This window comes from Bacillus sp. AK25, assembly GCF_048270685.1.
Classification (GTDB): Bacteria; Bacillota; Bacilli; order Bacillales; family Bacillaceae; genus Bacillus; species Bacillus altitudinis.
On sequence record NZ_JBLUWC010000001.1, the window covers coordinates 313836 to 371506 of the forward strand.

Below are 57671 nucleotides of genomic sequence, written 5' to 3' on the forward strand. Positions count from 1 at the left end.
CTCAGAAGATATAGAACAGGCGCTTTCTATTGCGCAGCAAGCTAAAAAACAATTAGCGGCAATATCAGCATTAGAACGCTCAACGCTTCTAACAAAGGCAGCTGTCTTATTGGAAGAACAAAAAGAGCATTTTGCAAAACTCATTTCTTTAGAATTAGGCAAACCGCTTAAAAATACAAGAGATGAAGTCTCACGATCAATTGAAACGCTGGCGCAGTCAGCCGAAGAAGCCAATCGACTAATCGGTGAGACCATTCCTGGCAATGTATCTTCCCGTGGACAGAGAGCAATGGCGATGACATTTAAAGTGCCGGTTGGGGTTGTGCTGGCGATTACGCCTTTTAATGCGCCTCTCAACTTAATTTGTCACAAAATCGGTCCAGCTTTTGCGGCAGGGAATGCCATTATTTTAAAACCAGCACCGCAAACATCAGCTGTCGCCACAGCGTTTGTTAAGCTCCTGCTTGAAGCAGGGTTTCCAGAAAAGAGCCTGCAGCTTGTGATTGGAGGAGTAGACGCCGGCAGACAGTTAGTCATGGATGAAAGAACCAATCTTGTTTCTTTTACTGGCGGTGCGGTGGGCGGAGAACATATTTCAAACTCTGCTGGATTAAAAAAGGTACTGCTGGAACTCGGAGGAAATGGAGCGACGATTGTTCATCATGATGCAGATATCGAGCAAGCCGCCTCTCTTTGTGCCAAAACGGGCTTTAGCAACTCTGGTCAAAGCTGTATTTCTGTTCAAAGAATTTATGTTCACAAGCAAATTATGTCGACATTTACTGAGACACTTAAACAAAAAGTAGAACAGCTCGTCGTTGGAGATCCGCTGTCTAGTGAAAGTGATATCGGCTGTATGGTTGATGTACAGGCAGCAAAACGTGTGGAGGCTTGGATACAAGAGGCAGAGAAAATGGGTGCCGAGCTTCTATCTGGAGGACAACGAAATGGCGCAAGCATCACACCGGCTATTTTGCTAAACCCGCCAAAACAAGCCAAGGTCGTCTGTGAAGAAGTGTTCGGTCCAGTTGTCAGCATTCTCCCATATGAGGAGCTGGATGAGGCAATCAAAGAAGCAAACGATAGTCGATATGGTTTGCAGGCAGGTGTCTTTACGAATCAGCTAGATGTTGCGTTACACGCAGCAAAAGAGCTTGAAACTGGCGGCGTAGTCATCAATGGGACATCGAATTTCAGACTAGATCACTGGCCATATGGCGGGATTAAACGAAGCGGTATTGGAAGGGAAGGCCCACGTTTCGCCATCGAGGAGATGACCGAAACCAAAATGGTTGTGCTGCCAAATGGGCTATAAAGGGGGCAGATGGACGTGAATGACTTTCAGCAAAAGGTAAAGAGTGCGCAGACAGGCGGTCAGCCGATGATTTGTACGCCGCTCATTGGACAAACAAAGGAAGAATTGTTTCTTGAAGTTGAGGTGTTAGCTGAGAAGAAGCCTGATGTGATAGAGTGGCGAGCGGATTTTTTCAATCACCTCAATGACAAGGAACAAGTCATCGCCACCCTGAAAGGGATGATCGAAAAGGCAGATAACATCCCATTTTTATTCACCATTCGTTCTGAAAAAGAGGGCGGCGAACGCATCTCACTCTCAGAGGATGAAAAGGTTTCCCTGCTTGTCGAGCTTTGTGCCACTCAGCTTGTGGCTGCCGTTGATTTTGAATTAATGCATGATGTCTCGCATATCCAGCAAGTCAGTCAGGCGGCTAAGAGAAACGGGGTCATCTTGATTGTGTCGTACCACGATTTCCAGCGTACCCCGGAGGCGGATCGGCTCGTGGAACTATTCACCAATGCAGAATCGGTCGGTGCCGACATTGCAAAGATCGCCGTCATGCCGCATTCCTATGAGGATGCACTGACACTGCTCTCTGCGACTGGCAAGGCGAAAAAGCATCTGTCCATCCCCGTTATTTCGATGGCGATGGGGGAATACGGCGCCTTCACAAGAATGGTAGGTGGACTCTTTGGGTCTGTCATGACCTTTGCTGTAGGGAAAGAAAGCTCCGCACCTGGACAAGTTGCGATACAGGATTTGAATACCGTTCTATCGATTGTGTTTTCAAAGAATCAGTGAGTAGCAGATTCATAGCTGCACCGTGAGAGGAGAGAAACATGAAGAAGAATATATCTACACAGGTCATTCAGTATTTAGAAAATCGAGGAGTTGAGCATATCTTCGGTCTGTGCGGTCATACGAATATTGCTTTTTTATCAGCGCTAGAAAAAAGCCGTATTCAATTTGTGAATGTCAGACATGAACAGATAGCGGCGCATGCAGCAGACGGTTATGCACGAGCGAAGAAACAGACGGCTGTTGTGCTCAGTCACTTAGGTCCTGGACTCACCAATGCGGCAACAGGCGTAGCGAATGCCGCACTCGATTCCATTCCAATGGTTGTCATTGCAGGAGATGTTCCAAGTCATTACTACGGAAAGCACCCACACCAAGAAATCAATCTTCATTCCGATGCTTCTCAATACGAAATTTATCGCCCGTTTGTGAAAAGAGCATGGCGAGTCGACATTCCAGAATTATTTCCAGAAATTTTATCAAAAGCGTTTCAGTTAGCTGAAAGCGGCCGCCCTGGGCCAGTCCTGATTTCAGTTCCGATGGATGTGTTTTCAAAAGACTTAGATGTGTCGTTATTTGAACAAATCGCTCATCATACACACACCGTTGAAAAACCATCTATTGATGATCAAACAGCGAATCGGATAATAGATCGATTGCTGCAGGCAGACAAACCGCTTTTATATGTAGGGGGAGGCATTTTACTAGCCGATGCAGCAGAAGAGTTAAAGGCATTTTCTGATCATTTGAGTATCCCTGTTGCCCATTCTTTGATGGGGAAAGGGGCGATGCCAGATGATCATCCAATGACCCTTGGCATGACAGGGTTTTGGGGGACGAAATTTATCAATGATCAGTGTAAAGCAGCGGATTATATATTGGCATTAGGCACCCGTTTTGCTGAAGCAGATGCGAGTTCGTGGGAATCGGAGTATACGTTCAATTTCCAATCAACCAAGCTCATCCATATTGACATTGATCCGAATGAAATTGGCCGAAATTATCCTGTGGAAATTGGAGCAGTAGCAGATCTCAAGCAGGCGCTGACTGTACTTAATCGTGTGGCGAAAGAAAGGCTGCCAGAAGGTCTGGATCGCCCTCAATTGAAAAAGGACATTGCGGCATATCGTGAGGAATTTCAGAAGAGCAATTTGACGAATATTCAAGACGAGTCTTTCCCAATGAAACCACAGCGTATTTTGCAGGAAGTGCGGGAAGTATTGCCACCTGATGCCTTCATTACAACCGATGTTGGCTGGAATAAAAATGGGGTCGGACAGCAATTTCCTGTATACACGCCAGGCACTATTTTAACCCCAGGTGGTTTTGCGACGATGGGATTTGGCGCTCCTGCTGCACTTGGAGCAAAGGTTGCCCAGCCTGACCGTGTCGTTGTATCACTTGTCGGGGACGGCGGTTTCGGTCAAAATCCATCTGTTCTCGCAACAGCCATGGAAGAAAACATTCCTGTCGTGTGGATTGTGATGAACAACAGTGCGTTTGGGACGATCGCCGGCTTGCAAATGGCACACTATGAAACGACTTACGGCACTGTTTTTAGAAAAGATGGAGAAAGCTATTCGCCTGATTTTGCAGCCATTGCAAGAGGTTATGGGATGAAGGGGATCAAAATTACGGCGGCTTCTGAATTCAAAGAAGCTTTGGCTGAAGCAATCGCTTCTCAGGAGCCATGTGTCATTGATGTAGCGATGAAAAATGATCCTGTGCCTACTGATGGACATTGGAACATTAATGATATTTATTCACCAAATACAAAACGTTCACATGTCAGTGTGAACTAAACATGACTAGGGAGGAATCAACAATGAAAATTAAAGTATTAAATCCATTTCAAGACGGTCATCCATTATGGTTAGGTTTAGATCATCCAGAAGAAAAAATGATTCGGAAGGTGTTTCAAACGATCACACCAGATACCGTAGGGTCAGAGCATATGATGGCAGGTCTCACTATTTTTGAGCCGGGCGAAGCAAGCTCGGTACACAATCACCCGGGTTCAGAGGAATTTGATTATGTGATTAAAGGGTCTGGCGAAGTCATTTGCGATGGAGAAAGACAATCATTTAAACAAAATGACTTTATGTTTATTCCAGATGGTGTCTCACATCAGCATGTGAACACAGGGGACGAACCTTTATGGCTGATTTGGCTCTATACACCGCAAGGGCAGCTTCCGAAGGACTAAAAAAACCTTGCACGAGAGAAAGAAGAAAAGGGGCTAAAATAGAAAGCATTTTAGCCCTTTATCAATTGAATGAAAGGGAGTCAAGCAATGAATAAGAATACACCGCTTGAAGGAATCAAAATATTAGATGTTTCTACGATGATTGCTGCACCATACGGCGCGGTGCTTCTAGGGGATTTTGGTGCAGAGGTCATTAAAGTCGAGATTCCTGGAAAAGGGGATACACTGCGGCATGTTGGTCCTTTTGCAGATGGTGAACCTTTGAGGTGGTCAGGGCTTTCAAGGAATAAGAAATCTCTTACACTCGATTTGCACAAAGAAGAAGCAAAAGACATTTTTAAAAAGCTTGCAGCGCAGGTTGATGTGATCATTGAAAATTTTCGTCCGGGAACACTTGAAAAATGGGACGTTGGGTACGATGTATTAAAAGAAATCAACCCTCGTTTAATTATGATTCGTGTTTCGGGTTATGGGCAAACCGGTCCATTTAAGGACAAGGCGGGATTTGGTACACCTGCGACGGCGTTTAGCGGCTTTACATATATTCAAGGGTTTCCAGATCGGCATCCAGTCAGCCCTTCCTTTTCCCTTACGGATTATATCGCAGGAATCTATGTGGCGTTTGCCACTGTGACAGCGATGTATTACCGTGACACACATTCAGAAGGAACTGGGCAAATGGTGGATTTGGCTCTCTATGAATCTGTGTTCCGCATGTTAGAGTTTTTGGTTGCTGAATATGACAAGCTAGGGAAGGTGCGTGAGCGTTCACCAGGGTTAAGCGGTCATTCAAGCCCTGCCGGCACCTATGAGACAAAGGATGGGCATTATTTGGTTCTTGTGACAAGTACAGATTCGACCTTTAATCGATTGGCAGAGGCGATGAATCGCTTAGATTTACTAGAGAACGAGAAATTCTCTGTGAATGCAGCCAGGCTGAAGCATAACGATGAAATGGATGCGATCGTCTCGCAGTGGATTGCGTCCAAAACAAGAGATGACGTCTTAGACATTCTAGATACACATGGTGTGCCTGTGAGTCCGATTCTAAGCATTCGGGATATCTTTGAGCATCCGCAATTTAAAGCACGAGAAAATATTGTCGAGGTGCATCACCCGAGACTTGGAAAAGTGAAGGTGCCTGGGATCATTCCGAAGTTTGAAAAAACCCCCGGTAGTATCCGCCATATTGCGCCTGATTTAGGTGAACATAATTATGAAATTTTAACGAAAATGCTTGGCTTCACAGAAGAAGAGTGTAAACAGTTAGAAGAAAAAGGGGTCATTTAAGACACTCAACCGATCCGCACGCTGCGGAAACAAAGGAGGATGGTTATGAAAGTGCATTCAGAACTGAAGGGGAACGACTTGCGGCCTGCTTATGCGAAACCAACAAAAGCTCGTTTCGGCATCTTGATTCTGTTGTTTTTTATTACCGCTATTAACTATATTGATCGAGCCAGTGTATCCATTGTTGCACCTGCGATTCAGTCTTCATTGCAATTAAACCCTGCCTTATTAGGCCTCATCTTTTCAGCATTTAGCTGGACCTATACAGCCATGCAGATCCCTGGCGGCTTTATTCTTGATAAGTTTGGATCAAAGGTAACGTATGGAATATCACTTGTGACTTGGTCTATTTTCACCGGTTTACAGGCGTTTGCGAACAGCTTTGCCTTCTTATTTGGCTGCCGCTTGTTTATCGGAATTACAGAATCTCCCGCATTTCCTGCGAATAACCGCATTGTGACCACATGGTTTCCAAGGCGGGAACGCGCATTTGCAACAGGGGTTTATACCGCTGGAGAGTATGTGGGGCTTGCATTTGCGACACCTCTTCTTTTTTGGATTATGACAACTTTCGATTGGAGAACCGTCTTTATCACTGCAGGTGCGCTCGGTATTATATTTGCTTTCTTTTGGTACAAGTATTATCACGAACCGAAAGAGCATCCAAAGATCAATGAAGATGAGCTAGAATTGATCCGTCAAGGCGAAGGGCTGACAGTGGCATCACAGGAGAAACTGAAATGGGCAGACTTTGCCGCACTTTTGAAATATCGTAAATTGATTGGACTCTATATTGGTCAATTTTCTGTTGCGTCTACCCTCTTTTTCTTTTTAACATGGTTTCCGACCTATTTAGCAGAGGCGAAAAATATGGCCTTTCTCAAAGTGGGTTTTGCGGCATCTCTGCCATACATTGCTGCATTCTTTGGGGTGCTGTTTGGAGGATATGTGTCTGACTGGCTGCTTAAAAAGGGTGTATCGGTCAATATAGCGAGAAAGCTGCCGGTTGTGGTCGGCTTGCTTCTGACAAGTACCATTGTTTTAGCGAATTTTACAACGAATATCCCGCTTGTGCTGACCATTTTATCCATCGCTTCCTTTGCACAAGGACTGTCTAATATCTCCTGGACCATGCTGTCTGAGGTGGCACCACGAGAAATGGTCGGTCTGGCTGGCGGCGTATTTAACTTTTTTGCTAACTTATCCGGCATCATCACCCCGCTGATTATCGGATTCATCGTATCGGCGACAGGCTCTTACAACGGCGGTATTTTATTCGTCAGCCTAGTGGCATTAGGCGGAGCGTTGTCGTATATCTTTATTGTAGGTAAGATTGAACGGATTCAATTAAAATAATAGAGAGCAAGAAAAAGAGAACTCATTGGGTTCTCTTTTTCTATGAATAAAAGATGACGGTGATGATCGTTGCACATGCGATCCCCATGCTGATATAAAAACCAGCAAAACAGATATTCCATCGAGTGATTCGGTAAGGGTTGACCTTCATCAAATCGGCTAATAGGGAGACAGATACATTATATGGGCTAAACATGACCGTTGAGGTTCCGGCGATAATGAACATGATGGCGATGGGAAGGGCAGGCAGTTCATGAATGACAGATGCCATCAAGCTCACTAATAGAGCAAGCGAAACGAGCGGGTGAAAACCGCAAAGAGCGGTGATGAGAAAATACAGCCCGATGACCCCATAAACCCAAATGGCATGATCTGATATACTGACGATAAATGCTTGAATCGGCTGCAGGCTGTTTGTGACAAGCAGCATATCGACAAAGAAGCCTGCGCTTAAAAATAGACACATATAATTGGAGAGCTGGCGGGTCCGTTCTTTCCAATGGGGAATAGAGACGGCTACATATTGTTTTCGTTTTTTGATGATAGACGAGAATAATAGAGCGAAAGGAATAATCGTTAGCACAACAGCGAACAGATAACCTTTCCCAATCCAGGCGTCAACAAGCGAAACGACTGTCATAAAACTGAGCAGCATGAAAGCAAGCTGAAGGGTTTTTCTCTTGATGCGATGAGGGGTGGAATGAGCTTCTGCCGGCTGGATGATATGCGGCATTCGTTTGCTTTGACGAGAAAACAGCAACCAATCCGTCAACAGCACAAGCACCATTAAACAAAAGGTAACGGGTGCAATCTGATAATATTTCAATTTGGTTGCATCAATGGTGACACTCACCAGTACTTCGACAGGACTCCAGCTAAGACATAGCGCATATGACCTTAAAAGATTGCGCGTATAAAGGTGCTGTTTGACTTGTTCCTGAAGGGCGTTCAGCGATGGTTTCAAGGATGTATATAATAAGGGAATCGTTGCGATATTTAAAAACATGCCAAGAACATGAGTGACAAATGAACTCTTGCGATAAAGCTGATTTGTACTCGTTGTATGTAAAGTAAGCAGTTTATTTAATTGAGTATCGAAATGTCCAACATGTATGAGAGAATGAATAAATGGCAACATGAAAAATAAAGAAAGCAAGCCTAGCATGGAATGAAAATGAAGAAAAAGCGTATGCAAAGGCTGTTCTGACCAGAAAAATAACACCAATCCAATCAAGAGAAACATAGCACCCGTTTTCAAATAAAGCCCACTTGCCTTCTTAAAGGAAATGGTGAGCGAAGCAGCCGCCAGCAGACCAACCAAATAGGAGAGAATGGGAGCAGGGAATAGTTGATGAACGATGTATAAGCTAATAAGAAGTGTGAAAATGAGCAGGTAGATCATGATATCTCCTCCATCAAAACATCTATCGGTTTTATTCCGTACAGTGGAATTTGTTTTCTTTTAATGGAACATTTAAAATGGATTATAGCAAAATTGGTTAATCATGTCGATAAGAAATCAAAGGGGAAAAGGAGAAAGTGAACATGGCTGATAAAAAGTCAAAAGAAGAATCAGGATTGCGTACCGTTCAGCGCGCTTTGGATATTCTTTCTTGCTTTAGCGAAGAACGTCAAGAGCTGACGCTAACGGACATATCAAAAGAGATGAACTTAGCAATGTCTACCACAACGAGACTGCTTAAGGCACTTGAAATGAATCATTTTGTAGAAAAGAACCAAGAGACAATGAAGTACCGGCTCGGTCAAAGACTTTATCTTCTCGGTTATATTGCTGGGAAGTCCATCAAATTGAGGGAACTGGCAAAACCGCTCATGTACACACTTCGTGATGAAACGAAGGAAACCGTCAACCTGTATGTGCTCGATCACAAAAGCAGGGTATGTATTGAACAAGCCGAAGGGCTGCAATCGATTCGGCATCTTGTGAAAATAGGTGAGAAGCTGCCGTTATACGCTGGTGCTGGTGGAAAGGTGCTGCTTGCTTTCCAAAGCGAAGAGTTTCAACAGCAAGTTTTTGCATCTGAGGCTGATCACATGACGATGGAGCAATGGCAAAAAGAATGTCGTCATATTCTTGAAACGCATACCGCTTGCAGTATTGATGAACGGGAAGTCGGATCGGCGGCAGTGGCGGCACCGATCTTTAACATTCATGGGGAGGTGCAGGCATGTTTATCCATATCTGGACCGACCCAACGATTTACTGAAGATGTCATCCCTCAATTGCAGCAAAAAGTGAAAGAGCATGCCGAGAAGCTCTCCGAACAGCTCGGTTACGTCGTCAAACACAATTTTTAAGAATGCCTATCTTTTCTCAGTCCATTTATCATATAATAGAAACATTATGTAGCATTCCTTGTCGTAAGGAGGACGTGTCACGAACATGAAAAACAATAGAGAGATTCCTGTGAGACAGCGAAATATTGTCCTCATTGGCTTTATGGGCGTTGGGAAAACAACCATTGGGCAGCTCGTTGCCAAAAAGTTATATAGAGATTTTATTGATGTTGATCAGGAGATTGAGAAAAAGTACAACATGACGATTCCAGAAATGTTTCAGCAAAAAGGAGAAGCGTTCTTCAGACAGGCTGAAAAGGACTATATCGTCGATTTATGTGAACATACTCAGCTAAAGATCGTGTCTCTTGGAGGCGGTGCGTTTAAACAGGAAGAAATCAAACGATCTTGCTTAAAGCATTGTACGGTTCTTTTCCTTGACCTATCTTGGGAGAATTGGAAACAGCGGCTGGATATTTTAATTGAAAACCGTCCTGTTCTTCATAACCGCACGCTTGACGAGATGAAAGAGCTGTTTGAAGAGCGCCGGGAAATTTATTCCCTTCATAACTCAAGAGTGGAAACAGATCATCTAGAAGCTGAAGAAGTCGCCAATTATATTGTCGACACACTCAAGCTTGGCTGGGATCTATATTCGAAATAAAAAAGTCTATCCTAAGGGGTAGACTTTTTCTATTAGATCAGGAGTAGTCAAAGAAATGACAGTCTAAGTTGGATGATGGATGAAAAAAAGAAGAAAAGATGTTTTTTTCTTCGTCATTATATCAAAATGCATGCATCCTTTATGTGGTGTGTCTAGCCATTTGAAAAAAGTGGTGATTAGACTACAACTAAGTCAAGATGATGAGGTTTTTGATTGATGCGGGAAACGACATATATCTCTCATTTTCTTTTTTTGAAAAAATAAAATAGTATCTAAATTCCAATAATAGTTTTTTGAATTATTATAATTTTTAAAAATCTGGTTGACACCTTCGGTTATATCATTCTATGATTATTAACGTAAACGCTTACCGTAAACGTTTACTATAACGGATGGGGAGGAATTTGTTGATGAAAAATAAAGAAAAATGGAGCGGTGTATTCCCGGCAGTCTTAATTCCTTTTAAAGATGACTATTCAATTGATGAACCTGCTTTTCGTAAGCTTGTTCGCTGGGTGGCGGGGCACGAAGGGATTAATGGGATCGTTGTCAATGGACATACTGGCGAGATTATGACTTTGCTGCCACATGAACGAGCTGAAGCTGTGCGTATTGCAGCCGACGAATTAAAGGGAGAAATTCCTGTCATTTCTGGGGTTTCAGCTGAAGGGACAATTGAAGCGATCCAGCATGCAAAAGCAGTGGAGGAAGCTGGTGGAGAAGGTATTCTTCTTATGCCGCCACATTCATGGCTGAGATTCGGTATGCAGCCTGAGTCACCTGTACAATTCTTTAAAGATGTTGCAGAAGCAATTGACATTTCAATCATCGTTCATCAATATCCAACATGGACAAAAACCTCTTATACAACCAGTCAATTATTAGAAATGTCGGAGATTCCAAACGTTGTCTCATTTAAAATCGGTCAAAGAGACATGGCGCAATATGAAGTCGATGTGCGCGCACTGAAAAAGCATGCACCAGATGTATCATTGCTCACATGTCACGATGAATATTTATTGCCAACATTAGTTCAAGGAATTGATGGGGCGCTTGTAGGTTTCGGCTGTTTTGTACCAGATTTGATTGCTGAGCTTGTGAAATGTGTGGAAGAACAAGACCTTGTAGCGGCTAATAAAGTGTACGATAGAATCTTTGAATTAAAGCATGCTGTGTATAAAATGGATGAACCTTCCTCTACCTCTCATCTGCGAATGAAGGAAGCGATGTTCCAGCGAGGTTTGATCAGCAGTTCGCTTGCGAGGAAGCCAGTATTACCTTTAACTCATAAGGAAAAAGAAGAGATTCGTCAGGGCCTTCAAAGTGTTGGTTTACTTAAGGAAAACGTTAGTAAATAACAGACCATTGATTTCATGATGAAGGTGAGTCAGGTTATAATAGAGTATAAAACAACAGACTCCCGGAGGTATGAAATGTGTCAGTAAGTATTAAAGATGTCGCATTGAAAGCTGGAGTGTCTATCGCTTCTGTTTCACGAGTATTAAGTGGCAAACCAGGAGTAGGTGCTCAAACGGCTGAAAGAATTAAACAAGTGATTGATGAATTAGGCTATCGTCCTAATTTAGGAGCTAGAGGGCTCGTTAAAAGAAAGACTGGCAATATTGCTGTCGTGGTTCCGCGTGGTTCATATATTTTGAATAATCCATTTTTTTCGACGATTTTAGATGGGATAGCGAAGGAATTAGATGAGACTGAATTCAATATGTTGATGTCATTTACATCTGTACAGCAGCAGCGATTACTTGAAACGCAGGCTGTAGATGGTGCCATTTTATTTTCTCCAAGAAATGAAGAATTGAGCATGGATTGGTTAAAAAGTTTAGCTATCCCCATTATCGTTGTCGGAAGTTACTTAGAGGATTCTCCATTTCCATGTGTCAGGCCAGATGATGAGGAAGGTGTGTGCCAATCTGTCACGGCCTTATTTGATAAAGGTCATCGAACCATTGGACTGGTCAATGGTCCAATGAGTTCGATGCATAGTGTGAGGTATTACAAGGGGTATGAGCGTACACTGAAAAGTTTAGGATTAACAATGAACAAAGAGCTTGTGTTTGAGTTAGATGAATTTGATGGGGGAAAAGTAGTAGAAGTGGTTTCTCAATTTCTCCAAGGAAACCAGCACATGACTGGAGTTGTTTGCTCTTCAGATTTTTTGGCGATAGGGGTCATGAAAGCGGCAGATATCGCAAATGTGTCAATACCTCATGATTTGTCTGTCGTTGGTGCTGATGATGTGCCCATTGCAAGTTTTCTAACCCCTTCTTTATCTTCTGTTCATGTTGATTTAGTTGGAATGGGAAGAAAAGCGGTTTCTTTACTAACGCAGTTAGTAGAAGGAGAACAGTTAGAGAAGATGGAACATATCTTCCCGATGTACTATGTAGATCGTGGCACCACGGGAACGCCAAAAAAGAAATGATAGATGCTGAAAACTCATATGATCGCTTTAGAATGTCTCTTCATTTAAAATGTAAGCGATTTCTTTTGTGCTCATCAGCATGTACTTTTGCATCATTTCCTCTATTAAGGAGGAGATATCATGACGTTAGAACTCAGCGGAAATTCAAATTCTCATGATGAGCAAGTTGTTGATAGAGCTTCACAACTATTGACTAGGATGGAAAGTGTACCTTTTTCGAGATGGCATTTAAAACCTCGTATCATTATGGGATCTGCTACCTTTTTTGATGCTTTTGATGCGCTATCTTTAGCGTTTGTTCTCCCAGTTCTCATCGGCATGTGGAATTTATCACCTGCTCAAATTGGTCTTCTTATTGGGTCTGGTTATATCGGACAAGCGATTGGTGCTATTTTCTTTGGATGGTTAGCAGAAAGACGTGGCCGTGTATTTAGTGCAAAGTGGACTGTATTTCTCATGTCTATTATGAGTATCGCATGTGTATTTTCAGGTAACTTTATGGCCCTTTTTATTTTTCGTTTTATACAGGGGATTGGAGTAGGAGGAGAAGTGCCAGTAGCGGCCTCATATATCAATGAGTTGTCTCGGGCCCAAGGCAGAGGGAGATTTTTTATGCTCTATGAGATGATTTTTCCATTAGGATTAATGATCTCAGCTCAAATTGGTGCATTTGTTGTACCTAGCTTTGGGTGGAAATGGATGTTCTTGATTGGTGGAATTGGCGGTTTGATCGTCTTTGTCTTCTTTTTCATGTTGCGCGAATCTCCAAGATGGCTTATTTCAAAAGGCAGGTTAGATGAAGCCGAAAGAATCATTGAAGAGATTGAAGCTAGTACGGACAAACGAATGCCTGTTGCAAATCAAGTATCCAGCAGCACTGAAAAAGGCGACTGGAAAGAGCTCTTTTCTACTTTTTATCGTAAAAGAACATTGATCGTATGGGGACTATGGTTTTCTGCCTACTTTGTATCGAATGGATTAAATAACTGGTTACCGAGTCTTTATAATACGGTTTACAATTTGCCAGTTGGAGATTCATTAAGGGCAGCCTCTCTCACAAATATTTTACAGACCATAGGGGTATTCGCTTGTGCATTTTTAATCGATAAAGTAGGACGGAAGCGCTGGGCAACCATTGCATTTATCGTAACAGGTGCTTTATTAACGGCTTTATGGATCAGCGGAGCGAATTCTCCAGAAAGCGTTATTTATTTAGGGTCCGCTGCCTACGGAATGATGGGGACAATTACAGTTCTTCTCTATTTATATACACCTGAAATCTATCCAACCCGTATGAGGGTAATTGGTACGGCATTTGCTACAGCGTGGCTTAGGCTGGCCTCAGCGATCGCTCCTATTATGATAGGTTTTATTTTAGAGGTGAGCGGTGTTTCAACTATTTTTATTCTTTTTGCAAGTGTGACTGTAGTGGGAGCAATTCTTGCTTTTAAAATGATCGAAACGCGAGAGAAAGTATTAGAAGATATTGCACCGTAAGTGATGCATGCAGTGAAGAACTTATTCTAAAGAGGGTAGGTTCTTTTTTTATTCAGAGGATTTACGTACACTTTTGAAAAAGCCTAACCTACCTCAGTTCAATTATCTTATAATAGAAACATCATGCAACACTCCTTGTCACGAACATGAAAAGTAATATCTATCAGATAGTGGAAATGTATATTCATAATATAAAAGTCTACCGGCTAGGGTAGACTTTTTCGATCAGTTTAATGTTTGATCCCTTGAAGTAGTGCGGCTTTTAGGCAAAAGGATGTTGGCTGACGATGTTCGTCGAATTGCAGTTGAAACAGCTGTTTCGTTTCATCGTCTGCAGCATGAAGGTGGGCAACGATTTCCTTTTGAACATTTTCTGGTGTACGTCCTCGTATGATCCAGTCCTGATATTCAATATGCAGATCCCAGTAGCGGATATCTTCTTTCGTCAGATGGTTGTCAGCGAAAAGCTCTTTCCATTCTGATAAAGAGCTTTCTCGCACATGGGAGGGATCTCTCAGTCTATTTAAATGATTAATAAAGTCATCCTGTGCTTGGTTTTCAGGTGCATAATGATCCACAAGTAGAAATTTGCCGCCTTTCTTTAAGACTCGGCTGATTTCAGACATGGCTGCCGGGAGATGTGGGAAGTGATGAGCAGCAAATCGGCATGTGACGAGATCAAATGATGCATCAGAAAAGGGCAATGCGTCTGCGGATGCCTGCTCAAACGTAATGTGGTTCAGCTGGCGCTCATCCGCAAGTGCTGTAGCAACCTCAATCATTTTGTGTGTGACATCAATCCCGATTCCTTTAGAGATGACGTCTGAAAAGGAAAAAACGGTATGACCTGCCGCGCAGCCGATATCAAGTAGATGCTCATCGCCCTTTGGCTTCGCCGCCGTTTTCATCCATTCAAGCTCTTTTCCAGCTGCAAAGATGGGTGAATCTCGGTAGTTCTCTGCATTTTGTGAGAATTGTTTCTCGGCTTTCGAATATGGATTCATTTCTTTACCCCCTTTTTGTTGTTTCTTTATCGTAGGGTTCTTCTTGTGATTTGTCTAAGACATAAAAGATATGATATGAATAGTTAAAACCTATGAGGTGAGAGAAGTGGATATACGAATGATGGAATATGTCATGGAAGTGTACCGGCAGCAAAGCTTTACAAAAGCAGCGGAAAAACTTCACATTGCACAGCCCTCATTAAGTCAGCAAATTAAAAAACTTGAGGAAGAATTAGATACTCCCCTGTTTATTCGGAAGTATGGACAAGTCACTCCTACACCTCAAGGAAACCGATTGATCAAAAGAGCAGAGACCATTTTGAAGGAACGAGATGATTTGTTGCGTGAGATGGGGGAAGCTGCTTATGAGGTAGGGAAAGAACTGTTGATCGGTGCGCCAGCTGTCACAGGGGGATATGTATTGCCAAGTTTATTAAAAACCTATTGTCAAACGTATCCGCACGTTCACGTTCATTTGATAGAAGAATCGCCTCGTGAGCTAGAAAGACGTTTACTCGCTGGGAAACTGGATCTTGCGATTCTTTCTCTGCCTGTCGAGCATGAATCATTGAAAACAAAACAAATGCTGACAGAGCCGCTTCTCCTCGCCATTCCGCAAACGGCTCAGCCGTGGTTGACGGATGAACTCAATGAAATCATCAATCAAGCGGAACAAGAAGGGTCTGTCCCGTTTCATCTTCTGGAAGATGCCCCATTTATTATGCTGAAAGAGGGATATGGCTTTCGGCAAGTGGTCACGGAACTGTGCCGTCATCATGGCTTTCGGCCGAGGATTGCATTTGAAACGAGTCATATTCAAACAGCTCAGGCATTGGTTGAAAATGAGCTAGGGGTGACAGTGGTGCCGAAAATGGTGGCACAAGAGGAAAGGAAAGCAGTCACTTATTTACACATTGATTCATGCCCAACCCGTACTCTTGTATTTGCATATGTGGAAGAAAGATATTTAACGAAAGCCGCTCAAGCCTTCATGGACCTTCAACAGAATCAAGGAAAAGCTTAAACAAACGTTTAATTAAACGCAAAAAGCAGGGAGCCCCCTGCTTTCTAATATAAATCCAGCCGCTGATCTGTCATGACGGGGATTTGTTGTCTCACTTCATCTACGAGCTGAAGATCAATGTTTGCATAATAAATGTCTTCTTCATCATTTGTCTCAAGCAGAATGCGTCCGAGCGGGTCAATCACCATGGAGTGACCAGGGAATTCAGTGTCTCTGCTTGTGCCCGTCCGGTTCACCGCAATCACAAATGACTGATTCTCAATGGCTCTTGCGATGAGCAGACTGCGCCAATGGTCCACTCTTGCTGACGGCCATTGAGCGGTATTAACAAGCACCTTCGCCCCTTTGTTCACGAGCGTCCTAGAAAGCTGAGGGAAGCGGAGGTCATAGCAGATCATGGTGCCAATCTTGACATCTTCATCATAGTTAAATAAACCAAGCTGATGACCGGCGGTTAAATAGTTGTGTTCATCCATTAAGCGGAATAAATGAATTTTATCATAATCTAACAAAAGTTCACCTTGGCGGTTAAAGACATACATTGTATTGGTGATGTTTTCATCTTCTGTCCTCTTATTTAAAACACTGCCTGCGATGAGATACACTTGGTGCTTGCGGGCAAAGGAAGAGAAGAGTTGTTTTGTCCGCTCGCCATCTGCATCGGCAAGCTCATCCGCTTGTTCCAGCGCATAGCCGGTATTCCACATTTCAGGTAGAATAATCAAATCAGGCTGTTGACGGATGGCCTCTTCTAAAAACGCTTCTGCTTTCTGAAAGTTTACATCAGGTTCTCCTATTTGTACGTCCATTTGAATCAGGGCGATGTTCATGTCGGTCGTCCTCCTTTATTCGTTTCATGCAATGAATGGTTCGGGTGATATTGCCTGAAGCATCTAGTCTTCAAGCCAGTTTCTTTATCATAAAGCTTTCCGCTATCTTTGCCAATAGAAATGTCAGAAGGTTTTGTTAAATGACTTTCTCAATCAAGAAATGAGTGGTATGATACTCATAACTAATAAAACAAAGGGGAATAGTATGATATGCAATTGTTCGATTTATCACTAGAAGAGCTAAAGAAATATAAACCAAAGAAAACAGCACGTCCTGATTTCTCAGACTTTTGGAAGAAATCGCTCGAAGAACTGCGCCAAGTGGAGGCAGAGCCAACACTTGAATCTTATGACTATCCAGTGAAAGGCGTCAAGGTGTACCGCCTGACGTATCAAAGCTTTGGACATTCTAAAATTGAAGGCTTTTATGCTGTGCCTGATCAAACTGGTCCGCATCCAGCGCTCGTTCGTTTTCATGGCTATAATGCCAGCTATGACGGCGGCATTCACGACATCGTCAACTGGGCGCTGCATGGCTATGCGACGTTTGGAATGCTTGTCCGTGGTCAAGGTGGCAGTGAAGACACATCAGTGACGCCAGGCGGGCATGCATTAGGGTGGATGACAAAAGGCATTTTATCGAAGGATACGTACTATTATCGAGGCGTTTATCTAGATGCTGTTCGTGCACTCGAAGTCATTCAGTCTTTCCCCGAAGTAGATGAACACCGTATCGGCGTGATCGGTGGAAGTCAGGGGGGTGCGTTAGCGATTGCGGCAGCAGCCCTTTCAGACATTCCAAAAGTCGTTGTGGCAGACTATCCTTACTTATCAAATTTTGAGCGTGCGGTTGATGTAGCCTTGGAGCAGCCTTATTTAGAAATCAATTCATACTTTCGCAGAAACAGTGATCCTGAAGCTGAAGAAAAGGGATTTGAGACATTAAGTTACTTTGATTTAATCAATTTAGCCGGCTGGGTGAAACAGCCAACATTGATGGCGATCGGTCTGATTGATCAAGTGACACCGCCATCCACCGTGTTTGCGGCATACAATCATTTAGAAACAGATAAAGAGCTGAAAGTGTACCGATATTTTGGGCACGAGTTTATTCCTGCTTTTCAAACAGAGAAGCTGTCCTTTTTACAAAAGCATTTGCTTCTATCAACATAAGAGCATGACAAAGAGCTAAAATGACATTCATTTTAGCTCTTTGTCTTTTTCAGCTATTGGAGCGATCAGCTTAATAACTGGTGTTCTGTCTTGTTTTTTCATCAGGTACTAATGCTGTAACGATCAGGGCAAGGGCTGTGATGATGTGAAGGATGAATCCGAGAATCGGAATCCAGGCAAGGCAGGATGTCACAATGCCAATGATACTTCCAATCATTGGTCCTTGGTCTCGCTTCGATAAGACGAGTGTGATAATATGCAGAATAAGCATGACCATGAGCGGTGAATAGCCATTGCTGATAACGAATAGACCTCCGATCACAGGGATAGCAAGGCAAGCTTCAAAAATCCCAGTGATCCATTTCATAATGCGAGATATAGACATCAGATCCAACTCCTTTTTCATATATGTCTTATTCGTATTTTCCCAAAAGGTGAAGAAGTCATGCAGAATTCTATAGAAAGAGTTGATGGACACTTGAGAGAAAGAATTAAGGAAGAGCTGAAAATCATCGAAGAAACGTATGACATCAAGATTTGTCTCGCCGTTGAATCGGGCAGCAGGGCATGGGGATTTCCTTCAACTGACAGTGATTATGATGTTCGCTTTTTATACGTTCCCCGGAAAGAATGGTACTGGGCGATGGAAGAGCATCGTGATGTCATTGAACGGCCAATTGATGACATGCTTGATATCAGCGGCTGGGAGCTGCGAAAGGCGTTGCGTTTATTCAATAAATCGAATCCATCCATTATGGAATGGCTGTCTTCTGACATCATTTATGCTGAATCCTTCTCTCTAGCCAAGCGGCTGAGAGAATTAAAGGATCGAGCGTTTTACCCTGCAGCATTGATGTATCATTACCTCAATATGGCGAAGCGGAATGAGAGCCGGCATTTACGAGGAGAGCAGGTGCGAATCAAGAAGTATTTCTATGTGCTTCGTCCGCTGCTTGCCTGTCAGTGGATTGAACGTTACCGAACAGTTCCACCAATGGACTTTCATGAATTACTCAAGGAGCTAGTGGAGGAAGGCCCGCTGTTAGCAGAAATTCACGAACTGCTCAAACGTAAAATGGACGGAGAAGAAATGGATGTAGAGAACCGTCTCGCTCATGTCCATCCATTTATTGATCAAGAACTGGCGCGTTTTGATGAATTGGTGAAAAGCTACAATCAGCCGAAAGACAATCTGATGCAAGAATTAAATGAGCTTTTGCAGTCTACCCTTGATGAGGTGTGGGCGTAGGAGGGGAGAGTCAGCCGGATAGCGGCAGACTCTTTTTTTATCTCTTATTGTGATAAAACCACAAAAAAAGTCAGAATTTTTGTCATCTTCAAATATTGTAGCGGACAGCTCATGAGCCTTACAATAAAGACATAGCTTACAAAGAGTGGGAGGTGCCCTTTATGGAGTCGGTCACAAGAAATTTCTTCTTGTTTTTGTCAAAGAGCAGTCTCTTGAACCATATTGCTCGTAATTGGGGAAGTGCTGTTGCATCAAAGAAAATCATCGGTGGGAAGGATTTTGAGAGCGCTATCCCTGTCATCAAACGATTAAACGATCAAGGTATGGCCGTAACGGTTGATCACCTTGGTGAGTTTGTCACAAAGGCAGAGATTGCAAATGAGCGGACGAATGAGTGTATTCAAACCATTCAGCGAATTGCAGAGGCGGGACTCAATTCCCACGTGTCACTTAAAATGACATCGCTTGGCTTAGATATTGACGATGACCTTGTGTATCGCAATATGAAAAGCATTTTAGATACGGCAGAGAAACACCGTATTATGGTGACAATTGATATGGAGGATGAACAGCGCTGTCAAAAAACGCTGGACATTTTTAAAGAAATGAAATCTCAATATGAGTATGTCAGTACGGTTTTGCAGGCGTATTTGTACAGAACAGAACAAGATCTTGATGACCTAAATGAGTTGCAGCCATTTTTAAGACTTGTAAAGGGTGCCTATAAGGAATCCGCCGAAGTGGCGTATCCAAACAAAAAAGACGTCGATCAGAATTACAAGAAGCTGATCGAAAAGCAGCTACTCTCAGGGAATTATACAGCCATTGCGACACATGACGATCAAATGATCGAGTTCACGAAACATATTGTGAAAAAACACAATATACAGACAGATCAGTTCGAATTTCAAATGCTGTATGGCATGAGATCAGAAACGCAGCAAGCACTCGTGAAGGAAGGCTATCAAATGAGGGTCTACACCCCGTATGGACGAGAGTGGTATGGCTACTACATGAGACGTCTTGCAGAACGACCGGCAAACATTGCATTTGCTTTAAAAGGGATGACGAGAAAATAATTTGAAACGGGAGCGTGACAAAGATGACAACACCTTACAAGCATGAACCATTTACGGATTTTAGCCAGGAAGAAAATCGCCAAGCGTTTGAACAAGCATTAGCCAAAGTAACAGAATCACTTGGGCAAACCTATCCGCTTGTGATTAATGGAGAAAGAATCGAAACAACAGACAAGATTGTCTCAATCAATCCAGCGAAGAAGGAAGAAGTCGTGGGTACCGTATCAAAAGCTGGGAAAGAAGAGGCAGAGCAAGCGATTCAAGCTGCGGCAAAAGCGTTTGAAACATGGCGCTACACGTCTCCAGAAGAAAGAGCCGGCGTCTTATTCCGCGCTGCGGCAAGCATTCGCCGTAAAAAGCATGAGTATTCAGCCCTTCTCGTAAAAGAAGCAGGGAAGCCTTGGAATGAAGCGGATGCAGATACAGCAGAAGCCATTGACTTCCTAGAGTATTATGCCCGTCAAATGCTAGAGCTTGCGAAAGGCAAACCGGTGAACAGCCGCGAAGGGGAACGCAATCAATATGTGTACACACCAACTGGCGTGACGCTTGTCATTCCACCATGGAACTTCTTGTTTGCGATCATGGCAGGGACAACCGTTGCACCAATCGTCACAGGGAATACAGTCGTATTAAAGCCAGCAAGTGCGACGCCTGTCATTGCTGCCCGCTTTGTAGAAGAACTGGAGCAAGCAGGTCTGCCGAAAGGTGTTGTCAACTTCGTGCCAGGTAGCGGAGCAGAAGTTGGAGATTACTTAGTAGATCATCCGCAAACAAGCCTTATTACATTCACTGGATCAAGAGAAGTGGGCACACGTATTTTTGAACGTGCGGCAAAAGTACAGCCAGGACAACAGCATTTAAAGCGTGTCATTGCTGAAATGGGCGGTAAAGATACAGTCGTTGTAGATGAGGATGCAGATGTCGAATTAGCCGCTAACGCCATTTTCACATCAGCCTTCGGTTTTTCAGGTCAGAAATGTTCGGCTGGATCTCGTGCGGTCGTCCACGAGAAGCTGTATGACCAAGTCGTTGAGCGAGTGAAAGAAATCACAGAAACGAAAACAACAGCGAATCCGTTATCAGCTGATGTGTACATGGGACCTGTCATTGATCAAGCTTCCTTTGACAAGATCACGGAATATATCGAAATTGGCAAGCAAGAAGGCCGTCTAGTCACTGGCGGAACAAGTGATGATTCAGAAGGGTACTTCATTCATCCAACCGTGTTTGCAGATCTAGAGCCAACATCTCGTTTAATGCAAGAAGAAATCTTTGGACCTGTCCTAGCTTTCTCAAAAGTCTCAAGCTTTGATGAGGCGCTTGAAGTAGCCAACAACACAGAATACGGGTTAACCGGTGCGGTCATTACAAATAATCGTGATCACATCAACCGTGCGAAGCAGGAGTTCCATGTCGGGAACCTTTACTTTAACCGTAACTGTACGGGAGCGATTGTGGGTTACCACCCATTTGGCGGCTTTAAAATGTCAGGAACTGATTCAAAAGCAGGCGGTCCAGATTACCTTGCTCTGCACATGCAGGCCAAAACGATCAGCGAAATGTTTTAATATGGAAAAGCATGAACTCGTGCAGGCGAGTTCATGCTTTTTTTACCTGTCTACGACTTGTTTCTATACAAATCTGACTGGAAAGAAGTATGATAAATGTATCACTTATTCAGGGAGCAATCGGGATGGAAGAGATATTAGAAAAGCTTCATACATTTTTTGATGTCGATAAATTAATTGCATTTATTAGTGGTTATTTAAAAAAACCAGTCATTTTAGAAAGTACTGAATGTCAGCTGCTTGCTTATAATTCTTACAGCATCCAGCAGTTCGACCCAGTCAATCAGCAAACCATTTTCTCAAAGGAATGTCCGGGAGCTGTGGTGGATTGGTTAAAAAAAACAGGGGTCATTGAGCAACTATACACAGATTCAAATCCTTTTTATGTGAATGGTCATGAGGAGCTCGGGTTTAATCGCCGGGTGGCTGTGAGCGCCAAGCACAAACAAGAGGTTGTCGGCTTTATTTGGGTGCAGGACATTGAAGATTCTCTCTCTCAAGAGGAGCTACAATTTTTACACGAGGCATCGTTTCAGGTTGGAAAAGTTATTTATAAAAATAAGAAACAGTTGGAGAAAAAGGAAGGCAAGATTGAAGAGTTCTTCAAAAAGGTCATGGATGATCATTTTTATACAGAAGAAGAGCTAAAATGGGAAGCTGAGAATTTAAGCATTCCACTGCCAGCTGTCTTTACTGTGATGGTTGTTCATGCCGCCGATAATAAAAGTGAGACGGCAGAAGATGTGAAGGATGTGATTAGAACCTATTTACAGCTAGAAGACAAGGTCAATCACGTCTACTCTGTGCAAGCAGACATCGTCGTGATATTAGGCAGTTTGTCAGATCGACACTCACCAAAAGCGACCGCTGCGGATGTCGTCGCCCATCTTCAATCGAAAACGCATACACACCCATCTCCTTTATATATTGGGATGGGAAGAGAATATCGAGATGTCATGAAAATGAGCACAAGTCGATTTGAAGCGATAGAAGTTGTGAAAGCAGTGAAGATTGTTGGCGGACAGGAATTGATTCCATACGATTACGAGCATTTGGGGGTCTTCCGGTTTTTAGATTCTATTTACAGTCACCAAAAAAAGAAAAACGACTTTAATCCAGATTTGTTGCGCCTAAAGGAAAAAGACCGTGACAGCCAAACATCATTTTTAAAAACCCTAGAGGTCTACTTATTGAATAATTGCAAGCTAAAACCAGCTGCAGAGCAGTTGTTTATTCATCAAAATACACTAAACTATCGAATGAAACAAATTTTTGAAATGACGTCTATTGATTTAAGTCATTTTAGCCAGCGATGTGAGTTATTTATTGAATTGATGCTGATGAAAAAAGATCAATAGGCGTGGACTCCGCAGGTGCAAAGGCTCACCTGCGGATTTTTATGCGAGATGATAAAATGGCATACAATTGCCTTATTTCGTTGTATGATAGATAAAGATTTTATGAGGAAAGTGAAAGGAGGGCCACCTTTGGGATCAGTCACCTTGGCCATTTTGATTTTCATCATGACCCTCGTCCTTGTCATTTGGCAGCCAGGACGTTTAACCATTGGATGGTCAGCGTGCGGGGGAGCGATTCTTGCTCTTGCTTTTGGGGTCGTTCATTTGGGCGATGTATGGGAAGTTACCCAAATTGTCTGGAACGCCACCTTTGCATTTATTGGAATTATCATCATTTCATTGATTTTAGATGAGATTGGTTTTTTTGAATGGGCGGCACTTCATATGGCAAAAGCCGCAAGAGGGAACGGGGTCCGCATGTTTATTTATTTAACATTGCTCGGCGCTGTGGTAGCAGCTTTTTTTGCCAATGATGGAGCGGCACTTATCTTAACCCCGATCGTTTTATCTGTGGTCAGAGCATTGAAGCTGGATGAGCGTATGATCCTGCCATTTGTCATGGCAAGCGGCTTTATTGCAGATACGACGTCTTTGCCATTTGTCATTAGTAACTTGGTCAATATCGTATCAGCCGATTATTTTCATATTGGCTTTCTTGAATATACAGCAAACATGTTCGTTCCAAACCTTGTATCGCTTGGCGCTAGTATGCTTGTGCTGTATGTGTTTTATCGGAAACTCATCCCGAAAACGTACGATGTTTCGCAGGCGAAGGAACCAGCTTCGGCCATTCGTGATCTGCGCATGTTCCGGTTATCTTGGTATGTGTTAGGGTGCTTGCTTGTTGGATATTTTGCTGGGGAATTGGCAGGCATTCCGGTGTCAATCATTGTAGGAGGCATTGCCATTGCTTTCTTATGGCTGGCGAAACGGAGTCCACAAGTGGCGACAAGACGAGTCGTCAAAGAAGCACCGTGGTCGATTGTGTTTTTCTCTATCGGCATGTATGTCGTGGTGTATGGGCTGAAAAATGTCGGCCTGACAGAAATTTTAGCGGCGTGGATTGAACAGGGGGCGTCACACGGTTTACTTGCGGGAACGATGTTTATGGGGGTTCTGGCAGCCGCGTTATCTTCTGTCATGAACAACCTCCCAACCGTTTTAATTGATGCGATTGCCATCGGTCACACAGATACAGCAGGTGTGATGAGAGATGCACTGATTTATGCCAACGTCATCGGCTCAAACCTTGGTCCGAAAATGACCCCAATCGGTTCATTGGCGACATTGCTGTGGCTTCATGTCTTGAAGAAAAAAGGTGTGCATATTTCTTGGGGAGCATACATGAAAGCTGGAATCATTCTAACCATACCGACGCTGATCATCACGTTATTGGGGTTGTATGTGTGGTTATGGCTGATACATTAAAAAGCAGATCCAATGGATCTCAGTGCGTAGGCAAACCCTCGCATTCTTTGTCAGTCCTGCGTGCTGGTGCTCACGAATATCAAATTCGCTCCGCTCCAGTACTCGTCTTTCCTAGACTGCAAAGGTTTTCTATCACTCTGAAAAGAAGACAAAGGGCTAAAATCAAGTTCATTTTAGCCCTTTGTCAACAATCTAAGCAGATCCCATGGATCTGCTTTTTGTTGTTATAGATATTTTGCATAGCGTTTTTCCAAAAAGTCTTGGAGCAATGAGACCACACTGCATATGCCCCAGTAAATCAAGGCAACCAATATATACATGGTCATATAATCGAATTCTCGTCCACCCACAATTTTTGCTTGCTGGAAGAGTTCTGGCACAGTAATCATTGCCGCTAGTGAGGAAGCTTTGATTAAATCAAGCATGACGTTGGTCAGGGGCGGCAGTGCAATGCGCACGGATTGAGGCAAAATGACTCCGCGCATCGTTTGCCAATAGCTGAGACCAAGTGATTTGGCGGCTTCCACTTGACCACTTGGAACAGAGGAGAGGGCCGCCCGGTTAATTTCGGCAATGTATGCAGCACTATTGAAGCTGAATCCAATAATAGCAGCAGTGACAGCTGTAAATTCAATGCCGATGTAAGGGAATCCGAAATAAAGGATAAACAAAATGACCAGAATGGGAACCCCTCGCATGAATGAAATATACAGCCGTGCAGGCAACCGAAGGAACCACGTATTTGCCATTCTAGCAAGGGCAATAAAAAAGCCTAGAATCGTACCAAAAAACATGCTCACAAAAGAAATGAGCAGCGTCAGCCAGATGCCTTTCATCACAAATGGAAATGACGCTTTTGCCAGTGCAGGATTAAAGATATATTCTAAATGAATATCTCCCACGGCTGCGGCTCCTTATTTAGAAATGTCGACATCTTCGACATCAACATCAATTTTCTTTGAGACGTCAGCATGATTAAAGAATTTCTCCGAAATCTTTTTCATGGTTCCGTCTTTTTTCATCTCTTTTAATACACGATTTAATTCTTTTTGAAGCTCTGTATTGTCTTTTTTCATCACAAACCCTTGTTCATTCGGCATGTATTTTAAGTCTGGATGGATCGTAATATTTAGCTTAGGGAATGCAGCAAGCGCCAGTGTTTGCAAGTAGTAGTCATTTAAAATGACATCTGTACGGCCGTTTGCAACATCCTTTAAATATTGCTCGTTTGTGGCATTATCATAGATGACTTCTTTTGCACCATACTTACGGGCAACATCCATATAAATAGTCGTTGCAGCACCGGCTGCTTTCTTTCCTTTTAAATCCTTTAGCGTTTTAATACCTGACAGATCATCTTTTCTGACGATAGCGGTTCCATAGGAGTATTTATAAGGTGTTGAAAAGGCGAACTTATCTTTCCTGTCATCTGTGATGTCGATATCGTTTGCAGCGGCATCCACCTGACCTGAATTAATGGCACTGAGCATACCGTCATAACCCATTTCTTTAAATTCTACTTTTACGTCAAGGCGCTTAAATGCTTCTTTGACGACTTCCACTTCATAGCCAGTCAATTGATCCTTGCCGTTCGATGTATCATGGTAAGACGTAGGATACAAGGTACCTGAAGTAGCGACAACGATTTTCCCTTTCTTTTGAATCTGATCCCACTTTGATTCTCCAGACTGAGATGAGCCTGATTGATTGCAAGCAGACATGACAAGCATGAGAGCAGACACAACAAGCAGCACCCATATAGGTTTTCTATGATAAAAACGACTCATTTAAGAATCCTCCTCTATTTTTTATACAAAACAAAACATAGCACGCTTTTTCAGTTAGGACAACGTTTTCAGATGAAAAGCGAAAAAGTAAGAATATTATGTGCAATTTGATGGGGTGAATAATGTATAAAAAAGGAAAGAGTGCGCAAATTAAAATCGAATAAAGGAGGGAACGACAGAGATGAAAAAAACAAGTGGTTTGATCATACTAACGATGGTGCTATTATTTGGTTTTCAGGTGAATACGGCTCATGGAGAAACACCCCAAATGGAAAAGCGCCCCGTCACGCATCAAGTAAAATTAACGACAGAGCAACAAAAACAAATTGAAGTACTTGAACAGCAAATTTTGTCTAAACGAAAAGAAGTGATCGAAAAATACGTTCAGTATGGTGTGTTAACGAAGGAACAAGGCACGCACATCACAAAACGAATGGATGAACATTACAATCACTTAAAAAATAACGGGTTTGTTCCATTACTAAAAAAACCACAGCACCATCGACCATAAGTTTAAGAAAACCGGCAGCAAGGTGCCGGTTTTTATTGTTTATGTGTTAAAAGGTCAGCGTCTCACCATCTTGAGGGACAAAAATGGCCTGATCTGCATGATTCTCTTGAATGTAAGATTTTAATGCGGCTCTTGTTAATAAACAATGATTCACGGCTTCAAGGTGACAGGCGATGATTTGAGCTTGTGGTTGAGTATGGTGAATGTCTACAATCTCTTCCTTTGTCATCGTAATTGGATCTCCCTCTAAAAATTGGGCAGCCCCACTATTGACCACAATAATATCTGGCTGGCATGTATTCACAACCTCTTTCGGCTCATCACACCAAATGGTATCTCCTGCAATATAAAGAGTAGGCTCATCAGGATGAGAGAAAACAAAACCGCTCACTTGTCCCATCCGTTTAGCGGTTTCTCCTGTCCCGTGCTGCCCGCCAGTTCGTTTGATATGAACACCGCAAACATCCATTTCATCTTCAATGCATGTAACATGCTGAAATCCAGCTTCTTTTACTTCCGTGCGATCTTTCTCTGATTGAGTATAGATCGGCAAAGTTTGAGCTAATCTCTTTTTTGCCTCGTCGTCAAAGTGATCTACATGTAAATGAGTGAGCAGGACAGCATCCGGCTGTAATATCTTGTCCAAATCAATGTTTGCAGGCAGCTCAACAATTGGATTGTTTGCATGTTGATTGGCAGTATGCGGGAACGGTGGATAGGTTCCTTTTGCTGCTAAAAAGGGATCGATTAAAAATGTTGACGGACCATATTGAAGGTATAAAGTAGCATTACGAATGAGTGTTATTTTCATTAGAAAGGCCTCCTTTTTTTCTCATTAAGTTTACAGTATATTAAAAGAGCCTCATGTGACAGAGGATCATGAAAGTCTTTCAGCGGAACGACTTGATTTTTGAAAGAGGTGAGCCAATGCTAGACAAAACAGATATGGATATATTAAAAGAACTCTCAAAGAATAGCCGATTGACGATGAAAGCACTTGGTGAAAAAGTCCATTTAACCGATCAAGCTGCTAAAAATAGAGTTTTAAAGCTTGAAGAAGAGGGGATTATTGAAGCCTATACCATTTCAATTAACTGGCGGACACAGCAGAACATCCAAACATTTTTGCAGCTCTTTACCCGAAGTCATGATCATGAACCGCTTTTATCGTTTCTCCATCAAAAGGAAGAAATCAAAAACCTGTTTAAAATTAGTGGAGAGGGCTGTTATATGGCTGAAGGACATTTCTCCAGTCATGATGAGCTTGATCAATTTTTAACGGAGCTAACAAAGCATGCAAATTATAAATTGTCTATCGCTGTGAAACGTCTCACTCATCAAGAATAGATGAGGCGCAGGAGGAAATAAACGATGAAAAAATTAATCGAACATCAGGTTGAGCCGATCACAAAGGAAAGAATCAAAGCGGATTTGGTTCAACTCGGTGTGAGGCAGGGCATGACCTTATGTGTCCACTCATCCTTGTCATCTATTGGCTGGGTGAATGGAGGGGCCATAGCAGTTATCCAAGCTATGATGGATATTTTAACAGATGAAGGAACACTGATTATGCCGGCACAAACATTAGAGCTGTCTGATCCTGCTGATTGGATCAATCCGCCTGTTCCTTATTCTTGGTGGAAACCGATCAAAGACACGATGCCTGCATTTGATCCGGCTTACACAGCTCCAACAGCAATGGGAAAGGTAGCGGAGACCTTTTGGAAATACCCAGGCGTAGAAAGAAGCAATCATCCTCATTTCTCATTCACCGCCTGGGGGAAAAGGAAACATGAAGTGTTGAACCACCATGCGCTTCCTTATGGTTTAGGAGAAAATTCACCTCTTGGACGTATGTACAATCTTGATGCAAAAGTGCTGCTAATTGGCACATCATTCGAGAGTGTTACAGCTTTTCACTTAGCTGAATATCGAATCTCACAGCAAGACCTCATGACACGAGGGGCCCCCATTTTAGAGAATGGTTGGAGGGTGTGGAAAGAGTATCAAGATATCATCACAAGAGAAGAACTATTTGAACAGATTGGTCGTGACTTTTTACAATCAGAATGTAGTTATAACCACAGTCAAATCGGGCTAGCCAATTCGTATTTATTGCCGATGAGAGAATCAGTCGATTTTGCAGAAAAATGGCTTGAGCAGTACGACCAGGCGTGATCTAAGCAGTCTGAAAATCAAAATAATAGAGATCTTGATCAGGGTGCTCAGATATATAGCAGGTGAGCTGATAGTCTCCTTTTGGAATGGAGAAAGACAGTACCTGGGCCATGACGCTTGTCAGATAAACCTGATCACTTGAATGAGTAAATGGCACTGTGATGACTCTATCAACGGATGATGGAGGCTCATGGCTGTTTAATGTCACGATAATAGAAGCCTTTCCGTTATTGATGCCTTCAAAAGAAATATCTCGATCCCCAGTTGCAAATCCTTGAAGAATATCGTCATCTGTCCAATCAATCACAGGTGGCGTCGTGCTTCCAGTGTATACGGTGATTTGGTGATAGGAGATAGATAGGGGATACGTTTGATTTAAATCATTCATATAGATAACTCCTTTATTCATAAAATTTGTCCAGCTCGCGATCATGTTGAAAAGTGAATGTTTGAAAGTAAGATAATTGAAGAGAATGTTAGGCAGCAAGACGATTGTCGCCGTCTTGCGCTACTGTTTGAGGGATCTAGATGTGAAATTGTGAAACCATTTCTTTTAGGTCTCCTGCTAAATGGGCAAGAGCCTCTGATGAAGCTGTTACTTCTTCCATTGCTGCAAATTGTTCTTCTGTTAAACCTGCTACTTGTTGTGAATGTTCACTCGCCAGTTTAACGCCTTCTGTGATAGAGGCAAAGGTCTGCTTCGCATCATTTGTATAAGCTGCGATTTTTTGGGATGCATCTGATAAATGTTTAATGCCATCTGCCATTTCCTTCATTGACTGCTGAATGTCAATAAATGAATCCTCTGTATGAGAAATAAGAACAGCCCCTTGAGCCGCTTCCTCTCGTACTCGTTTAATGGCACTCGTCGAATGATTCATCTCTTTTTGTATTTCGGAAATGAGATGTGAAATCATGTTGGATGATGTTTGCGATTCTTCTGCGAGCTTCCTCACTTCGTCTGCCACAACGGCAAAACCTTTTCCATGTTCACCTGCGCGTGCTGCCTCAATGGCCGCATTAAGAGCAAGTAGATTTGTTTGGTTAGCGATATCTGTAATCACTTTGGAAATTTGATCAATCTCGGCTGAACGTGTTTCCAGTGCTTGAATTGCTGTACCATTCTCTTCAATTGATTTTGCAATAGATGTCATTTGTGAATTGACTTCACCGATATTTTGTACACCTTTTTGGGCCATTTCTTGTGCGGACTGGCTTCTTGTTGCCATTTGTCCCGCATTTTCAGTGATGTTTACCAGCTCGTTAGATACTTGTCTCATCGTGTACTCACTAGCTGTCATTTGGGCTGATTGCTGTTCAGACGATTGAGCGACTTCTTGAATGGTATGGGTAATTTTTTCTGATGCTGCACTCGTTTCTTCTGCGCTAGCTGACAGCTCCTCAGAAGAGGTGGCTACTAATTCAGATGTTTTGATTACATTTAAAATGGTGTGATTTAATTTCTCACGCATCTTATTAAAGTGACCTGCCAGCTCAGAAAGTTCATCGCCTGTGTGATCTGTCACGTTGATGGTTAAATTTCCTTCGCCTGCACTCTTAATAGCAGATGCCATATGTTTGAGACGTGTCTGAATCCGCTTTGTGAAAATAGAAATAATGATAACAGAAACAATTAAACTTAACAGTAGAACCGTGACAAATTGAATAAAGAAAGACTGAAGCATTTGTGAAATCATGCTTTGATTTGCACCGGTATAGAAAATACCAATCGTTTCCCCTGTATCATTTTTGATGGGCATATAAGCCGTTTGGTAGTCTTTCCCGGCAACATTGGCTGTTCCGTAATAATTCTCGCCTTTATCCAAAACAGCGGCCTTTACTTCAGGTGAGACTTCAGTTCCTACAGCTCGTTTCCCGTTTAACATGACATTTGTGGCAACACGGGTATTTCCTTGGAAAATCGTGATTGTATCACCAGTATATTCGGCTAATTGATCAACCAATGTGTCATGGTTATTGATTTGAGTATTTCCTTTGTAAAGCTTGCCATCTTTTATCTGCCACGAGCCAGCAACCTTTTCAGTTAGGTAAGCGTATCCTAGCTTTAGATCGCCTTTTGCCTTTTCGGTGGCCATTTGCTTAATGTTCTCTGTCATTTCGCGGTTCACTACATAACCAACCACTGCTGAAAATACGATGAGGACACTTAAAAAGATCAGCATTATTTTGGCGCCAAGCCTCAGTTTTCCTTTTTTCTTCATGCTTTTTACTCCTTTAGGTATAAGGTAGGGTATCCCTCCTTAAGGATTATCGGCATGAAAAAAATGTTTGATATACGTGAATGCACTTACACAGAAATTTTTGTTGTGAAAAAAGGAAAGATAGTGCTACTCGATAATAAATTGGATTCTTGTGCCATCAGGATCATCTGATAATTGATGACTTACCCAAGAGCCTGCCCCCCTATTATCCGAAGGACGTACATATTTGACAGAAGCCCCTGCTCCACCTTCTTTACACATCGCCATTGGCCATTCATCACGATCATAACCACGCTTTGTTGGAATGCCATGAAGTGATTTGTCTCTTTGCTCATCACTATTTTTTCGATCAATGGTGCAAATGGAAGAATGACCTTCGTCAATAGCTTCTTCTATGTGCTTCGCAGTTTCTGGATATCGATCTGATGGAAAGTGAATGGTTTTGTCATAAGAAGAGTTTGTCGTCTCTTGTTTATGTTGCCCTAGTTGGACATAGCCTGTCGCTATACCAATGACAATCAATAAAAGCAAGAGAATGGTTTTAAGAAGTTTCATAGATGCTAGCTCTCTTTCTCTTTAGCGTATTTTGTAAACAGAAGTATAGCAGAATTACTTACCAATTTCTCCTCGTTTTGAAAAAACGTCTTTTAAAGTTTGAAAAACGGTTTTTACCTGTTTATGCTCTTTTCATCGTTGTACAAACTCATAAAAATTTAATTTTGCTACTCAAAAAACATATATGCTGATGCAAAATGGCTTTATGATTGGTTTTTAGGCTAATTTCAAGATTTTAACACACAGAAATTTCAAAAAAATAAAATTGACTAGACCGATATGCTTTAATAATATGGAGTCAAATATCAAAAAATGTCGTAATTTATCAAAATATGATTCCAATTACATTGCAGGAGGGAAGTACAAATGGCGGATGTCTCTTATCGGCTCGGAATAGACATAGGTGGAACATTTACTGATTTATCGCTGATGAATGAAGCGACAGGGGAGCTGACTGAACTCAAGACACCTACAGTGACAGATGACCCAGCTCAAGGAATTATCAATGGGCTGAAACTTCTAAAAGAAAGAGGTGTCGATTTATCCAAAATACAATATCTCGTACACGGGATGACAATCGGTCTTAATACATTATTGCAGAGAAAGGGAGCAGATTTAGCCCTTTTTGTAACGGAAGGTTTTCAAGACATTTTGTCATTACAGCGTTTACGTCTACCCATTCCTTATGACTTCAATTCTCAATTGCCAGAACCATTGATACCACGAAAACATGTATATCCAATCTCTGAAAGGCTCATACACGATGGTTCGATCAAAAAACCTCTCCAACTGCAGCAATTAGATGATGCTGTCCAGCAGGTCATCTCTAAAAAACTAGCAGGCATTGTCATTTCTTTTTTACATAGCTATCAGAATCCAGTTCATGAATTACAGGCAAAAGCCTATATTCATCATCATTACCCACAGTTAGAAGTCCTGACGTCTTCTGAGTTATGGCCCCAAATGAGGGAATATGAGCGGACAGTGATGTCTGTTGTCAATTTGTACATTCAACCAAAGGTGAAACAATATTTACAAACGTTGAAAAGCCGCTTGAAAGAAGAAGGTGTACCAATTTCTCCATACATTACCCAATCAAATGGTGGTTTAATGGATGCAGAAAGTGCAGCCACTTCACCCGTTAAAACACTTTTTTCTGGCCCGGCAGCTGGTGTAATTGGTGCGGCGAGAATTGCAACTTCTGCAAATGAACCCAATTTAATTACGTTTGATGTTGGTGGCACAAGTGCAGATATCTCGATCATTCAAAATGGGCAGCCTACAATGGCTCAATCAAATCAGCTTTCAGGATTTCCGATCATTCTTCCATCTGTTGCAATGTATTCGATAGGGGCTGGCGGAGGTTCTGTCGCATGGCTTGATCAAGGCGGGCTTCTTAAAGCAGGACCGGAATCAGTTGGCTCGCAGCCTGGACCTGCTTCGTATGGAAAGGGAAAAAAGGCTGCTTTAACCGATGCATTTCTCATATGCGGTTACCTCAATCAAGATCGGTTTGCCGGAGGACATTTACAATTGCAGCGGTCTGCAGCGGAAATAGCCTTTCAGCCAATTGCTGATCAGCTTCATAAAACGGTCGAACAGGCGGCTGACCAGTTGATTCAAGTGGCTGTTGCCAATATGTACACAGAACTAAGCAATGTCATGGAGCAGCAAGGGTTTGATCCTAGAGATTTTAGTTTGTTGGCATTTGGCGGGGCAGGGCCTGTTGTTGCGAATTTCCTTGCGAGAGAAATTCATGCAAAAAATGTGGTCGTCCCTCCAAGTCCAGGAACATTATGTGCGCTAGGTGCACTTACAGCCGATTTTATCCATGATGCTGTGTTGTCTAAGAAAATCTGCTTACAAGACTATACGATTGACGAATTAAAACAAGATTATGAAATGCTTTCTCGCAAAGCAACGGATTGGTTCAGCCAGCAAAACATTCAACATATCAAACAAACGTCCATTTTGTTATTAGCAGATACCCGCTATCAAGGACAGGCATTTGAGATTGAATTGCCATTATCGGTGGATTGGCTAAAGCAGGAACAAGACGTCTATCACCTGATTGAAGCTTTCCACAACCTGCATGAGCGTCAATATGGCCATAGAGATGATCAGGCGAACATTGAATTTACTCATTTGCGAGTTCGGGTTATAGGGGAAACGCCTCCACTGCCTTTCTCTCTTGGTGATGAAAGCAGCGGACAGCCTTTAATACCACAATCATACAGACGAATCTTTATAGAAGAAAAAGAGTACGAAGCATCTGTTTACAATCGGAGTACTTTGTCATTAGGTGCTGTTGTGAAAGGACCTGCCATCATTGAGCAAGATGATACGACAACATTGATTTTGCCAAAATGGGCAGGCAGCATAGACCATTCAGGAAACTTGGTGATTTCAAGGGAGGCGGCTTTACATGGGAACTGATCCAGCAAAGCTTGAGATGATGAGGAGTTATTTTAATGCGATTGCATCAGGCATGGGACATGTCATTGAGCGGACATCCTTTACAACATTCGTAAAAGAATCGGCGGATTTTGCCACAGCATTAGCCACGCCTTCTGGAGATTTCTTTGTTTACCCAAAAACAGTCGGTGTCACGATCTTTTTAGGGCTGAGTCTCAAAAAAGCGATTGAAGAAAGCGGACCGATGCAGCCGGGTGACATTATCATCACAAATGATCCTTATACGACAGACGGTTTAGCGACTCATTTGCCAGATGTTCATATCATCAAACCTATTTTTATAGAAGATGAAATTGTCAGTTATGCCTGGTCTTTTGTTCATGTAAGTGATGTGGGAGGTCTTGTCCCTTCAAGCATTTCTCCAACTGCAACAGATGTTCATCAGGAAGGATTAAGAATTCCACCAGTGAAAATCTATGAAGGTGGAAAAGAGAATCAGGTTGTTCGTACCTTTTTAAGAGCTAATAGCCGGGCGAGTCATTTAAATGATGGCGATATTAATGCGATGATTGCCGCTGTTAATACAGCAGAAATCAGACTAAAAGAAATGATCGAGAAATTTGGAAAAAACGAAGTGAAGCAAGGAATGATTGATCTGCTGAAGCAAGCAGAGGATCGCGCCGGAAAAGTCATTGAAGCCATTCCTGATGGAACGAGTGAATTCGCTGATTATTTGGATGATGATATGATTTCGGATGTGCCGATCCGATTAAAGATCAAGCTGACGGTCAAAGGGAAACAGCTGACACTGGACTTCTCTGAGTGTGACCCGCAAGTTAAGACAGCTTTTAATCTTGTCACCAATGGTCAAAAGCACTCCTTCTTATATCAAGGATTGATTAATTACATCATTAGTAAAGATCCTTTTATTCCGATTAATGGTGGGATTACGTATCCGATAGACGTGATTTCACCTAAAGGAACGCTTGTCCATCCAGAATATCCGGCTTCTGTCGGTATTCGGCATTCCATTACAATGAGACTGTATAATGTCGTGCTAGGTGCTATTGGTAAGCTGTTGCCTGAAGCAGTGCCGGCGGCAGGTGCAGGTCAATCCGCTATCGTCGTTCTCTCTGTTCCTGATGATCAAACAGGAGGCAGAAAAATGTCTGTGGTCGAACCGTTAGGCGGAGGCGGCGGTGCTCAAAAAGGGACTGATGGAGTCGATGGAATTGATCATTCGTCAGGATTTTTAAAAAATACACCCATTGAGAGCTTGGAACAGCATATTGATATTCATGTACACCGATATGAACTGCTGCCGAACACAGGTGGAGCAGGGGAACATAGAGGGGGACATGCGATTGGTTTAGAATTTGAAATGATCAAGCCAGAATCGATGGTGACGGCACGAGGAATGGAACGAATGAAGTTTCAACCTTGGGGGTTAATGGGTGGACGTGCAGGAGCAGTTGGTGAGGTGAAATTGACCAAACCAAATGGGGAGACAAAAAACCAGCCGAAAATTGATGTCATGCGTCTTGAAAAAGGCGATATTGTTCAATTGGTTTCACCAAGTGGAGGAGGATGGGGGAATCCATTTGCTAGAACGAAAGAAAAAGTCCTTCATGAAGTGGAAGCAGGGCTATTAAGTGAAGAAAGAGCACTTCAGCAATATGGCGTCAAAGTCTATCGAGATCATAATGAATGGAAAATTGATGACGAGCAGACGAGCAGGCTTCGTGAAAAGATGAATGATGCTGATGCTGTCGCTTGGGATTTTGGAAAACAAAGAGCAGCTTATGAGAAAGTGTGGACGGACGAAGCCAGCAGTGAGCTTGCTGTGCAGCTTCGTTCATACCCAGCAAATGAGCGTACGCACTATAAACATGCGGTTCATTCTCATTTTAGTCATAGACAGGAACCGTTAACAAAGATGGATATTATTCAAGCACTTCGTCAGTTGAATCAACAAAAAGGGGGAAATGAATCATGAAAAGAAGAGTAATCGCCATATTTGCAGGTGTCCTATCCGTCATGTTACTGCTGTCTGCATGCGGAGGAAATGGGCAGGATCAAAGTAAACAGCAGCAGACTGTGATCGTTGGTGTCTACGGAGGGGATTGGGAAAAGAATATTAAGCCAATCCTCGAAAAGTTTGAAAAGGATACAGGCATTAAAGTACAAACGGTCTCTGGGGCAGATTCTGAATGGTTTACAAAATTAAAAGCATCTAATGGTAAAAATCCACCGTATGATTTGCTTATTTTACAGCCTGATACGATTCAAAGAGGTATTGCGGCAAACGTTCTTGCGCCTATTGATGAAGATCAAGCGCCAAATGTGAAAAAGCTTTATCGTTCTGTTCAAAAGAAACTCACTGTTGATGGAAAACAATATGCAGCAGGCTTTAGTATGGGACAGCTTGGAATTGCTTATAGAAAAGATCTTGTCAAACAGGAGCCAAACAGCTGGACAGATTTATGGAGCGATCAGCTGAAAGGGAAAGTGGCGATTTCTTCCCCAACTTATTCAGCGGGCTTACAATTTTTCTCTGCACTTGTCCATGCTCAAGGAGGGACAGAATCAAATCCTAAGGATATTGATAAAGCATTTAAAAGCCTCGCACAATTAAAAGGGCGTGTAGCTGCTTTTCCTGATAACCCAGGGTCTATTCAAACGCTGTTAGAACGTGGTGACGTGACGGCAGTTCCATATTGGGATGGCCGAGCATTTGCACTTGAAGAAGAAGGGATGGATATTGGATTCTCATATCCGAAAGAAGGCGCTGTGGCAGCAGTTGCGAGCTGGGCGTTAACAAAGGGAAGTCAGCATGAGGAAGCGGCTTATAAGCTATTAAACTACCTTAGTGGGAAAGAAGCTCAAGAAGCCTTCTCAGAAAAATCTTACTACGGTATGTCGAATTCTGATGTGAAATACGGAGACAAGATTAAAGGGAAAGTGAAGGTTGGCGAAAATTATTATAGCAAGCTGACTTGGGTAGATTATGAAACAGCGACTTCAGAGCTCGGTCAATGGACGAATCGATGGAATGAAGTATTAGGCGGAGGAAAATAGGTGATCGCATGAGTGGAATCAATTTAGAACATATCAGCCAGCATTTCGGCGAACAGATTGCTCTTGATGATGTCAGTCTTACGGTAAAAGAGGGAGAGTTTTTCTCCCTTCTTGGCCCTAGTGGCTGCGGAAAATCAACTTTACTCAATATCATTGGCGGTTTTTTAGAACCGACAAAAGGAGTCGTCTATATTGGTGATCATGATGTGACGACTTTACCTCCTTATCAAAGGAAAACGGGGATGGTCTTTCAAAGCTATGCACTTTTCCCACATCTCACCGTATTTGATAATGTTGCATATGGGTTGAAGGTTCAAAAGAAAAAGAAGGCGGAAATCAAGCAAAAGGTGATGGAGAGTTTGTCTCTTGTTCAATTAGAGTCATTTGCCAAACGTATGCCGCACCAATTAAGTGGTGGTCAGCAGCAACGGGTCGCAATTGCACGTGCACTTGCTATCCAGCCTGCCGTTCTCCTTCTGGATGAACCACTTAGTAACCTAGATGCAAAGCTAAGAAAAAATATGCAGACGGAGCTGCGAAATATTCAACGGAATGTCGGAATTACGACTATTCTTGTGACGCATGATCAGGAGGAAGCCTTAAGTCTTTCCGACCGAATTGGGATATTAGGTGAGGGGAAAATTCAGCAGATTGGGACACCTTTAGAAGTATATCGTCAGCCAAATAATCGTTTTGTTGCTGAATTTATCGGACAGGTCAATCTATTTGAAGCGAAGTATGATGAAGTTACTTCCACATACACTGTTCCACATTTCATTCAATCAAACGGGAAGCAAGTTCAGCTAAAAGCCGCATTTAAAGAGAAGAGCGAGAAGCATTTACTCATGCTGCGTCCTGAGAGAATCAAGTTATCTTCTGGCGGGGAGGAAGTTCAGCCAAATCATGTCACAGGCGTGTTGGCAGATGTCAGTTATATTGGGCACTCTTTACGTTTGGTCGTTGGGCTTAATCAAGGTGAAATCATTGTCCATGCATCAGACGCAGCATTTCCCGAGCTGCCTCGAGTTGGAGAAACTGTGCATATTCATTGGCAGCCTGAAGATATTGTTTTCTTAGATTCGAAGGTGCATGCGTGATGCGAATCAAAAAAAAGAATCAGCGCTTTCATTGGTTTATGCTGCTGCCAGCTTGTTTGTTTCTAGTTGTATTCCTTCTTGCTCCGCTTGTGATGATGTTTGTCCTCAGTTTTCGTGATGTGGATTCGATGATGAATACGTTACAATCCTATAGTTTGTCTCAATATTTACATGTATTTACGACAGATGCATATGTGAAAGCAATTGGAAGTACTGTGTGGGTGGCCTTACAGACAACGGTGATTTGTTTATTGATGGCATATCCTGCAGCTTATGTGCTAGTGAAAGCACCTCATCCAAGATTGCGGGCTTTTTTCTATATCTTACTTGTATCGCCGCTTTTGACGAGTGTCGTCATTCGGACATTTGCCTGGATCGTTCTTCTTTCGCAAAATGGTTTGATCAATGGCATGCTGATCGATTTACATCTGATTGAGAAACCGCTATCGATGCTGTGGAATATGAATGCGGTCATTATTGCTTATGTTCAAGTGATGCTGCCTTTTGCAGTGCTGCCTATTGCAACGAGCTTAACGGATATGGACCGTCACTTAAGACCGGCTTCTATGAGTCTTGGTGCTGGTCGTATTCGGACATTTTTTCATGTGACCTTGCCGCTTACGATTCCAGGCATGATCACCGGAGCAATTATTGTCTTCTCACTTGCAGCAGGAAGCTATATTACCCCTCTGCTAGTCGGCGGACGGATGCAGCCGCTCTTGCCACTGTCCATTTATCAGCAGGTCATGCAGGTGTATAATTTGCCTCTTGCCGCTGCGATGTCCTTTACTTTATTGATTTGTGTGCTAGCGGTCGTCAGTCTATTAAGCTATCTATTGAAGCGTTGGGAGGCGAGGATGCATGCGTAAAAAATCAATAAGTGACCGTTTGCTTTCGGTTCTGATATGGACCGCAGGCTCACTCGTTTATCTCTTTTTAACCGTACCTGTTCTTGTCATTGTTCTTTCTGCTTTTAGTCCGAATGCCTTTCCTGAATTCCCGCCGACTTCGTTTTCCGTTCGCTGGTTTCATGAGGTCGTGTCGAATCCAGAATGGATGGAATCTTTACGTATCAGCGTGATTCTGTTATTGATTGTGACGCCGCTTACTGTTCTTTTAGGAACGATGGCTTCTTATGCTTTAGCAAGGCTTTCCTTTAAGGGAAAGGAAGCTGTTCAAGCCTTTATTTTGTCACCTCTTATGATTCCTCAGGTGGTATTAGGGATTGCGATGCTGTATTTGTTTACGGCTATGGGTTTTACAGGGTCTTTGTGGGCATTAGTCATTGGGCATGTCATCATTGGTTTTCCTTATGTGGTACGAACCGTGGGTGTCAGTGTTTCAAATCTTGATCCACGTCTTGAGCTAGCTTCCATGAATCTTGGTGCAGGGCCCATACGTACTTTCTTTCGTGTGACACTGCCCTTGATCAAGCCTGGCATTATCGCAGGTGGGGTGTTTTCTGCTGTGACATCATTTGGTGAAATCTCGATTAGTTTGTTCGTTTCTTCACCTCAAACCATTACGATTCCCGTGAGGACGTTTAATTACATTGAGCAAACTTTTGATCCGAGTGTCAATGCGATATCTGTCATATTTATTATCATTTCTATCATTGCGTTGCTCATTATTGAGAAAACGATTGGTCTGTCTAAGGTGATGTAAATATAATGAAGAAACAAGGAGCTGTCATTTGAAATGACAGCTCTTTTTGTATTGTTTTTTATGGTAAAAATATTCAAAGTTTTATGGAATGTAGTTCTTAAGGTTTAAGAAAATGCGAGGCGTGATAGGAGACCTCTCTCCTACATTTTCGGTCATATTTGAAAAATTTAAGGAAAAACATGAAATTTTTGCGGTAATTGGTCATTTATTTTCGGTGGAACGCAACTATTATTAGTTATTTTCGGTAAATATCGTAAATTATGATGTGATCCCTTCGGCATAACGCATGAATCTTTACACCCATTTTTCGGTGAAAAAAACAATAATTTCATATAAAGTGGACGTAAATAGAAAATATCTAAAAGAAAAGAAGAAAAAGGCAAATCTATGGAAACATAGAGACGCAAAGCCATGTCCTAAGGTAAAAGTTGCTTTTTTACTATGGTCGGCAGGTTACCGAATCAAAATGGGAGTCCCTCCGTTTTATTCGGGGTGGGCTCCTTTTCTGTTATTCCGTCTATTTTAATGAAATAGACTTGGTTCTTTTGATATAGAGGGTGCAGGGTATCACAGTTGGTGGAGAAAACATAGAAGAGCGGAGGATGAGAATGAGTACAGTTTATTACCCCTTAACACATGCGCAAAAGCGAGTATTCTACACGGAAAGATTTTATCCAGGCACAAGTATTTCTAATTTGGGTGGGTTTGCCAAGTTAAGATCGGTATCAGGTCTAAATCCTTCTTTGATCGTGGATGTGCTTCAAGCGTACATTCGTGAAACTGATTCTCTTCGTTTAAGGCTAGTGTATCAACATGAGCAGGAGGAGCCCGTTCAATATATCAAGCCATATGAAAAACAGCCGATTCGTTTGGTGAAAGGCTGGAGTGAAAAGGAAGTCAGGGCGTGGGCGAACGAGGAGATTCGTGAGCCGATGGAACTGATTGATCGTTCCTTAATTGAATTTACGGTCTTTCAAATCAGTGATCAAGAGTGCTGGCTGTTCTGTAAAGCGCATCATATTGTGGCTGATGGTATTTCAATTATCTTGATGGGAAACCGAATCATTGATCTATACCATGACATGCTGCAGGGGACAGACATCTCCCCAATTGAAGACATTTCCTTCGTTGATCACATCATGAGTGAGCAAACTTATGAATCTTCTAAACGTTTTCAGAAAGACCAAGCTTTTTGGAACGAGCAATTTTCCAATATTCCAGATTTCGCTTCTTTAACACCGCATAAAGGTTACGAGATGAGCTTACATGCGGAGAGATTTTCAGGGGATATTCCAGATGCTTTAAAGGAGAAGCTTCGCGTTTTTTGTGAAGAAGAGAAAGTCAGTATGCTTTCTATGTTTATGTCCGCTGTCTATATTTACTTGCACCGATTTAGCGGCATGGAGGATGTGGTCCTTGGAACTTTTATGGGCAATCGGACAAATGCAAAGGAAAAAAAGATGATTGGGATGTTTGTGTCGACCATTCCGATGCGCGCATCTGTGCAAGGATCCCTCACGTTTCTTGATTTCGTGAAGCAAGTCATGGCGGATCAGATGAAGATCTTGCGTCATCAAAAATATCCTTACAATGTGCTCATGAATGATTTAAGGGAAAGAGATGGATTTACAGGACGCCTGTTTGATATTTCTTTAGAGTATCAGGTCATGCAGTGGCAGAAAAAAGAGAATCTTTCGTTCATTACGGAGCCGATTTTTAGTGGAAGCGGAATGAATGATATATCGATTCATGTGAAAGACCGCTGGGATACAGATACATTGACCATTGATTTGGATTACCGTACAGATCTATTTAGTGAAGACGATATGAGTAAGCTGTTTGATCGATTGATGATTTTGCTGGAGGCGGCAGTCTCTCAGCCAGATCAGCTGATTGGGGCTCTCTCTTTACTGCCAGCAGATGAACAAAAGCAGCTGCTTCAATTATCTAAGGGAGAAGCATTTGATTTACCAGGAGCGAAACCAGTTCACCACTTATTTGATGAGGTAGCTAAAACGTATTCAGAACGGGCAGCTGTGGTAGCGGAAAATGGAACGTTCACTTATGGAGAGCTGTATCAAAAAGCGGACAAACTGGCACGGTTTTTACAGATGAAAGGTGTCTCGCGTGATGTACCAGTTGCCGTTTTAATGGAACGGACGGCAGATGCGATGGCTGCCATTTTTGGGATATTAAAAGCTGGCGGTGCATATGTACCGATCGATCCGGCATTACCTGAGGAACGCATTCAATTTATTGTAGAAGATTCTGGTGCTTCTATCGTTTTAACAGAAGAATCGTTTGTTCAGCGATATTCATCCATTGCGGAAAAAATGATTGTCCAGCAGCATATGGAATTAGAAGATCGTCCGCTGCCTGAGCTGATCGATCAGACGACATCACAGGATTTGGCTTATCTCATTTATACATCGGGTACGACTGGAAAGCCGAAGGGAGTGATGATCGAGCATCTTCAGCTGCATCATTTGGTTCATGCCCTGCATCACGAAGTGTATGAGGGGGCAAATCAGCTTCAAGTGGCGCTTCTTGCACCATTCCATTTCGATGCCTCTGTTAAACAAATCTTTGCTGCTCTTTTATTTGGACATACGCTTCATATTGTGCCAAGAGAAACGACACGAAACGGTGTACAGCTAGCGGCTTATTACAAAGAACGTCAAATCAAAGCAACAGATGGAACGCCAGCACATGTGCAGCTTTTACTTGCAGCGGATTTGGATGGGCTTGCACTGACTCACATGCTGATTGGGGGAGAAGCACTCCCTGCGAAAGCAGCGCAGGCGCTGATTGAAGCTGTGCGTGTCAGCCAGCCCGATTTTGCCTTGTGGAATGTGTATGGTCCGACAGAAACGTGTGTGGATGCGGCGGTTCACCGTCTAGATCTCAGTGAGCTGCAGAAGTCACCAGAACAGCGCTATGTGTCAATTGGAAAGCCACTGGGCCATCACCGGATTTATATTTTAAATGAACATGAACAACTACAGGTGCAGGGAGCTGTGGGAGAACTATGCATTGCGGGAATAGGAGTTGGACGGGGCTATGTGAATCAGCCTGAATTAACGGAGAAGGCATTCAGACCAGATCCATTTTTCCCTGAAGACCGGATGTATCGCACAGGTGATGTAGTGAGATGGCTTCCAGATGGCACAATTGATTACCTTGGAAGAATAGATGACCAAGTAAAAATAAGAGGTTACCGCATCGAAACAGGTGAAATTGAGGCGGTCATGGAGCGGGTAGACGGAGTCGATCAGGCTGTCGTCCTTGTCGTGGATGAACCGGACGGTGGAAAGGCTTTAAGTGCTTACTATCAAGCACGACAAGAATTTCTTTCCGTGGACACCCTGCAAGCCGCTATCAAACATCAGCTGCCAGCTTATATGATGCCGCTTTATTTCAAGCAGCTTGAGGCATTTCCACTGACAGTTAGCGGAAAAGTCGACCGGCGTGCGCTTGCTGCATTAAAAGGAGATAAGGCTGTCAGTGCTGTTTATGTAGCGCCTAGAAACGATGTAGAAACGAAGCTTGTTCGTTTGTGGGAAGACGTTCTTCATCAAGAGAACATAGGTGTGTACGACTCATTCTTTGACATAGGCGGGCATTCACTCAAAGCGATGAAAGTTCTTACACTCGTTCAGCGGGCTTTTCAAGTGGAGGTCCCTTTATCTGTTTTATTTGAACAGCAAACGATTGCAGCACTTGCTGTTTATATTGAACAAGCGGAAAAGTCTTCACAAGTGTTCATACCGAAAGCACCGACTGCCGCCGATTATCCACTGTCACCAGCGCAGCAGCGTGTTTATATGGTGACTCAGCTGGAGCAGAGCATCGCCTATCATATGCCTGCTGTTGTGAAATTAAGAGGAACGCTGCAACGAGAGAAGTTGGAGGGAGCTTTTGAAAAACTGATCGCACGTCATGATGTGCTGCGCACTTCTTTTCATACAGTCAAAGGAGTCCCTCGTCAGCGGGTAGCTTCATCCGTCCCATTTCAAATAGAACAGGTGACAGGCAGCACGATGGAAGAGAACATGCGTCAATTCGTCCGACCTTTTTATCTTGAGCAGGCTCCGCTTTTGCGTGTTGGGCTACAGTCTTTACATGACCAGGAGCATCTTCTCTATTTCGATATGCATCATCTGATTTCAGATGGTCTTTCAATTGATTTAATGCTGCGTGAGCTGTCTGACGCATATGAGGGATTAGTGAAAGCGCCATTGAAGCTTCAATATCAAGATTATGCTGTTTGGCAAGAACAACAGGCAGAGCAAGGCGGGCAAATAGATGAAGCATTCTGGCTGAAAGAATTTTCAGGAGCTATCCCTGCTTTGCAGCTGCTAACTGATTATCAGCGTCCGGCTGTCCAGTCTTTCGCTGGAGACCGCGTTCTCAGAAACATCGATGAGACGTTAACAGGCCGTTTGCAGGAGCTTGCAGCGAATCATCATACGACGCTGTATACCGTGTTGCTTTCTGCTTACTATACATTGCTTGCAAAATACACAGGTCAAAAGGAGTTTGTAGTGGGGACGCCAACAGCAGGCCGGGTGCATGCAGATTTGAATGACATGATCGGCATGTTTGTCCAAACACTTGCTTTACGTTCAGAGGTAGATCCGAACGGTTCAATGACACAGTTGATTGAGCAAGTAAAGGAAAAGACGATGAGGGCGTTTGAGCATCAGCAATATCCATTCGAGCGGCTGCTTGAAAAGCTAAATGTGCAAAGAGATTTTAGCCGCCATCCATTATTTGATACGGTCTTTACTCTAACGCCAGATCATTCAACAGCCCAGCATATTGGAGAGATGAAAGTCGAAGTCGAGGAAACCAATTTCCATATTGCGAAGTTTGATCTCACACTTCAAGCGACGGAGTCAAGTCATGGTCTTTCTTTTGTTCTCGATTATAGTACGGCGTTATTTAAACGAATTACAGCCGAGCAGATGCTGAAGCATTATGTTTATCTTCTGGAGCAGATGGTTGAAGTGCCGGAGCAAGCGATTCAATCATACCGCTTACTGTCTGAACAAGAGGCAGCGGCTCAATTGAAGATGTGGAACCCGTTACCTACGCCTTATCCTGCGGAAGAAACCATTGTGACGCAATTTGAATCACAAGTACAGCAGCATGGTCATCAGCCTGCTTTGCAATGTAAAGATGAGGTTCTTTCTTATCAAGAGCTGAATCGCAGAGTGAACCAGCTGGCTCATTATTTACACGAACATGGTTTTGAAAAAGGGATGAAAGCGGCTTTATTCTTTGAACGTTCCAATGAGATGGTGCTGTCGGTTTTAGCTGTGCTAAAGGCTGGCGGTGTATATGTGCCAATTGATCCTGACTTCCCTGATGAACGTATCAAGCACTTTTTGACAGATAGTGGTGCACAGTTTGTCCTGACCCATCAGGTGCTGCGTCATCGTTCTGTGCTTACTGCGTTTGAAGGGAAAATCATAGAAATAGAAGATCAAGCCGTTGATCAGCAGTCAGAGAGCAATCCAATTGTATGTGTTTCGCCTTTGGACTTGGCGAATTTAACCTATACATCTGGTACGACAGGCAAACCTAAAGGGAACATGGTGACGCACCGGAACATTTTGAGAACAGTGAAGCAGTCGAATTATCTCACCATTCATCATGAAGACACGGTGATGAGCATTTCAAACTATGTATTTGATGCATTTATGTTTGATGTGTTTGGTGCTTTATTGAACGGAGCGAAACTCATTGTTTTGCCAAAGGATCACATTTTAAATATGAATGAGCTTTCTGGCGCGATTGAGAAGGAAAAAGTCAGTATTTTAATGATCACGACCGCTCTATTTCACTTACTGATTGATATGAAAAAAGGCAGCCTAAAAAACGTCAGAAAAGTGCTGTTTGGCGGGGAACGTGCTTCTGTGCCGCATGTTGTGGCAGCCCTTGAAACGGTTGGAGAAGACAAACTTATTCATATGTATGGACCTTCTGAAAGCACAATTTTCACAACGTATTATCCGGTGAATCACATTGAAGAACAAGCACTGTCGATTCCGATCGGAAAGCCGGTGAGTCAAACGGCTGTTTATATTGTCGATGAGTTTGGACATGTGCAGCCGCCGGGAGTAGCTGGAGAGCTTTGTGTCGCAGGTGACGGACTGGTCAAGGGGTATTATCACCAGCCAGAACTAACGAGCGAAAAGTTTGTTGAAAATCCTTTCCGATCTGGTGAAGTCATGTACAAAACGGGCGATCTCGCACGATGGCTGTCAAATGGAGATATTGAATTCATTGGGCGAATCGATCATCAAGTCAAGATTCGAGGTCAGCGTATCGAGCTTGGCGAAATTGAACACCAGCTATTGCAGCATCCGCAAGTGAAGAAAGCCGTTGTCATTGCGTTATCAAATGAAACATTGTGTGCATATTTCACAGCAGAAGGTGCTGTTCCACTGTCGGATTTACGTGAGCAAGCAGGACGAGAACTCCCTGTTTATATGATGCCAGCTTTCTTCATGCAATTAGACGAGCTGCCACTAACGGGGAATGGCAAGGTAGATAGACGAGCATTACCGGTACCTGATGTAAGTGAGCAGGCTTCAAATGAATACGTCCCTCCTCAATCAGATACAGAGCGTATATTGGCACACATTTGGGAGGAAGTTCTTGAAGTTCCGAAAATCGGCAGACGTGATCATTTCTTTGAATGCGGTGGTCATTCACTGCGCGGCATGAAAATGTTGAACAGGCTCTATGAAGAGATGCATGTGGAATGTACGTTGAAAACATTATTTGAATCACCCACTTTAGAGGCGTTTGCCCTTGCGGTGGATCAAACAGATCGAACTGAAATCAGACGAGTGGAGAAAGCGGAAGAAGCGGCTTTTTATCCAGTGACATCTGCTCAGAAAAGATTGTTTGTTCTGCAAAAAATGACAGATGCCGAGCAGAGCTATCATATGCCAGCTGCTTTAAAGCTTGAAGGTGTATTTGATGAAAAACGATTTAAAAAAGCCATTGACCAGCTTGTTCATCGTCATGAAGCATTCCGTACGAGCTTTGACTTCGTTCAGGGTGAACCTGTTCAGCGAATTGAAACGAATGTTTCTGTGAACATTGAAAACATCGAAGGGGAAGGCCGAGACATTCAGCAATTAATGAATGATTTTATCCGTCCATTTGATGTAGAAAAAGCGCCGCTGCTTAGAGTGGGACTTGTGTCTGAATCGGAGAGTGTTCATTATCTGTTGATTGATATGCACCACATCATTTCAGATGGTGCGTCTGTCGGTATTTTAATTGATGAGCTATCGATCTTGTATCGAGGAGACGAACTTGATGAATTGCCTATTCAATATAAGGACTATGCGGTTTGGTCAAACAGTGAAGAATCTCTTGTGAAAAAAGAGGCTGAAGCGGCGTTTTGGTTGGAACAATTACAAGGAGAACTGCCTGTTTTGGCACTGCCTGAGGATCTTCCGAGACCAAAGGTTCAGACGTTTGAAGGGGGCCGCGTCGAATTCGCTATAGACGGTGCGCTTAAATCGCAATTGGATGAGCTGGTTAGATCACTCAACAGTACAACGTATACAGTACTGCTTGCTTGCTACAGTACGCTTTTAAGCAAACTTTCGAGACAAGAAGACATCATGATCGGTTCTCCAGTGGTGGGCAGAACCCATCCTGATATTCAATCAGTCATCGGCATGTTTGTGAATACGCTGGCACTCAGAACAAAACCAGAAGGACACCAGACATTTTCTCAATTTGCGTCAACAGTTCATGAGCTTGTGTTAGCGGCAAATGAACATCAACTTTACCCATTTGAAGAATTGGTGGACCAAGTGCAAACGGTTCGCGACACAAGCCGCCATCCAATCTTTGATGTGGTGTTCTCGATGGAAAATGCAGATATTCGTGACCTGTCGATGGATGGACTTGATATCATTCCCCAGCCGTTCAATGAGAACATAGCGAAATTTGACTTAACCTTAACTGGAAACGAATCTGACGATCAAATCGAGCTTGTGTTTGATTATAATTCTTCTATCTTTGAACGGTCGTCGATTGAGAAGTGGAAGGAGTATTTCCTTTACTTGATCGAACAAATGGTGTCAGCACCAGATCAATTATTAGATCAGATGCAATTATTATCACCAGCGCAGCAGCAAAAACTGCTTGATGAATGGTCAGGCCCTATCCTAAATGTCCCGACAGATCAAACGGTTCATGCATTGATTGAGGCGAAGTCACAGGAAGTACCTCATCAAAAAGCCGCATCCTTCTGCGGCACAAGCTGGACGTATGAAGAACTGAACAACCGGGCGAATACAGTCGCCGCAAGACTTATGTCCAGCGGCACAAAACCGGGAGACCGCATCGGCATTCTCACGCGTCCATCGCTCGAGATGACAGCCGCTGTTCTCGGTGTGCTCAAGGCAGGTGCGGCATTCGTACCAATTGATGCCGATTATCCAGCGCAGCGCATTGCCTACATGTTGGAAGATGGCAGGGCAGAGGTCCTTCTGATTCAGAAAGGGCTCACTGCACCACCTTCTTTCACAGGTCATACCCTCTCAATAGAAGAGGCGGTAGAAGGAGAAGCGCACGAGATTCAGGTTCCTATCAAACCAACGGATCTCGCCTATATGATTTACACATCTGGAACGACTGGACAGCCGAAGGGTGTCATGGTCGAGCACCAGTCCCTTGTCAATCTCGCCTACTGGCACAATGATGCCTTCCAGGTGACGAAACAAGACCGAACCGCCAAATATGCCGGCTTTGGCTTTGATGCCTCCATTTGGGAGATGTTCCCGACGTGGATGGCCGGCGCAGAGCTCCATATCATCGACGAAGCGATTCGCCTCGATATGATCAAGCTCAATTCGTATTTTAATCACGAAGGCATCACCATTGCATTCCTGCCAACACAGCTATGTGAGCAGTTTATGTCGATGGACAATCATTCTCTCCGTTACTTACTGACAGGCGGGGACAAGCTGAAACAGGTGAAGCCCGTTCCATACAAACTCGTCAATAACTACGGCCCAACAGAAAATACGGTCGTGGCGACAAGCGGGATCATTGATCCAGATCAAGGCACGCTTCCTATCGGAACAGCGATTGCCAATACTCGTTTTTACATTATGGGTTCGTTATATGACCTCTCGCCGCAAGGCGTACCGGGTGAGCTCGTGATTGCGGGGAAAGGACTGGCAAGAGGCTACTGGAATCTCCCAGAGGAAACGGACAAACGGTTTGTCCCAGATCCGTTTTATCCAGGAGAGCGTATGTACCGTACAGGCGACTTGGTGAAATGGACCGAGGATGGCGAGCTGATTTATCTCGGTAGAAAAGACCATCAAGTGAACATCCGCGGCTTCCGGATTGAGCTGTCAGAAATTGAAGCACAGCTCCTTACGCTAAATGAAGTGAAAGAAGCCGTCGTGACAACGGCCAAAGACGCAAGTGATCAAGACGCTCTTGTCGCTTACGTCATCACAGATAAAGAAACGGATACGTTGAAAGAAAACTTAAAGCGCATCTTGCCAGAATATATGGTGCCATCATGGATCATCAAGCTAGACCAACTGCCGATGACGGCAAATGGAAAAGTAGATCTCAAAGCACTGCCAGCACCTGATGTGGAAGCGAATCAAACAGCATACGAAGCGCCAAGAGATGAAGTGGAAGCACTGCTTTGCGGCATTTGGGAAGATGTGCTTGGCGTCAGCCAAGTCGGTATTCACGACCATTTCTTCTTCCTTGGTGGAGATTCGATTAAAGGCATCCAAATGGCAAGCAGACTCACGCAAGAAGGCTGGAAGCTCGATATGAAACTGCTTTTCCAATATCCAACGATTGCGGAGCTTCGCCCATATATCGAAGAAGCGGACCTTCTCACAGCTGATCAATCACCTGTGGAAGGAGAGGTCATTTTAACACCAATTCAGCGCTGGTTCTTTGAACGGAACTTCAGCAACCAACATCATTGGAATCAGTCCGTTATGCTCCATGCCGCAAATGGTTTGGATGAAGTGCTTGTCAAACAAGTGTTCGAGCAGATGATGACCCATCATGATGCTTTGCGATTGGTTTATCCGATAGAAGAAGGACGCATCATCCAGCGTCATCGTGGAGTAGACGAAAACGATGTAGCGGTGGACGTGATAGAAGTACAAGGAGAACGATCACAGCAAATCCAGCAGGTAGAAAAGCTAGCAAATGAAGTGCAGGCGAGTATTTCTTTAACAGAGGGACCATTAGTCAAACCTGCGATTTTCCGTACGGATCATGGAGATCACTTATTGCTCGTTGTACATCACCTTGTCATTGATGGTGTGTCATGGCGTATTTTCCTTGAAGACTTCATGGCTCTTTATGAGCAGGCGAAGCGCGGGGAGGAGCTGACACTTCCTGAAAAAACACATTCATTCCAAGCATATGCCCAGAAGTTGACGGAATACGCAGTGTCAGATGAGCTGCTGGCAGAAAGGGACTATTGGAAAAAGGTACTTGGGCATTTAACTGCACCTCTGCAAAAGGATCATGTCACAGAGGATCAAAGAATGCTGCATACAAAAACCATTCGCTTTACGCTGTCTGAGGAAGAAACACGCAGCCTACTGACAGAAGTACATGAGGCGTACCACACGGAAATCAACGACATTTTGCTAACCGCTTTAGGATTGACCCTGAAAGAGTGGACAGGAGAAGACAGACACTTTATTCACCTTGAAGGACATGGAAGGGAGGACATCCTTCCGGCGGTCAATGTGTCGCGGACCATCGGCTGGTTTACGAGCATGTATCCTGTGCTGCTTGATTTGTCGCATGCGGAGGATCTTTCGTATCAAATCAAGCTTTTGAAAGAAGAGCTCAGACACATTCCGAACAAGGGAATCGGCTATGGCGTTTTAAAATACTTAACGCCTGACAAAATGAAGGACGGTCTCGCATTTGATGTCACGCCAGATATCAGCTTTAACTATCTTGGTCAGTTTGATGAACAGATTGGCGGGGGTGAACTAAGTCGATCCACTTGGCAGGCAGGTCAATCATTAAGTCCAGAATCAGAGAAACCTCATGCATTAGATATTGTTGGTTTCGTAGAACAGGGCATGTTCCAGATGACGATGTCATATCACCAGCTTGAATTTGAAGAGCAGACGATGGAACAGTTCAAGGACCTTTTAGAAAAGAACGTGAAGGCACTCATCTCACATTGTGTATCACAAGATGAAGCGCAAATTACGCCTAGTGATGTAGGAGACGATGACCTGACCATGGATGAACTTGAAAAGCTAATGGATATATTTTAAGCAAACGAAGAGGTGGACTATGAGCAAACAGAAGATTCAAAAGGTATATCCTTTAACACCAATGCAAGAAGGTATGTTATATCATGCCATGCTAGACCCTAATTCGTCCTCTTATTTCACACAGCTGGAGCTTGGAATAAGAGGGGAGTTTGATCTCGATCTTTTTGAAAAAAGTCTCAATGAGCTCATCGGCACATATGACATTCTCCGTACAGCCTTTGTCTATCAGCAATTACAGAAGCCTCGTCAGGTTGTACTGGCAGAGCGCAATCTAGATGTGTATAGAGAGAATCTATCTCACCTGAACCATCAGGAACAGCAAAAGGTACTAGATCAATATAAAAAGCAAGTGAGAAAGCAAGGCTTCCATTTAACGAATGATTTGTTATTGAAGGTCGCTGTTTTTCAACTGAATGAAACAAACTGGCATCTCATTTGGAGCAACCATCACATCATCATGGATGGTTGGTCCATGGGAGTTTTGATGAAAAAATTGTTTCATTACTACGAATCTTATCGGAACGGCAAAACGCCGGATCGCTCACAAGGAAAACCTTATGCAGATTATATTCAGTGGCTTGGCAAGCAAAATCAACAAGCAGCGGAAGGCTATTGGAAGGATCGCTTAGATGGTGCGATTCAGCATCAAGGGCTTTTGCAGCAAAAAGAAGCGAACGGACAATATGACCATCAGGAATGGACGTTCACATGGGATGCTGAAATGGTCAGCACCATTCAAGAGATCGCAAGGAATTGCCAAGTGACAGCACCGAATCTATTCCAGGCTGTTTGGTCGGTTCTTTTAGGCACTTACCATGCGGCACATGATGTCACTTTCGGAACAGTCGTATCTGGCAGGCCACCAAGTGTGGCTGGTATAGAACAGATGGCAGGACTTTTTATCAATACAATACCGGTCAGGGTAGAAATGAATCACGAAGACACCTTCAAACAGCTGTTTCAAAAAGTTCAGCAGCATGCGCTGGAAGCGGAAAACTATGATTTTATGCCGCTTTATGACATTCAGCAACAGACAGCTGCAGGAGGACAACTCTTCGATCACTTGGTCGGGTTTGAGAACTATCCTTTAGATCAAGAGCTATCTGGTGACACCATGTCGGAACGTCTAGGGTTTTCCATTGATGTAAAAGACGGATTTGAACAAACGAATTTCGATCTAAATGTCCTCGTATATCCAGGTGAAACATGGACATTGAAAATCAAATACAATGCGGTGGCTTTTGAAGAAGAGGTCATTGAAAAAATATCGAAACACCTGACCAACCTCATGAAGCAGATCATCGAGAATCCGGAAGTTCGCCTTCATGACGTGACGTGTATCACCGAAGAAGAAAAACAGCAGATTGAAGCATGGAACAAGACAGAACGAGATTATCCAAAGCATCTGTCTATTCCTGAGCTTCTGAAAGAACGCATTCAAACGCAGCCAGACCATCTGGCGTTAGTCGAAGGAGAGCGGGCATTCACCTATGAAGAACTTGGCCAAGAAATCCATCGTGTTGCGGGATATTTGATTGATAGCGGAGTGAAACAAGAAGATGCCGTCGCAGTGTATATGAATCGATCTGCTGAAGCAGTGATCGCCATTTTAGCGATTCTTCAAGCAGGGGCTGCTTATGTACCAATTGATCCAGCCCAGCCAGAGGATAGAATCCGCTTTATGCTTGAAGACAGCGGTGCATCCGTGTTGCTCTATGCGGACAGCCAGCCGCCAGTTCATGAAAGTATCCAAGCCGTTCGTGTGTCGGACATATCGAATCAGTCCAACGGACCATTCGAAGTCGAGACCTCTCCTTCGCAATTGGCGTATATCATGTACACGTCGGGGTCAACCGGCCAGCCAAAAGGTGTTCAAATTGAGCATCAGCATATTGTCAGATTGGCATGTTCTCAGGAGACACTGGGCTTGAACAAGTCGGATCGTATGGCACATACAGGAGCAGTCAGCTTTGATGCCATTACTTTTGAAATTTTCACCACACTGCTGAACGGTGCAACGCTTTATCCTGTTGACCGTGACACGTTATTGGACATCAACCGGTTTGAACGCTTTATCCAAACGAATCAAATCTCGGCGCTCTTTTTAACGACAGGTTTGTTTAATCAACTCGCTCAGCAGCGACCGCATATGTTTAAAGGATTGTCCAAATTGATCACAGGCGGTGATGTGATCAATGTGAAAAGTGCAGAGCTTGTGAAGAAACATCATCCATCACTTGTTTTACTGAATGCGTATGGCCCAACAGAAAACACCACCATCTCGACCATTTATGAGGTGAGAGGGGATGAAACGGGCACGATTCCAATTGGTCAGCCGATCAATCATTCGTCCGCTTACATTTTAGATGACAATCAAAGACTTCAGCCAATTGGTGCGCCAGGAGAGCTGTATGTCGGCGGTGACGGTGTCTCAAGAGGATATCTCCATCGTCCAGAATTAACAAAGCAAGTATTTATCGCTGATCCTTTCAAGGCAGAAGGGCGTTTGTATCGAACAGGAGATTTGGCTAGGTACGGTTCAAATGGTCAAATCGAATTCCTCGGACGGACAGATGATCAAGTGAAAATCCGTGGTTTCCGTATTGAGCTCGGTGAAATTGAAACGGTTCTTCAACAAGAGGCGGGGATCGATGAGGCGGTTGTGCTCATCCATGCGTCTCCTTCAGAAGAAAAAGAAATGACCGCTTACTATACGGGAACGATCAGAGAAGAAGAGGTGCGGGCTTTATTTCATCAAGCACTGCCAGCATATATGGTACCTCATCACGTCATGAAGCTAGATGCTTTCCCGCTTACAGCAAACGGAAAGGTCGATCGAAAAGCTTTACCAACGCCTGACGAAGCTCATCGTGAAGAAGTCAGGATCATTCCGCCTGAAACTGAGACGGAAAAGGCGCTTGCTCAAATTTGGGAGGAACTGCTTGGGAAAGCGGTGGGAATAGATGAGCATTTCTTCATGACTGGCGGACATTCACTCAAAGCAATGATGATGTCAGCCAAAATCCAAAAAGTGTTCCAAAAGGAAGTTCCGATTCAAGTGATATTCGAAAAGCCAACGGTTCGATCGCTTGCGTCATACATTGACCAGGACGGTCAAGAAGAACAAGGACATCCGATCTTACCCGCAGCGAAGGCGGAGGACTATCCAGTGTCACCAGCTCAGCGGCGCTTATACATTTTACAAACACTTGAACCTAAGAGTACGAACTATCATATTCCGATCGTCTTAACGCTTGAAGGTACGCTCGATCATCAGCGGCTCACCTCAGCATTTGATGAATTGATTCAAACGCATGAAATCTTAAGAACGAGTTTTCATATGAAAGGCGAGAACATCGTCCAAAGGGTACATGAAAGAGCGGCATTTGACCTCCCTGTCCATGATGTAAAGGAAGAAGAGGCCGAGGCATTTCTTGCTGAACGTCAGGCGCCGTTTGATTTGACAGCCGCTCCCCTCCTGCGGGCACAGCTGCTCAAAGTGAGTCATGATCGTCATCTATTAGTCCTGGAAGCACATCACCTCATTACAGATGGCAGCTCCATGAAGACGTTCATTCAGGATTTGGCGAAAGCCTATGATGGAGAGGCACTTGCAGAAAGAGCCATTCATTATAAAGATTACGCTGTCTGGCAGTTAAGTGAAGAAGAAACAGAGAAACAGCGTGCGCATGAAGCGTATTGGCTGAAGCAATACGAAGGAGATGTACCGGTTTTAGATTTGCCGACAGACTACCCACGTCCAGTGGAACGTGATTTTTCTGGAGAACGGGTGATGTTTGGCTGTGATCAAGCGACAACTCAGCGTATTCATGAGCTGCTCAAGAAAACAGATACGACGCTGTACATGTTCTTGTTATCTGTATTTCAAGTGCTGCTCGCTTCCTACAGCGGACAGGAAGATATCATTGTCGGATCTCCTGTTGCGGGGCGAACACATCCAGATATTCAGGACATGCCGGGGATGTTCATCAATACCATTGCGATGCGCGGAAAACCGGAACAAACAAAGTCATTTATACAGCTGCTTGAAGAAATAAAAGAAACGAGTGTAGATGCTTTTGCACATCAAAGCTATCCGCTCGAAGAGTTAATCGCGCGTCTGCCGCTTGATCGTGATACAACCCGAAGCCCGCTCTTTAGTGTTTCGTTTAATATGCAGAACATGGATGTTCCTGCACTAAAGCTCGGCGATCTGAACATTTCGCCTTATGCAATACAGCACCGATCCGTCAAATTTGATCTGTCTCTAGAAGCATTTGAACGTGAGGGAGAAATAAAACTAAGCCTAGACTATGCAACGGCATTATTTAAAGAGGAAACCATCCGCCGGTTCGGAACACATCTGCTTGCGATTATTCGTGAGGCGGTCCAGCATCCGGATGAACGAATTGGCTTGTTCAACCTCTTGGATCAGCATGAGCAAATGGAGCGGCTGGAGAAAAGGGATGGAGAACAAACAGGTCAACATGAGCCGTACCATGTGCAATTTTCACGTCAAGCCATGGAAACGCCTGATGCCATTGCGGTGATGGATGGTGAAAGGAAGCTGACCTACCGTGAACTGGATCGCATGTCCAATGCTCTTTGCAGTGAGCTGAAGATGCAAGGCGTAGAGAAAGAAAGCACAGTCGCACTTATTCTTGATCGCTCTGTCTATGTCATTGTCTCGATGCTAGGTGTAATGAAAGCGGGCGGTGCATTTGTACCAATTGATCCAGCTTTTCCTGCGGAACGTATTCGTTACACATTAAAAGATTCAGGGGCAAAAGTCATCGTGGCAAATGAGTCTCTTGGCGATTCCTATCAGCATCTCAAGTCGATTCAGGTCGTACATGTGGAGAAAGCCGTCCAACGAAACGATTCTCTAGACTTGCCGGACGTATCGGTTGATCAACTGGCTTATGTGATTTACACATCTGGAACAACAGGGAAGCCAAAGGGTGTACAGCTCACGCATCGTAATCTATCACACTACGTCAATTGGTTGACACATGAAGTGACTTTACAAGAATGCGATCGAACGGCACTCCTGTCTTCTTATGCATACGACCTTGGTTACACAAGCATTTTCCCGATTCTAAAAGCAGGCGGGACACTCTATATTCCTCATGAAGACGTGTATACAGACCCTGTACGTCTCATGCGTTTTATTGATGAACAAGAGCTGACTTATATCAAAATGACACCATCCTTATTTCATATGATGGCAGATTCAAAGGGTTATACATTTGACGCTTTACGGCTTGTGGTATTGGGAGGAGAACCGATTGTCTCTGAAGATGTTGAGACATTTATGAAGCAGCATCCATGCGTGGCAGTGATGAACCATTACGGTCCGACAGAAACAACGATTGGTACAGTGAGCAAGCTAATGACACCGCATGAACTGGACGCTTTAAAGGAGCGTTCTATCATCGGAAAGCCTATTGCTCATACAAGAGCGCTCGTATGCAATTGCGAGCATCGCCTTGTTCCTTATGGTGCACCGGGAGAGCTTTATATTTCAGGTGATGGTGTTTCAAGAGGTTATTTGAATCAGCCTGAATTAACAGCAGAGCGTTTTCTTGAAAATCCTTATTTCCCTCAAGAGCGGATGTATCGAACGGGAGATTTGGTTAGACAGCATGCTAATGGAGAGATTGAATTCCTTGGAAGAGTAGACGATCAAGTGAAAATTCGCGGTTATCGAATTGAGAAACAAGAAATTGAGCATGCCGCACGTGCCCTTTCAACCATTCAAAAAGTGTATGTCAAAGTGATCAACACGTCTCGTTTACCGGAGCTGGCGTTATATTATACAGCACCTGATCACATTGGAACGCTGACATTTAGAGAAAAGCTTTCAGAGACACTGCCGGATTACATGATTCCTACTTATTTTGTCAAAGTGGATCATATGCCGCTGACGCAAAACGGAAAAGTGGATGCGAAATCTCTGCCGCTTCCTCATGAGGCACATATGAACCGCACGGCACACGCAGCACCAGAAACGGCGCTTGAGCAGACGCTTTGTGATATGTGGTCAGATGTTCTTGAGATTGAAAAAGTCGGCATTGATGACCATTTCTTTGAATTAGGCGGGCATTCTCTGAAAGGCATGGTGCTCATTTCGAAAATCCAAGCCAAACTGAATCAGCATGTACCACTCAAGGTTCTTTTTGAAAAGCCAACGATACGGGCGATAGCTGCCTATTTGGAAGAAGCTGATGCTTCGCTCGTCCAGACATCCATTCAGCCAGCGGAAAAGCAAGAT

39 protein-coding genes and 1 riboswitch (2 of these 40 cut by a window edge) are annotated in these 57671 nt (G+C 43.4%); of the genes, 29 read left to right on the forward strand and 10 right to left on the reverse strand.

The genetic code is table 11. The features are described from left to right. From ACNO7B_RS01720 to ACNO7B_RS01745, 6 genes are all read left to right on the forward strand, one after another. Window positions 1-1315: the 3' portion of an aldehyde dehydrogenase family protein gene (locus ACNO7B_RS01720; protein WP_138825026.1), read on the forward strand. 119 nt of this gene lie to the left of the window's left edge; only the last 1315 of its 1434 coding nucleotides appear in the window; its start codon lies beyond the left edge, outside the window; it ends in the stop codon at window positions 1313-1315. A gap of 9 nt (window positions 1316-1324) precedes the next feature. Then, window positions 1325-2098, forward strand: a complete 774-nt coding sequence (gene aroD / locus ACNO7B_RS01725) for a type I 3-dehydroquinate dehydratase (protein WP_417901073.1) — start codon at window positions 1325-1327, stop codon at window positions 2096-2098. Window positions 2099-2136: 38 nt separating this feature from the next. Further along, window positions 2137-3897 carry a thiamine pyrophosphate-binding protein gene (locus ACNO7B_RS01730; protein WP_065459796.1) on the forward strand — a complete coding sequence of 587 codons (1761 nt, stop codon included), beginning with the start codon at window positions 2137-2139 and terminating at the stop codon, window positions 3895-3897. A gap of 23 nt (window positions 3898-3920) precedes the next feature. Further along, window positions 3921-4301, forward strand: a complete 381-nt coding sequence (locus tag ACNO7B_RS01735) for a cupin domain-containing protein (protein ID WP_008342095.1) — start codon at window positions 3921-3923, stop codon at window positions 4299-4301. 87 nt (window positions 4302-4388) lie between these two features. Further along, window positions 4389-5591 carry a CaiB/BaiF CoA transferase family protein gene (locus ACNO7B_RS01740; RefSeq protein WP_035390514.1) on the forward strand — a complete coding sequence of 401 codons (1203 nt, stop codon included), beginning with the start codon at window positions 4389-4391 and terminating at the stop codon, window positions 5589-5591. A gap of 45 nt (window positions 5592-5636) precedes the next feature. Next, window positions 5637-6947, forward strand: a complete 1311-nt coding sequence (locus tag ACNO7B_RS01745) for an MFS transporter (RefSeq protein ID WP_052320677.1) — start codon at window positions 5637-5639, stop codon at window positions 6945-6947. Window positions 6948-6987: 40 nt separating this feature from the next. Here the strand turns inward: ACNO7B_RS01745 and ACNO7B_RS01750 are convergent, their stop codons facing one another. Continuing rightward, complete coding sequence (locus tag ACNO7B_RS01750) at window positions 6988-8349, reverse strand: hypothetical protein (RefSeq protein WP_417901074.1); 1362 nt, start codon at window positions 8347-8349, stop codon at window positions 6988-6990. 143 nt (window positions 8350-8492) lie between these two features. Between ACNO7B_RS01750 and ACNO7B_RS01755 the strand changes: the two genes are divergently transcribed. From ACNO7B_RS01755 to ACNO7B_RS01775, 5 genes are all read left to right on the forward strand, one after another. Then, entirely contained in the window at window positions 8493-9266 is a 774-nt protein-coding gene (locus ACNO7B_RS01755; protein ID WP_079920407.1) for an IclR family transcriptional regulator, read from the forward strand. Window positions 9267-9351: 85 nt separating this feature from the next. Continuing rightward, entirely contained in the window at window positions 9352-9909 is a 558-nt protein-coding gene (locus tag ACNO7B_RS01760) for a shikimate kinase (protein WP_007498270.1), read from the forward strand. Window positions 9910-10319: 410 nt separating this feature from the next. Continuing rightward, complete coding sequence (locus ACNO7B_RS01765; RefSeq protein WP_217816199.1) at window positions 10320-11267, forward strand: dihydrodipicolinate synthase family protein; 948 nt, start codon at window positions 10320-10322, stop codon at window positions 11265-11267. A gap of 77 nt (window positions 11268-11344) precedes the next feature. Next, a complete protein-coding gene (locus tag ACNO7B_RS01770; RefSeq protein ID WP_017358562.1) occupies window positions 11345-12352 on the forward strand; it encodes a LacI family DNA-binding transcriptional regulator in 1008 nt (335 codons plus the stop codon). Between the two features lie 120 nt (window positions 12353-12472). Beyond that, window positions 12473-13849 carry an MFS transporter gene (locus ACNO7B_RS01775; protein WP_065459802.1) on the forward strand — a complete coding sequence of 459 codons (1377 nt, stop codon included), beginning with the start codon at window positions 12473-12475 and terminating at the stop codon, window positions 13847-13849. 230 nt (window positions 13850-14079) lie between these two features. Here ACNO7B_RS01775 and ACNO7B_RS01780 read toward each other — a convergent pair whose 3' ends face one another. Continuing rightward, window positions 14080-14853 carry a class I SAM-dependent methyltransferase gene (locus ACNO7B_RS01780; protein ID WP_065459805.1) on the reverse strand — a complete coding sequence of 258 codons (774 nt, stop codon included), beginning with the start codon at window positions 14851-14853 and terminating at the stop codon, window positions 14080-14082. A gap of 118 nt (window positions 14854-14971) precedes the next feature. Between ACNO7B_RS01780 and ACNO7B_RS01785 the strand changes: the two genes are divergently transcribed. After that, entirely contained in the window at window positions 14972-15877 is a 906-nt protein-coding gene (locus ACNO7B_RS01785; protein ID WP_065459808.1) for a LysR family transcriptional regulator, read from the forward strand. A gap of 44 nt (window positions 15878-15921) precedes the next feature. On the opposite strand, the gene ACNO7B_RS01790 is transcribed toward ACNO7B_RS01785, so the two are convergent. Further along, a complete protein-coding gene (locus ACNO7B_RS01790) occupies window positions 15922-16707 on the reverse strand; it encodes a carbon-nitrogen family hydrolase (protein WP_058336341.1) in 786 nt (261 codons plus the stop codon). 210 nt (window positions 16708-16917) lie between these two features. Between ACNO7B_RS01790 and ACNO7B_RS01795 the strand changes: the two genes are divergently transcribed. Further along, window positions 16918-17880: an acetylxylan esterase gene (locus ACNO7B_RS01795; protein WP_008342070.1), complete on the forward strand. Its 963-nt coding sequence runs from the start codon at window positions 16918-16920 to the stop codon at window positions 17878-17880. Between the two features lie 70 nt (window positions 17881-17950). Here ACNO7B_RS01795 and ACNO7B_RS01800 read toward each other — a convergent pair whose 3' ends face one another. Further along, on the reverse strand, window positions 17951-18265 hold the full coding sequence (locus tag ACNO7B_RS01800; RefSeq protein WP_008342068.1) for a hypothetical protein: 315 nt from the start codon (window positions 18263-18265) through the stop codon (window positions 17951-17953). 60 nt (window positions 18266-18325) lie between these two features. Between ACNO7B_RS01800 and ACNO7B_RS01805 the strand changes: the two genes are divergently transcribed. The 5 genes from ACNO7B_RS01805 to ACNO7B_RS01825 all read left to right on the forward strand — a co-directional run bounded on the left by ACNO7B_RS01805 (window position 18326) and on the right by ACNO7B_RS01825 (window position 24565). Continuing rightward, the gene (locus ACNO7B_RS01805) at window positions 18326-19129 is read left to right on the forward strand and encodes a nucleotidyltransferase domain-containing protein (RefSeq protein WP_417901075.1); all 804 of its coding nucleotides are present in this window, start codon (window positions 18326-18328) and stop codon (window positions 19127-19129) included. A 161-nt stretch (window positions 19130-19290) separates the two neighbouring features. Beyond that, entirely contained in the window at window positions 19291-20208 is a 918-nt protein-coding gene (locus ACNO7B_RS01810) for a proline dehydrogenase family protein (RefSeq protein ID WP_007498256.1), read from the forward strand. 23 nt (window positions 20209-20231) lie between these two features. Next, complete coding sequence (pruA, locus tag ACNO7B_RS01815) at window positions 20232-21779, forward strand: L-glutamate gamma-semialdehyde dehydrogenase (protein WP_417901076.1); 1548 nt, start codon at window positions 20232-20234, stop codon at window positions 21777-21779. Window positions 21780-21904: 125 nt separating this feature from the next. After that, window positions 21905-23137 (forward strand): PucR family transcriptional regulator, encoded by a 1233-nt coding sequence (locus ACNO7B_RS01820; protein WP_017358555.1) that lies wholly within the window; start codon window positions 21905-21907, stop codon window positions 23135-23137. A 129-nt stretch (window positions 23138-23266) separates the two neighbouring features. Further along, complete coding sequence (locus tag ACNO7B_RS01825) at window positions 23267-24565, forward strand: arsenic transporter (protein WP_417901077.1); 1299 nt, start codon at window positions 23267-23269, stop codon at window positions 24563-24565. 224 nt (window positions 24566-24789) lie between these two features. On the opposite strand, the gene ACNO7B_RS01830 is transcribed toward ACNO7B_RS01825, so the two are convergent. Together ACNO7B_RS01830 and ACNO7B_RS01835 are read right to left on the reverse strand one after the other, a co-directional pair. Further along, entirely contained in the window at window positions 24790-25467 is a 678-nt protein-coding gene (locus tag ACNO7B_RS01830; RefSeq protein WP_008347854.1) for an amino acid ABC transporter permease, read from the reverse strand. A gap of 12 nt (window positions 25468-25479) precedes the next feature. Further along, window positions 25480-26295 carry a transporter substrate-binding domain-containing protein gene (locus tag ACNO7B_RS01835; protein ID WP_370529221.1) on the reverse strand — a complete coding sequence of 272 codons (816 nt, stop codon included), beginning with the start codon at window positions 26293-26295 and terminating at the stop codon, window positions 25480-25482. 238 nt (window positions 26296-26533) lie between these two features. Between ACNO7B_RS01835 and ACNO7B_RS01840 the strand changes: the two genes are divergently transcribed. Next, window positions 26534-26863, forward strand: a complete 330-nt coding sequence (locus ACNO7B_RS01840; RefSeq protein WP_017366586.1) for a YckD family protein — start codon at window positions 26534-26536, stop codon at window positions 26861-26863. Between the two features lie 46 nt (window positions 26864-26909). Here ACNO7B_RS01840 and ACNO7B_RS01845 read toward each other — a convergent pair whose 3' ends face one another. Next, window positions 26910-27674 carry an MBL fold metallo-hydrolase gene (locus ACNO7B_RS01845; RefSeq protein ID WP_017366587.1) on the reverse strand — a complete coding sequence of 255 codons (765 nt, stop codon included), beginning with the start codon at window positions 27672-27674 and terminating at the stop codon, window positions 26910-26912. Window positions 27675-27790: 116 nt separating this feature from the next. Here ACNO7B_RS01845 and ACNO7B_RS01850 point away from each other — a divergent pair, with 116 nt between their 5' ends. Further along, on the forward strand, window positions 27791-28210 hold the full coding sequence (locus tag ACNO7B_RS01850) for an Lrp/AsnC family transcriptional regulator (RefSeq protein ID WP_417901078.1): 420 nt from the start codon (window positions 27791-27793) through the stop codon (window positions 28208-28210). A 24-nt stretch (window positions 28211-28234) separates the two neighbouring features. Next, window positions 28235-29041 carry an aminoglycoside N(3)-acetyltransferase gene (locus tag ACNO7B_RS01855; protein WP_414834600.1) on the forward strand — a complete coding sequence of 269 codons (807 nt, stop codon included), beginning with the start codon at window positions 28235-28237 and terminating at the stop codon, window positions 29039-29041. 1 nt (window position 29042) lies between these two features. Here ACNO7B_RS01855 and comJ read toward each other — a convergent pair whose 3' ends face one another. From comJ to ACNO7B_RS01870, 3 genes are all read right to left on the reverse strand, one after another. Beyond that, complete coding sequence (gene comJ / locus ACNO7B_RS01860; protein WP_417901079.1) at window positions 29043-29429, reverse strand: competence protein ComJ; 387 nt, start codon at window positions 29427-29429, stop codon at window positions 29043-29045. Between the two features lie 136 nt (window positions 29430-29565). Further along, window positions 29566-31263, reverse strand: a complete 1698-nt coding sequence (locus ACNO7B_RS01865) for a methyl-accepting chemotaxis protein (RefSeq protein WP_251185510.1) — start codon at window positions 31261-31263, stop codon at window positions 29566-29568. Window positions 31264-31389: 126 nt separating this feature from the next. Further along, a complete protein-coding gene (locus tag ACNO7B_RS01870) occupies window positions 31390-31818 on the reverse strand; it encodes a NucA/NucB deoxyribonuclease domain-containing protein (protein WP_007498233.1) in 429 nt (142 codons plus the stop codon). 366 nt (window positions 31819-32184) lie between these two features. Here ACNO7B_RS01870 and ACNO7B_RS01875 point away from each other — a divergent pair, with 366 nt between their 5' ends. The 8 genes from ACNO7B_RS01875 to ACNO7B_RS01910 form a co-directional block, all read left to right on the forward strand. Then, a complete protein-coding gene (locus ACNO7B_RS01875) occupies window positions 32185-34254 on the forward strand; it encodes a hydantoinase/oxoprolinase family protein (RefSeq protein WP_417901080.1) in 2070 nt (689 codons plus the stop codon). Further along, entirely contained in the window at window positions 34244-36229 is a 1986-nt protein-coding gene (locus ACNO7B_RS01880; protein WP_046527170.1) for a hydantoinase B/oxoprolinase family protein, read from the forward strand. Before ACNO7B_RS01875 ends, ACNO7B_RS01880 begins: the two co-directional genes overlap by 11 nt. Further along, complete coding sequence (locus ACNO7B_RS01885) at window positions 36226-37311, forward strand: ABC transporter substrate-binding protein (RefSeq protein WP_017358546.1); 1086 nt, start codon at window positions 36226-36228, stop codon at window positions 37309-37311. The genes ACNO7B_RS01880 and ACNO7B_RS01885 overlap by 4 nt, the downstream gene beginning before the upstream one ends. An 8-nt stretch (window positions 37312-37319) precedes the next feature. Further along, on the forward strand, window positions 37320-38408 hold the full coding sequence (locus tag ACNO7B_RS01890) for an ABC transporter ATP-binding protein (RefSeq protein ID WP_017366594.1): 1089 nt from the start codon (window positions 37320-37322) through the stop codon (window positions 38406-38408). After that, on the forward strand, window positions 38408-39277 hold the full coding sequence (locus tag ACNO7B_RS01895) for an ABC transporter permease (RefSeq protein ID WP_008347830.1): 870 nt from the start codon (window positions 38408-38410) through the stop codon (window positions 39275-39277). Before ACNO7B_RS01890 ends, ACNO7B_RS01895 begins: the two co-directional genes overlap by 1 nt. Continuing rightward, window positions 39270-40073: an ABC transporter permease gene (locus ACNO7B_RS01900; protein WP_008347828.1), complete on the forward strand. Its 804-nt coding sequence runs from the start codon at window positions 39270-39272 to the stop codon at window positions 40071-40073. Before ACNO7B_RS01895 ends, ACNO7B_RS01900 begins: the two co-directional genes overlap by 8 nt. Before the next feature lie 368 nt (window positions 40074-40441). Continuing rightward, a riboswitch (cyclic di-GMP riboswitch) is annotated at window positions 40442-40534 on the forward strand. Window positions 40535-40681: 147 nt separating this feature from the next. Then, window positions 40682-51397 carry an amino acid adenylation domain-containing protein gene (locus ACNO7B_RS01905; RefSeq protein WP_417901081.1) on the forward strand — a complete coding sequence of 3572 codons (10716 nt, stop codon included), beginning with the start codon at window positions 40682-40684 and terminating at the stop codon, window positions 51395-51397. Window positions 51398-51416: 19 nt separating this feature from the next. Next, a protein-coding gene (locus ACNO7B_RS01910) for an amino acid adenylation domain-containing protein (protein WP_417901082.1) crosses the window boundary here: on the forward strand, window positions 51417-57671 show its 5' portion. It continues 4443 nt past the right edge of the window; 6255 of the gene's 10698 nt are visible here — the first part of the coding sequence; its start codon is at window positions 51417-51419; the stop codon falls past the right edge of the window.

What these genes read in the sequence shown, in the direction of transcription:
- ACNO7B_RS01735 (WP_008342095.1), top strand. Translation starts at nt 3,921, where the DNA reads ATGAAAATTAAAGTATTAAATCCATTTCAAGACGGTCATCCATTATGG.
- ACNO7B_RS01875 (WP_417901080.1), top strand. Translation starts at nt 32,185, where the DNA reads ATGGCGGATGTCTCTTATCGGCTCGGAATAGACATAGGTGGAACATTT.
- ACNO7B_RS01765 (WP_217816199.1), top strand. Translation starts at nt 10,320, where the DNA reads ATGAAAAATAAAGAAAAATGGAGCGGTGTATTCCCGGCAGTCTTAATT.
- ACNO7B_RS01760 (WP_007498270.1), top strand. Translation starts at nt 9,352, where the DNA reads ATGAAAAACAATAGAGAGATTCCTGTGAGACAGCGAAATATTGTCCTC.
- ACNO7B_RS01745 (WP_052320677.1), top strand. Translation starts at nt 5,637, where the DNA reads ATGAAAGTGCATTCAGAACTGAAGGGGAACGACTTGCGGCCTGCTTAT.
- comJ (WP_417901079.1), bottom strand. Translation starts at nt 29,429, where the DNA reads ATGAATGATTTAAATCAAACGTATCCCCTATCTATCTCCTATCACCAA.
- aroD (WP_417901073.1), top strand. Translation starts at nt 1,325, where the DNA reads ATGGACGTGAATGACTTTCAGCAAAAGGTAAAGAGTGCGCAGACAGGC.
- ACNO7B_RS01905 (WP_417901081.1), top strand. Translation starts at nt 40,682, where the DNA reads ATGAGTACAGTTTATTACCCCTTAACACATGCGCAAAAGCGAGTATTC.
- ACNO7B_RS01780 (WP_065459805.1), bottom strand. Translation starts at nt 14,853, where the DNA reads ATGAATCCATATTCGAAAGCCGAGAAACAATTCTCACAAAATGCAGAG.
- ACNO7B_RS01750 (WP_417901074.1), bottom strand. Translation starts at nt 8,349, where the DNA reads ATGATCTACCTGCTCATTTTCACACTTCTTATTAGCTTATACATCGTT.
- ACNO7B_RS01790 (WP_058336341.1), bottom strand. Translation starts at nt 16,707, where the DNA reads ATGAACATCGCCCTGATTCAAATGGACGTACAAATAGGAGAACCTGAT.
- ACNO7B_RS01775 (WP_065459802.1), top strand. Translation starts at nt 12,473, where the DNA reads ATGACGTTAGAACTCAGCGGAAATTCAAATTCTCATGATGAGCAAGTT.
- ACNO7B_RS01800 (WP_008342068.1), bottom strand. Translation starts at nt 18,265, where the DNA reads ATGTCTATATCTCGCATTATGAAATGGATCACTGGGATTTTTGAAGCT.
- pruA (WP_417901076.1), top strand. Translation starts at nt 20,232, where the DNA reads ATGACAACACCTTACAAGCATGAACCATTTACGGATTTTAGCCAGGAA.
- ACNO7B_RS01850 (WP_417901078.1), top strand. Translation starts at nt 27,791, where the DNA reads ATGCTAGACAAAACAGATATGGATATATTAAAAGAACTCTCAAAGAAT.
- ACNO7B_RS01890 (WP_017366594.1), top strand. Translation starts at nt 37,320, where the DNA reads ATGAGTGGAATCAATTTAGAACATATCAGCCAGCATTTCGGCGAACAG.
- ACNO7B_RS01845 (WP_017366587.1), bottom strand. Translation starts at nt 27,674, where the DNA reads ATGAAAATAACACTCATTCGTAATGCTACTTTATACCTTCAATATGGT.
- ACNO7B_RS01740 (WP_035390514.1), top strand. Translation starts at nt 4,389, where the DNA reads ATGAATAAGAATACACCGCTTGAAGGAATCAAAATATTAGATGTTTCT.
- ACNO7B_RS01810 (WP_007498256.1), top strand. Translation starts at nt 19,291, where the DNA reads ATGGAGTCGGTCACAAGAAATTTCTTCTTGTTTTTGTCAAAGAGCAGT.
- ACNO7B_RS01795 (WP_008342070.1), top strand. Translation starts at nt 16,918, where the DNA reads ATGCAATTGTTCGATTTATCACTAGAAGAGCTAAAGAAATATAAACCA.
- ACNO7B_RS01885 (WP_017358546.1), top strand. Translation starts at nt 36,226, where the DNA reads ATGAAAAGAAGAGTAATCGCCATATTTGCAGGTGTCCTATCCGTCATG.
- ACNO7B_RS01880 (WP_046527170.1), top strand. Translation starts at nt 34,244, where the DNA reads ATGGGAACTGATCCAGCAAAGCTTGAGATGATGAGGAGTTATTTTAAT.
- ACNO7B_RS01855 (WP_414834600.1), top strand. Translation starts at nt 28,235, where the DNA reads ATGAAAAAATTAATCGAACATCAGGTTGAGCCGATCACAAAGGAAAGA.
- ACNO7B_RS01805 (WP_417901075.1), top strand. Translation starts at nt 18,326, where the DNA reads ATGCAGAATTCTATAGAAAGAGTTGATGGACACTTGAGAGAAAGAATT.
- ACNO7B_RS01835 (WP_370529221.1), bottom strand. Translation starts at nt 26,295, where the DNA reads ATGCTTGTCATGTCTGCTTGCAATCAATCAGGCTCATCTCAGTCTGGA.
- ACNO7B_RS01755 (WP_079920407.1), top strand. Translation starts at nt 8,493, where the DNA reads ATGGCTGATAAAAAGTCAAAAGAAGAATCAGGATTGCGTACCGTTCAG.
- ACNO7B_RS01865 (WP_251185510.1), bottom strand. Translation starts at nt 31,263, where the DNA reads ATGAAGAAAAAAGGAAAACTGAGGCTTGGCGCCAAAATAATGCTGATC.
- ACNO7B_RS01900 (WP_008347828.1), top strand. Translation starts at nt 39,270, where the DNA reads ATGCGTAAAAAATCAATAAGTGACCGTTTGCTTTCGGTTCTGATATGG.
- ACNO7B_RS01820 (WP_017358555.1), top strand. Translation starts at nt 21,905, where the DNA reads ATGGAAGAGATATTAGAAAAGCTTCATACATTTTTTGATGTCGATAAA.
- ACNO7B_RS01870 (WP_007498233.1), bottom strand. Translation starts at nt 31,818, where the DNA reads ATGAAACTTCTTAAAACCATTCTCTTGCTTTTATTGATTGTCATTGGT.
- ACNO7B_RS01785 (WP_065459808.1), top strand. Translation starts at nt 14,972, where the DNA reads ATGATGGAATATGTCATGGAAGTGTACCGGCAGCAAAGCTTTACAAAA.
- ACNO7B_RS01895 (WP_008347830.1), top strand. Translation starts at nt 38,408, where the DNA reads ATGCGAATCAAAAAAAAGAATCAGCGCTTTCATTGGTTTATGCTGCTG.
- ACNO7B_RS01840 (WP_017366586.1), top strand. Translation starts at nt 26,534, where the DNA reads ATGAAAAAAACAAGTGGTTTGATCATACTAACGATGGTGCTATTATTT.
- ACNO7B_RS01730 (WP_065459796.1), top strand. Translation starts at nt 2,137, where the DNA reads ATGAAGAAGAATATATCTACACAGGTCATTCAGTATTTAGAAAATCGA.